The organism is Vibrio chemaguriensis (assembly GCF_012275705.1).
Classification (GTDB): Bacteria; Pseudomonadota; Gammaproteobacteria; order Enterobacterales; family Vibrionaceae; genus Vibrio; species Vibrio diabolicus.
Genome location: NZ_SHOE01000019.1, coordinates 1 through 57671, shown reverse-complemented (window position 1 = coordinate 57671; position 57671 = coordinate 1). Strand labels below are relative to the sequence as shown.

The 57671-nt window shown below is 45.5% G+C and carries 49 protein-coding genes (1 of these 49 running past the window's edge); 19 read left to right on the top strand and 30 right to left on the bottom strand.

Annotated features, from left to right (window positions below; genetic code table 11):
• A protein-coding gene (gene torA, locus EX191_RS17050) for a trimethylamine-N-oxide reductase TorA (protein ID WP_041156583.1) crosses the window boundary here: on the top strand, nucleotides 1-1846 show its 3' portion. 617 nt of this gene lie to the left of the window's left edge; the window shows 1846 of its 2463 coding nt (coding positions 618-2463); its start codon lies beyond the left edge, outside the window; it ends in the stop codon at nucleotides 1844-1846.
• Between the two features lie 199 nt (nucleotides 1847-2045).
• A complete protein-coding gene (locus tag EX191_RS17045) occupies nucleotides 2046-3785 on the top strand; it encodes a glycoside hydrolase family 36 protein (RefSeq protein ID WP_167426717.1) in 1740 nt (579 codons plus the stop codon).
• A gap of 77 nt (nucleotides 3786-3862) precedes the next feature.
• Here the strand turns inward: EX191_RS17045 and EX191_RS17040 are convergent, their stop codons facing one another.
• Nucleotides 3863-5077, bottom strand: coding sequence for a putative manganese transporter (locus tag EX191_RS17040; protein WP_193448127.1), 1215 nt, complete (start codon nucleotides 5075-5077; stop codon nucleotides 3863-3865).
• Between the two features lie 186 nt (nucleotides 5078-5263).
• Here EX191_RS17040 and EX191_RS17035 point away from each other — a divergent pair, with 186 nt between their 5' ends.
• Entirely contained in the window at nucleotides 5264-6169 is a 906-nt protein-coding gene (locus tag EX191_RS17035) for a manganese-dependent inorganic pyrophosphatase (RefSeq protein WP_005393312.1), read from the top strand.
• 68 nt (nucleotides 6170-6237) lie between these two features.
• On the top strand, nucleotides 6238-6627 hold the full coding sequence (locus EX191_RS17030) for a DUF2750 domain-containing protein (protein ID WP_012841946.1): 390 nt from the start codon (nucleotides 6238-6240) through the stop codon (nucleotides 6625-6627).
• Between the two features lie 82 nt (nucleotides 6628-6709).
• Here the strand turns inward: EX191_RS17030 and EX191_RS17025 are convergent, their stop codons facing one another.
• The 6 genes from EX191_RS17025 to pspF form a co-directional block, all read right to left on the bottom strand.
• On the bottom strand, nucleotides 6710-7501 hold the full coding sequence (locus tag EX191_RS17025; protein WP_006742848.1) for a peptide ABC transporter ATP-binding protein: 792 nt from the start codon (nucleotides 7499-7501) through the stop codon (nucleotides 6710-6712).
• Nucleotides 7498-8493 (bottom strand): peptide ABC transporter ATP-binding protein, encoded by a 996-nt coding sequence (locus tag EX191_RS17020; protein ID WP_005378126.1) that lies wholly within the window; start codon nucleotides 8491-8493, stop codon nucleotides 7498-7500. Before EX191_RS17020 ends, EX191_RS17025 begins: the two co-directional genes overlap by 4 nt.
• Nucleotides 8493-9380, bottom strand: a complete 888-nt coding sequence (locus tag EX191_RS17015; RefSeq protein WP_193448126.1) for an ABC transporter permease subunit — start codon at nucleotides 9378-9380, stop codon at nucleotides 8493-8495. The genes EX191_RS17020 and EX191_RS17015 overlap by 1 nt, the downstream gene beginning before the upstream one ends.
• The gene (locus tag EX191_RS17010; RefSeq protein ID WP_046874787.1) at nucleotides 9367-10329 is read right to left on the bottom strand and encodes an ABC transporter permease; all 963 of its coding nucleotides are present in this window, start codon (nucleotides 10327-10329) and stop codon (nucleotides 9367-9369) included. Before EX191_RS17010 ends, EX191_RS17015 begins: the two co-directional genes overlap by 14 nt.
• Entirely contained in the window at nucleotides 10329-11948 is a 1620-nt protein-coding gene (sapA, locus tag EX191_RS17005; protein WP_005393298.1) for an ABC transporter substrate-binding protein SapA, read from the bottom strand. The genes EX191_RS17010 and sapA overlap by 1 nt, the downstream gene beginning before the upstream one ends.
• A 205-nt stretch (nucleotides 11949-12153) precedes the next feature.
• Nucleotides 12154-13164 carry a phage shock protein operon transcriptional activator gene (gene pspF / locus EX191_RS17000; RefSeq protein WP_193448125.1) on the bottom strand — a complete coding sequence of 337 codons (1011 nt, stop codon included), beginning with the start codon at nucleotides 13162-13164 and terminating at the stop codon, nucleotides 12154-12156.
• 232 nt (nucleotides 13165-13396) lie between these two features.
• Here pspF and pspA point away from each other — a divergent pair, with 232 nt between their 5' ends.
• The 7 genes from pspA to EX191_RS16965 all read left to right on the top strand — a co-directional run bounded on the left by pspA (nucleotide 13397) and on the right by EX191_RS16965 (nucleotide 20737).
• A complete protein-coding gene (gene pspA, locus EX191_RS16995; protein WP_005393294.1) occupies nucleotides 13397-14068 on the top strand; it encodes a phage shock protein PspA in 672 nt (223 codons plus the stop codon).
• A 14-nt stretch (nucleotides 14069-14082) separates the two neighbouring features.
• Nucleotides 14083-14316, top strand: a complete 234-nt coding sequence (pspB, locus tag EX191_RS16990; RefSeq protein ID WP_005393293.1) for an envelope stress response membrane protein PspB — start codon at nucleotides 14083-14085, stop codon at nucleotides 14314-14316.
• A complete protein-coding gene (gene pspC / locus EX191_RS16985) occupies nucleotides 14309-14698 on the top strand; it encodes an envelope stress response membrane protein PspC (RefSeq protein WP_012841944.1) in 390 nt (129 codons plus the stop codon). Before pspB ends, pspC begins: the two co-directional genes overlap by 8 nt.
• A gap of 162 nt (nucleotides 14699-14860) precedes the next feature.
• Nucleotides 14861-15892, top strand: coding sequence for an efflux RND transporter periplasmic adaptor subunit (locus EX191_RS16980; RefSeq protein WP_104974257.1), 1032 nt, complete (start codon nucleotides 14861-14863; stop codon nucleotides 15890-15892).
• A gap of 1 nt (nucleotide 15893) precedes the next feature.
• Nucleotides 15894-16991, top strand: a complete 1098-nt coding sequence (locus EX191_RS16975) for an efflux RND transporter periplasmic adaptor subunit (protein WP_074191125.1) — start codon at nucleotides 15894-15896, stop codon at nucleotides 16989-16991.
• The gene (vmeI, locus tag EX191_RS16970) at nucleotides 16988-20098 is read left to right on the top strand and encodes an efflux RND transporter permease subunit VmeI (protein WP_048626231.1); all 3111 of its coding nucleotides are present in this window, start codon (nucleotides 16988-16990) and stop codon (nucleotides 20096-20098) included. Before EX191_RS16975 ends, vmeI begins: the two co-directional genes overlap by 4 nt.
• 72 nt (nucleotides 20099-20170) lie before the next feature.
• Nucleotides 20171-20737, top strand: a complete 567-nt coding sequence (locus tag EX191_RS16965; protein ID WP_193448124.1) for a DNA-3-methyladenine glycosylase I — start codon at nucleotides 20171-20173, stop codon at nucleotides 20735-20737.
• A 25-nt stretch (nucleotides 20738-20762) separates the two neighbouring features.
• Here EX191_RS16965 and EX191_RS16960 read toward each other — a convergent pair whose 3' ends face one another.
• The 4 genes from EX191_RS16960 to cls form a co-directional block, all read right to left on the bottom strand.
• Nucleotides 20763-21623, bottom strand: coding sequence for a lipase secretion chaperone (locus tag EX191_RS16960; RefSeq protein ID WP_193448123.1), 861 nt, complete (start codon nucleotides 21621-21623; stop codon nucleotides 20763-20765).
• Nucleotides 21624-21635: 12 nt separating this feature from the next.
• Nucleotides 21636-22565, bottom strand: coding sequence for an esterase/lipase family protein (locus tag EX191_RS16955; protein ID WP_422664379.1), 930 nt, complete (start codon nucleotides 22563-22565; stop codon nucleotides 21636-21638).
• Between the two features lie 221 nt (nucleotides 22566-22786).
• Nucleotides 22787-23995: a cystathionine beta-lyase gene (locus tag EX191_RS16950; RefSeq protein ID WP_046874796.1), complete on the bottom strand. Its 1209-nt coding sequence runs from the start codon at nucleotides 23993-23995 to the stop codon at nucleotides 22787-22789.
• 241 nt (nucleotides 23996-24236) lie between these two features.
• The gene (cls, locus tag EX191_RS16945; RefSeq protein ID WP_005393277.1) at nucleotides 24237-25691 is read right to left on the bottom strand and encodes a cardiolipin synthase; all 1455 of its coding nucleotides are present in this window, start codon (nucleotides 25689-25691) and stop codon (nucleotides 24237-24239) included.
• Between the two features lie 430 nt (nucleotides 25692-26121).
• On the opposite strand from cls, the gene EX191_RS16940 reads away from it, so the two are divergent.
• The 3 genes from EX191_RS16940 (at nucleotide 26122) to EX191_RS16930 (ending at nucleotide 29239) form a co-directional block, all read left to right on the top strand.
• Nucleotides 26122-27492, top strand: coding sequence for a sodium-dependent transporter (locus EX191_RS16940; RefSeq protein WP_043884644.1), 1371 nt, complete (start codon nucleotides 26122-26124; stop codon nucleotides 27490-27492).
• A gap of 81 nt (nucleotides 27493-27573) precedes the next feature.
• A complete protein-coding gene (locus EX191_RS16935) occupies nucleotides 27574-28266 on the top strand; it encodes a TIGR01621 family pseudouridine synthase (protein ID WP_193448122.1) in 693 nt (230 codons plus the stop codon).
• Between the two features lie 31 nt (nucleotides 28267-28297).
• On the top strand, nucleotides 28298-29239 hold the full coding sequence (locus EX191_RS16930; protein WP_193448121.1) for a class I SAM-dependent methyltransferase: 942 nt from the start codon (nucleotides 28298-28300) through the stop codon (nucleotides 29237-29239).
• A gap of 213 nt (nucleotides 29240-29452) precedes the next feature.
• Here the strand turns inward: EX191_RS16930 and EX191_RS16925 are convergent, their stop codons facing one another.
• The 9 genes from EX191_RS16925 to EX191_RS16885 all read right to left on the bottom strand — a co-directional run bounded on the left by EX191_RS16925 (nucleotide 29453) and on the right by EX191_RS16885 (nucleotide 39781).
• Nucleotides 29453-30508 carry an FAD-binding oxidoreductase gene (locus EX191_RS16925; RefSeq protein ID WP_193448120.1) on the bottom strand — a complete coding sequence of 352 codons (1056 nt, stop codon included), beginning with the start codon at nucleotides 30506-30508 and terminating at the stop codon, nucleotides 29453-29455.
• An 81-nt stretch (nucleotides 30509-30589) separates the two neighbouring features.
• On the bottom strand, nucleotides 30590-32251 hold the full coding sequence (hcp, locus tag EX191_RS16920) for a hydroxylamine reductase (RefSeq protein ID WP_193448119.1): 1662 nt from the start codon (nucleotides 32249-32251) through the stop codon (nucleotides 30590-30592).
• A gap of 174 nt (nucleotides 32252-32425) precedes the next feature.
• Nucleotides 32426-33955, bottom strand: coding sequence for a nitric oxide reductase transcriptional regulator NorR (gene norR, locus EX191_RS16915; protein WP_193448118.1), 1530 nt, complete (start codon nucleotides 33953-33955; stop codon nucleotides 32426-32428).
• A 212-nt stretch (nucleotides 33956-34167) separates the two neighbouring features.
• Nucleotides 34168-34647 (bottom strand): outer membrane lipoprotein, encoded by a 480-nt coding sequence (locus EX191_RS16910; protein ID WP_012841939.1) that lies wholly within the window; start codon nucleotides 34645-34647, stop codon nucleotides 34168-34170.
• A 124-nt stretch (nucleotides 34648-34771) separates the two neighbouring features.
• Complete coding sequence (locus EX191_RS16905) at nucleotides 34772-35383, bottom strand: CDP-alcohol phosphatidyltransferase family protein (protein WP_021449254.1); 612 nt, start codon at nucleotides 35381-35383, stop codon at nucleotides 34772-34774.
• Nucleotides 35376-36023, bottom strand: a complete 648-nt coding sequence (locus tag EX191_RS16900) for an ATP-binding cassette domain-containing protein (protein WP_152812384.1) — start codon at nucleotides 36021-36023, stop codon at nucleotides 35376-35378. The genes EX191_RS16905 and EX191_RS16900 overlap by 8 nt, the downstream gene beginning before the upstream one ends.
• Nucleotides 35989-37698 carry an ABC transporter permease gene (locus EX191_RS16895; protein ID WP_193448117.1) on the bottom strand — a complete coding sequence of 570 codons (1710 nt, stop codon included), beginning with the start codon at nucleotides 37696-37698 and terminating at the stop codon, nucleotides 35989-35991. The genes EX191_RS16900 and EX191_RS16895 overlap by 35 nt, the downstream gene beginning before the upstream one ends.
• A 9-nt stretch (nucleotides 37699-37707) precedes the next feature.
• Nucleotides 37708-38868 (bottom strand): ABC transporter substrate-binding protein, encoded by a 1161-nt coding sequence (locus EX191_RS16890; protein WP_193448116.1) that lies wholly within the window; start codon nucleotides 38866-38868, stop codon nucleotides 37708-37710.
• A gap of 466 nt (nucleotides 38869-39334) precedes the next feature.
• Nucleotides 39335-39781, bottom strand: coding sequence for an META domain-containing protein (locus EX191_RS16885; RefSeq protein WP_005393252.1), 447 nt, complete (start codon nucleotides 39779-39781; stop codon nucleotides 39335-39337).
• A gap of 210 nt (nucleotides 39782-39991) precedes the next feature.
• On the opposite strand from EX191_RS16885, the gene EX191_RS16880 reads away from it, so the two are divergent.
• The gene (locus EX191_RS16880; protein WP_048626242.1) at nucleotides 39992-40240 is read left to right on the top strand and encodes a DUF1289 domain-containing protein; all 249 of its coding nucleotides are present in this window, start codon (nucleotides 39992-39994) and stop codon (nucleotides 40238-40240) included.
• Nucleotides 40241-40338: 98 nt separating this feature from the next.
• Here EX191_RS16880 and EX191_RS16875 read toward each other — a convergent pair whose 3' ends face one another.
• Both EX191_RS16875 and ushA read right to left on the bottom strand, forming a co-directional pair.
• On the bottom strand, nucleotides 40339-40560 hold the full coding sequence (locus tag EX191_RS16875; RefSeq protein WP_005393249.1) for a hypothetical protein: 222 nt from the start codon (nucleotides 40558-40560) through the stop codon (nucleotides 40339-40341).
• Nucleotides 40561-40974: 414 nt separating this feature from the next.
• A complete protein-coding gene (gene ushA / locus EX191_RS16870; RefSeq protein WP_193448115.1) occupies nucleotides 40975-42663 on the bottom strand; it encodes a bifunctional UDP-sugar hydrolase/5'-nucleotidase UshA in 1689 nt (562 codons plus the stop codon).
• Between the two features lie 749 nt (nucleotides 42664-43412).
• Here ushA and EX191_RS16865 point away from each other — a divergent pair.
• The gene (locus EX191_RS16865; RefSeq protein WP_193448114.1) at nucleotides 43413-43928 is read left to right on the top strand and encodes a GNAT family N-acetyltransferase; all 516 of its coding nucleotides are present in this window, start codon (nucleotides 43413-43415) and stop codon (nucleotides 43926-43928) included.
• 147 nt (nucleotides 43929-44075) lie between these two features.
• On the opposite strand, the gene rplY is transcribed toward EX191_RS16865, so the two are convergent.
• The 5 genes from rplY to radD all read right to left on the bottom strand — a co-directional run bounded on the left by rplY (nucleotide 44076) and on the right by radD (nucleotide 48986).
• On the bottom strand, nucleotides 44076-44354 hold the full coding sequence (gene rplY, locus EX191_RS16860) for a 50S ribosomal protein L25 (RefSeq protein WP_005393245.1): 279 nt from the start codon (nucleotides 44352-44354) through the stop codon (nucleotides 44076-44078).
• 284 nt (nucleotides 44355-44638) lie between these two features.
• Nucleotides 44639-45988 carry an ATP-binding protein gene (locus EX191_RS16855; protein WP_031780334.1) on the bottom strand — a complete coding sequence of 450 codons (1350 nt, stop codon included), beginning with the start codon at nucleotides 45986-45988 and terminating at the stop codon, nucleotides 44639-44641.
• Nucleotides 45978-46637 (bottom strand): response regulator transcription factor, encoded by a 660-nt coding sequence (locus EX191_RS16850; RefSeq protein ID WP_005378073.1) that lies wholly within the window; start codon nucleotides 46635-46637, stop codon nucleotides 45978-45980. The genes EX191_RS16855 and EX191_RS16850 overlap by 11 nt, the downstream gene beginning before the upstream one ends.
• A 76-nt stretch (nucleotides 46638-46713) precedes the next feature.
• Nucleotides 46714-47139, bottom strand: a complete 426-nt coding sequence (locus EX191_RS16845; RefSeq protein WP_012841930.1) for a PepSY domain-containing protein — start codon at nucleotides 47137-47139, stop codon at nucleotides 46714-46716.
• Between the two features lie 95 nt (nucleotides 47140-47234).
• The gene (gene radD / locus EX191_RS16840) at nucleotides 47235-48986 is read right to left on the bottom strand and encodes a DNA repair helicase RadD (RefSeq protein WP_193448113.1); all 1752 of its coding nucleotides are present in this window, start codon (nucleotides 48984-48986) and stop codon (nucleotides 47235-47237) included.
• A 121-nt stretch (nucleotides 48987-49107) separates the two neighbouring features.
• Between radD and rsuA the strand changes: the two genes are divergently transcribed.
• The 3 genes from rsuA (at nucleotide 49108) to EX191_RS16825 (ending at nucleotide 52108) form a co-directional block, all read left to right on the top strand.
• Nucleotides 49108-49809 (top strand): 16S rRNA pseudouridine(516) synthase RsuA, encoded by a 702-nt coding sequence (gene rsuA, locus EX191_RS16835; RefSeq protein ID WP_033905117.1) that lies wholly within the window; start codon nucleotides 49108-49110, stop codon nucleotides 49807-49809.
• A 437-nt stretch (nucleotides 49810-50246) separates the two neighbouring features.
• Nucleotides 50247-51449, top strand: coding sequence for a Bcr/CflA family multidrug efflux MFS transporter (locus EX191_RS16830; RefSeq protein ID WP_005393240.1), 1203 nt, complete (start codon nucleotides 50247-50249; stop codon nucleotides 51447-51449).
• Nucleotides 51449-52108: a DUF2913 family protein gene (locus tag EX191_RS16825; protein WP_046874809.1), complete on the top strand. Its 660-nt coding sequence runs from the start codon at nucleotides 51449-51451 to the stop codon at nucleotides 52106-52108. The genes EX191_RS16830 and EX191_RS16825 overlap by 1 nt, the downstream gene beginning before the upstream one ends.
• A gap of 86 nt (nucleotides 52109-52194) precedes the next feature.
• On the opposite strand, the gene EX191_RS16820 is transcribed toward EX191_RS16825, so the two are convergent.
• From EX191_RS16820 to EX191_RS16810, 3 genes are read right to left on the bottom strand one after another with little or no spacing between them, the layout of a single operon-like run.
• Entirely contained in the window at nucleotides 52195-54177 is a 1983-nt protein-coding gene (locus tag EX191_RS16820; RefSeq protein ID WP_193448112.1) for an MtrB/PioB family decaheme-associated outer membrane protein, read from the bottom strand.
• A 9-nt stretch (nucleotides 54178-54186) separates the two neighbouring features.
• Nucleotides 54187-55167 (bottom strand): DmsE family decaheme c-type cytochrome, encoded by a 981-nt coding sequence (locus tag EX191_RS16815; RefSeq protein ID WP_085343125.1) that lies wholly within the window; start codon nucleotides 55165-55167, stop codon nucleotides 54187-54189.
• Nucleotides 55168-55220: 53 nt separating this feature from the next.
• On the bottom strand, nucleotides 55221-57485 hold the full coding sequence (locus tag EX191_RS16810; protein ID WP_193448111.1) for an OmcA/MtrC family decaheme c-type cytochrome: 2265 nt from the start codon (nucleotides 57483-57485) through the stop codon (nucleotides 55221-55223).
• Nucleotides 57486-57671 lie beyond the last annotated feature (186 nt).

Below are 57671 nucleotides of genomic sequence, written 5' to 3'. Positions count from 1 at the left end.
CCTAGAGAACTCTGACAACATCGTTCTTTGGGCTAACGACCCAGTGAAAAACCTTCAAGTAGGTTGGAACTGTGAAACGCATGAGTCGTTCAAGTACCTAGCACAACTAAAAGAAAAAGTAGCGAAAGGTGAGATCAACGTTCTATCTGTAGATCCAGTGAAGAACAAGACTCAGCGCTACTTAGAGAACGATCACTTGTACATTAACCCGCTGACAGACGTAGCGTTCATGCTTGCTGTGGCGCACGTGCTGTACAACGAAGACTTGTACGATAAGAAGTTCATTGATACTTACTGTCTAGGCTTTGAAGAGTTTATTCAATACGTTCAAGGTAAGACAAAAGACAAAGTAGAGAAAACACCAGAGTGGGCTGCGGCTATCTGTGGCGTGAAAGCGGACAAGATTCGCGAATTCGCGCGTATGCTAGTAAGTGGCCGTACACAGATCCTGATGGGTTGGTGTATCCAGCGTCAAGAGCACGGTGAGCAGCCATACTGGGCAGCGGCTGTGGTTGCTGCAATGGTTGGTCAAATCGGTTTACCTGGCGGTGGTATCTCTTACGGTCACCACTACTCAAGTATCGGTGTACCTTCAACTGGTTTCGCGGGCCCTGGTGGTTTCCCTCGTAACCTTGACCAAGGTATGAAGCCGAAGTGGGACAACAACGACTTTAACGGTTACAGCCGTACTATCCCAGTTGCACGTTGGATCGACTGTCTGCTTGAGCCAGGCAAAGAGATCAACTACAACGGCGGTAAAGTGAAACTGCCAGACTTCAAGATGATGGTGATCTCGGGTTGTAACCCATGGCACCACCATCAAGATCGTAACCGCATGAAGAAAGCGTTCCGCAAACTTCAAACGGTTGTAACGATCGAGTTTGCTTGGACTGCAACATGTCGTTTCTCGGATATCGTTCTACCTGCGTGTACGCAATGGGAACGTAACGACATCGACGTATACGGTTCATACTCGAACAAAGGTCTGATTGCAATGCATCGTCTCGTCGATCCATTGTTCCAATCTAAGCCTGACTTCCAAATCATGAGTGAACTAACTCAGCGTTTTGGTCGCCGCGAAGAATACACTCGTGGTATGAGCGAGATGGAATGGATCGAAAGCCTTTACAACGATTGTAAAAAAGCGAACGAAGGTAAGTTTGAAATGCCAGAATTCAACGAGTTCTGGGAGAAGAGCGTACTAGACTTCGGTGAAGGTAAACCTTGGGTTCGTCATGCGGACTTCCGTAAAGACCCTGAGCTTAACCCACTAGGTACGCCGTCTGGTTTCATCGAGATCACGTCTCGTAAGATCGGCCGTTACGGCTACGAACACTGTCAAGAACACCCAATGTGGTTCGAAAAATCAGAGCGTTCACACGGTGGCCCTGGTTCAGATAAATACCCATTCTGGTTGCAGTCTTGTCACCCAGACAAGCGTCTGCACTCTCAAATGTGTGAATCTGAAGAGTTCCGTGCAACTTACGCGGTGCAAGGTCGTGAGCCTGTTTACATCAACCCAGCGGATGCGAAAGCGAAAGGCATCAAAGACGGTGACTTAGTGCGCGTATTCAACGGTCGTGGTCAGCTATTAGCTGGTGCTGTTCTTACTGACAGCTACCCACGTGGCGTTATTCGTATCGAAGAAGGTGCATGGTACGGTCCTCTAAACGAGAAAGAGGGCGCAATCTGTACTTACGGTGACCCTAACACGCTAACGCAAGACATTGGCTCTTCTGAACTTGCGCAGGCGACTTCTGCGAACACATGTATCGTAGACTTCGAGAAGTTCACCGGCAAAGTACCGCCAGTGACTTCATTCGGTGGTCCAATCGAAGTTGCTTAATTAATGCAATTCACATCAATCGAAATACCAGCCTTCGGGCTGGTATTTTTTTAACCAAAATTTCAGTGAGCGTTATCTCAATAATAAATTTGTGACGCTAAACGACAGTAGGATTCGTGACGTTGATAACGAATTGGGTGGGACAAGCAGGGGATAATGAACCAAGCTAAACAATAATAATTAAGTGAGTAGACTCTTTATGGCTCAGAGCATTCAATTGGCAAATCACATTGAGATCACTGTGAATAACAACGACTTCCAAGTTGAAGTTGAGGGTAATCAATTACATTTTTCTTTTGCTGGGCTTCACAATAAAACGTTTACCGACCGTGAAGTGTTGTTCGAGATGCCGTTTTTATATGAGCACGAGGCCAACGTGATTGGCGATGGATTCCAAATGCTGGCGCAAACAGCGGGAACGGTTAGCCATCCTGTTGATATTGGTCGCTGTCCAGACAACAACCCTTCTTATCGAATCTATCCCAAAGATGCCCCTAAGCGTTACTACAATTATTTAGTGGTGGAAGGCTCGGCTGGCTATACCTTGTTTGGCTTTACTTCATGTCACCGTTTTGCGGGCTATTTTGATGTTGTCCTGCGTGATGGACATTGGGTTTTATCTGCCGCGATTGATGGTGAGTTTACTCAAGTGGCGGATTGGGAAAGTAATCAACTTGAGTCCGTGGCGGTACTCTGTGGCCAATCTCTGTCTGAGCTTTATCAAATCTATGGCGAGATGATTGCAGAGCATCATCCTGTTCGCCAAGGTGTGACACAAGATGCGCCTGTCGGTTGGTGTTCGTGGTATGCCTACTACGCAGACGTGACAGAGCAAAACATCATGCAGAACGTTGATTGCATGCAAGATAAGCTTGAAGACCTAGAGTGGGTACTTCTGGATGATGGCTATCAAGCCTTTATGGGCGATTGGTTAATCCCATCGGATAAGTTTTCTGGTGGTGTGAAAGAGCTCATTCATAGTATCCGTGCAAAAGGCAAAAAGCCTGCAATTTGGATGGCACCCTTTATTGCTCAACCTGAGTCGGAGATCTTCAAACAACACCCAGAGTGGTTTGTTCGTCACAAAGATGGAAGCTTACTTAAAGCAGAAGATGTCACATACGGTGGTTGGCGCTGCACGCCTTGGTACATACTCGATACCTCAAATCCAGAAGTGCAAGACCATCTGACGAATGTGGTCTCTGTCATGAGACAAGAGTGGGGCGTTGAATTGTTCAAGCTAGACGCGAACTATTGGGGCACCTTGAAAGGTGTGCGTAAACAATCTGGTATTACAGGCGTTGAGGCGTATCGCTTAGGAATGGAAGCGATTGCTAAAGGCGCTGGTGATGCGTGGCTTTTAGGTTGCAACGCGCCAATGTGGCCATCACTAGGGCTTGTGGATGCAATGCGTGTTTCTGATGACGTAGAACGCCATAGTCGTCGTTTCGAGCAGATAGCCAAAGAAACCTTTTACCGTAGTTGGCAGCATCGAAAACTGTGGCAAATTGATCCGGATTGCGCGACATTCACGTCATTAGCTAATCAAGCCGCATCCAGAGAAGAGTATGAATTTCATCGCACGGTGTTATTGGCGTGTGGTGGTTTGCTGCTGTCTGGCGATCCGCTCCCTGAGATTACGCCATTTGCAAAGAAGACATTGGCTAAGCTCATGCTACGTCAACAACGTAACCAAGAGTCAGCAAAGTTCACGGCTTTGAGTTTAAATCATGCGTTTTTAAAACTAACGACGAAGAATGACCTTCATTGCTTGTTTAACTATGCCAGCTACGGTGCGATGGAATTTACGCTGACGTCTGATCAACCGATGGATTGGTATGATTACTGGACAGGAGAAAAGCTAAACCAAGAACCTTGTCAGTTATTAATGGTGAGCGTGGATAAAGGGCTAAATGCGAAAGCGATCGTCACGGCATAACGTGAAGCAAATCGTTCGATTATAAAAACAAGAAAGGAGCCTACTATGGCTCCTTTCTTGTTTTGACGTCCTGAGCGTCAGAACTCGAATAAAAAGTAATACCCGTATCCAACAATAAACGCAGGAATGGACGAATAAATAGTCGCGACCAAAGCAGCTTTCGGTGCCATTGCAATGGCGGGGAATAGGGCGTCACCATCGTTAGAAATCGCATTGGCCAGTTGCGCAGAAAGTGGAGCTGCGCCAGAGATGTACAGGCTGGTGACTAAAATTTGCGGTCCGCAACCAGGTAGCATACCAATGGCTAAGCCAGCTAATGGCATCCATATCCCCCAATGAGAAAAGGTTTCTACGAGATTGATTCCAGAAAAATAGGTCGTCAGTTCAAACGCCAGAAACGCCACGATCACCCAAGCACTGACGAAATTCGTATCTTGGGCTGCTTTTTGAATCGGGTGTGAGTCCACGATTTTTTCATCTTCAGAGACCGTTGACTGATAATCGCCGAGCTCTTTTGTCATCGCCCACAACGACATTGTGATCACCGCGAAGATAGCGCCCAGCCATTCAATGGTATTGGCCTGCAAAGACAACAGCTGATTAATATCGATTTGGAAAGACATTAACACAGCAACGACACTAGCAGGCACAATAAGCCATTTCCAAAACGCGCCTTGTAGATTGATTGCACGTTGTTCAAGAGGCGTGTGTCGGTCTGTCTGGTGTTGGCACCAAGCATGTGTCTGAAGTGCTTCTTTTGGCTCTGGGCGCAGAAAGTTATCAGCATGAAAAGCATTAACGACCAGCCCTGAAAGAGTACCCACGATTATGCCTAATCCAACCACGCCTAATCCAACACTAGGTTTGGCGGCGAGAAGCAAAAAGGCAGCGTCACCCATTGTTGAAGTAAGTACCGCGACAATCGCACCAAATCCTACTCGGCCACTAATAAATTGCGTTGTCACAACAATAGCGCCACCACAGCCAGGCAAAGCGCCCAATAAAGAAGCAAAGAAAACCTGATGATTACGCGAGCGGTGGTAGAGCTCGGTAATTCGATTGGTTTTCGACATAAAGTTTGAAAGATAATGATAAATTGCCAAGGTGGCGGCAACATAGCATGACACCGCCCAGAATGAGTCGGATAGTGTCTGTACGGCAACGTCACGTGTATTTTCATTGCCTAGCAAAATGAGCATGACGATAGGGATCAGCAATCGCTTATAAGCTAAACGAAACTGAGTAGGCTGAAACAACTGTTGTGTAGAGTGTAAAAATTGGGTCGCGTTCATCGTTTACTCAAATGCAAATAGGAATAATTATCATTATATGTAAATGAGATTTATTCGCAATAGCATTGTGAACTTTTCTTCGTGTCAAACTCTCTGAAATCAGGTAAAGTATCGGCCTTTGTGAGCAAACACGCCCTAATTAACTGTATTAGGCGGCGTATAAAATTGACTTGAATAGGAAGAAACATGATTCTAGTTGTAGGTCATAAGAACCCAGACAGTGACAGTATTTGTAGTGCACTCGTTGCAACTGAACTTCTAAAAGCGCGTGGCGTTGAAGCTATGCCAATTCGCCAAGGCGAAATCAACCGTGAAACTCAGCACATCCTAGAAGTTGCTGGCGCTGAAGTTCCTGAGCTTCGCACATCAGTTGCGGGTGAGACCGTTTGGCTAGTAGATTACTCAGATCTAGCACAAGCACCAGACGATATCGCAGAAGCTGAAATTGCGGGTATTGTTGACCACCACCGCCTAGGTGACGTGATGACAGTAAACCCAATGGAAGCATGGATCTGGCCTGTTGGTTGTACCAACACTGTTCTATTCAACATGTTCAAGATTGAAGGTCACGCGATTACTCCACAAATCGCTAAGCTAATGATGTCAGCAATTCTATCTGACACAGTAGGCTTCGCTTCTCCAACTTGTACACAAAAAGACAAAGATGCCGTTGCTGAGCTAGCGGTAATCGCAGACGTACAAGATGTTGACGCATTCACTAAAGATCTTCTAATTGCTAAGACAAACATCGAAGGTCTATCTGCGGCTGAGCTTGTTGAGAAAGACCTTAAAGGTTACCCATTCAACGGTCGTGACGTAGTAGTAGGTCAGGTTGAGCTTGCAACACTAGAGCAAGTTGACGGTATGATCGAAGCACTAGAAGCGGACCTAGAAGCGCGTTGCGAAAAAGATAATCTTGCATTTGCTGCTGTAATGCTAACAGACATCACGACTGCTCAAACTCGTCTTCTATACAAAGGTGAGTGGGCTGAGAAGCTTGTTAAGCACGAGAAAGACGGCATGCTAATGATGGAAAACACGCTAAGCCGTAAGAAGCAAGGTTGGCCTTGGCTTCAAACTGAGCTAGCTTAATTTTCTAGCATATACTTTAAATGCCCGCCTAGCTGCGGGCATTTTTCTATGGGAAATAGGAGACGAATATGTCTGAGCAACTGACCCAAGAGCAGATGGATACCATCAATCGTTACAACGAAGAGCAACGTTTAAAGTACTGCGTAAAAGAGATTGTGGCGAATCGTAAAGTTTGGATTCTGAAAGATGAACATGGCTGTGTCATGTTAAATACAGAAGATGATGATTGTGTACCAGTGTGGCCAAACGAAGAGTTTGCTTTGCAATGGGCGAATGGTGATTGGGAAGATTGCGAGCCAGAAGCGATCTCTCTAAATAAGTGGCACAGTCGTTGGACCTCTGGTCTAGAAGATGACGAATTATCTGTTGTTGTATTCCCAAATCAAAATGAAGAAGGGGTGGTTTTGTTTCCTGATGAGTTTGATTTCGAACTGCGCAAACAAGCGAGCCGCCGCTAATTTTTCGATTCGTGTCCATTTAATAAAGAAGCCTGCTTTAACGCAGGCTTCTTTACATTTGAACGATGACATCTTTGATAGGCTATTTTGTTTGGTGGCTTGGCGCCTTATAGAAGTGGCTTTCGACTAGGCGTTGAGTAATCGGATGTTCTGGGCTAGTGAGTACCTGGTTAGTTTCGCCAAACTCGACCACTTCACCTTCATGCATCACCATCACTTTATCAGTAATGTGCTTAACAATGCCAATGTGTTGAGACACGTACACAAATGACAATCCCATCTCTTCTTGCAACTCGAGGAATAAGTTAATGATCTGTGAGCGCATTGCCATATCCAAACCGTTTAACGCCTCATCAGCGACAATGATGGAAGGTTGAAGAATAAGCGCACGAGCTAAACACACGCGCTGTTTTTGACCTGCCGCTAGCATTTGTGGATAAAAATAGGCGTGTTCAGGCAACAATCCGACGCGGAGTAGGGTGTTCTTCACACGCTGCATGCGTGCATCTGGCGGCATGTTGGTGTTTCGCTTTAATGGGCCTTCCAAAATACGGCCAATCTGGATACGCGGGTTGAGCGATGTGTTTGGATCTTGGAAAATCATGCGAATGAGCTTACAGCGTGTCGCGTAATCTTTGTGCTCCAATCGTTCGCCATTTACACGGATCTCTCCGGAGCTTGGCTCTACAACGCCTGCAAGCATACGGGCAAGAGTGGATTTTCCTGAACCGTTTTGGCCAATAAAACCGATAGTTTGCCCTGGCTCTAACGTAAAGCTCACCGGTTTGACAGCCTCATTAACCTGACGTTTGAATAGTCGGGAGCGCGTAACAAACTGCTTCGATAAATTATCGACTTCAAGTAACGCACTCATGACTTTTTCTCCGTGTTCAATGGAAAGTGGCAGTTAAATTTATGATTCTTAATTCGTCTGGTGTGTGGAATTTCAACACATTGTTTCTGCGCATACGGGCAACGTGGACCGAGTCGACAACCGATGGGCAGATGCTGCAATGGCGGAATCGATCCCGGTAGGGATTGGAGTTTTTGCTTGTGTGGTACCCAATCATTAAAGTCTGGCATCGCTTTAAGCAAGGCATCTGTATACGGGTGCTTGGGTGCCGCAATGATTTTACTGGTATCGGCAGACTCTACCGACTGACCACAATACATTACCGTAATGCGGCCCGCCCATTGTGTGATGGTCGCTAAGTCGTGACCGATAAGCAGAATGGTCGTGTTATTGAGCTGGTTCATACGGCTCAATAAACGCAATATTTGCGATTGGGTAATCGGGTCTAAGTCGTTGGTTGGTTCATCTGCGATCAGCAACTTTGGTTTGGTCGCTATCGCCATGGCAATCATGACTTTTTGACACTCACCATCGGTCAGTTCATAAGGATAGCTACCCATTAAACGCTTGTGATCTTTAATGCCTACTTTATGCAGAAGCGCGATGGCCTGTTTTTTACGCCATTTAAATCGCTCCCACCATTTCCCTTCAAACGCACGAGATGGAATGGACTCGATCAATTGACGTCCCACTTCTTCTGAAGGGTCAAGACAAGTTGAAGGCTCTTGGAAAATCATCGCAATATCACGAGCAATGACGCGCCGACGCTCTTTTGGCGTAAGCTGAAGCAAGTCAATATTGCCAAGGCGCATACGGTCCGCGGTAATGCGCCAGTTATCTTTACTTACCCCGACAATCGCTTTTGCAACTAAGCTTTTCCCTGAACCAGACTCACCTACAAGACCACGAATCTCACCTTCATTCAAAGTTAGGCTCATTCGGTCCACGGCTTTGACCAACCCTTGAGGGGTTTCAATCTCAATAGTCAAATGTCGAATATCTAACAACGGCATTATTCGATCCCCGCATTAAGCGCTTGACGTACACCTTCACCTACTAAGTTTAGGGTAATAACGGTAAACATGATGGTTAGGCCGGGTAGGGTTACGGTCCAAGGTGCAATATAAATCAACTCGACAGAGTCACCTAATATCGCTCCCCACTCAGTACTTGGTGCTTGTGCGCCTAAGCCAAGAAAGCCCAGCGCAGTAATATCTAAAATCGCAGCAGACAGCGCGAGCGTGATTTCAGCAGCAATAACCGTCAATATGTTGGGAAGAATTGAACTCCACAACAAGTAGAAATCATTAGCGCCATCAAGGCGTGCCGCCATGATGTAGTCTTTTTCAACTTCGGTGTGGACTGCGATATAAACAGAACGAATAAAACGCGGAATCAATGCCAAGCAGATCGCGAGTAAAATGTTGAACCCACCAAAACCTAGAAATGCCACAAAAATGATCGCTAATAACAACGAGGGAATCGACATTACAGTATCGAGCAAGTGATTGAGGGTACTCGACAGTAAGCCTTTCGTCATACCTGCTAATACGCCAATCAAACAACCTACGACCGCGGCAATCGCAGTGATGGCAACGGCTGCACCAAATGTAAGTTGAGAGCCCATGATCAAGCGTGACAGAATGTCTCGGCCTAAGTCATCGGTTCCCAAAAAGTAATCAACCGTTCCAGATGGGGCCCATGATGGCGGCACAAGCAATTCGCCTGACTGTGCTTGGGCATCAAACGGCGCAAGCAGTGGCGCAAAAATGGTAATTAGGACGATAAATACCAAGCACCATAGGCCAAACATGGCTAGCCCGTTGGCGCGGTAACTTCGCCAAAATCGCTCAAACTGAGTTGGAATGCGTTCTTCCTGATAAACGTTATTTGTTAGCATACCATTCCTTTCGAACTAGAGGGTTAATCATCGCGCCAATCAAATCAGAGAGAATATTAGCGGTGAGAACCAAAGTCGCAAGTACCATCACGCCAGCTTGGATAGATGCATAATCTTGGTTTGCCAATGCATCTAACAACCAACGACCAATACCTGGCCAGTTAAAAATAGATTCAGTGATGATAGCCAAGGTAATCATACTGGAAAGCTGAACACCGACTTTGGGGATGATAGGCGGTATCGCATTACGCAAGACATGTTGAGTTACGATCTCGCGGTTAGAGAGACCTTTGATTCTCGCTGCACGAATGTAGTTTTGGCTCATCACTTCCGCCACCGAAGAACGCATTAGTCCGACAACCTGCGTGGTTGGAGCCAAAGCGAGCACCAAACATGGCAGCACCATATGCTCAATGACGCTTTGCAGTGCGTGAGCGCGGTATTCACCTTTCGCCATGAAAGCGTCGATAATGGCAAATCCGGTTACATGATCAATTTCGTAAAGCAGGTCATACCGTCCTGCCACGGGAAAGAGTTGGTATTCCAATGAAAAAACCATGATAAGTAGCAGAGCCACCCAAAAAATTGGAGCGGAATAACCAGACATCGACATGAATGAAATGCTGGTGTCGAGCCATTTACCTTGCTTCATCCCAGCCACGGTTCCAAGCGGAATGCCGATCAGAAGGGACACCAAAAAGGCAAAAAAGCACAGTTCCAAAGTGGCAGGGAATACGACGGCGAGCTCGTCATAAATCGCGTTGCCGTTTTTACTTATGCCAAAATCAAGCTGAGAAAGGTTGATTAAGTAAGTTTGCCAACCAGACCAAAAATCAACGTTTGCCCAGTGCGAGAGAGGGTCAAGGCGCAGCAGAGAAAAGCCCACTAATGTGAGGATCATCAAAGTGATGAAAAATAGGTTAAAGCGTCGAACGGTATACCAAAACATCAGTGAATTCTCTCAACTCTATCAAACGGTTGGGCATTGAAAGGGCTTGATTTGAAGCCTGTTAGTGATTTGTCGTGAACACGGAATTGCACACCATGTGCCAGAGGAATTACCGGGAACTCTTGATTTAAAATGTTCTGCGCTTGGCGATATAGGTTCAGACGGTAACGCGGTTCTTGGGTTTCCAATGCCAAATCGAGCAAGAAATCGAAATCATCGTTACACCACATCGATACGTTGAGGCCAACGCGATCAGACTCACAAGATAATAACGGGCGGAAAAAGTTGTCAGGGTCCCCGGTATCACCAATCCAACCAGTTAAAAGTAAATCGATGTCGTTGATGTTCTCTAAATCCACACGTTCGAATCTATCATCGGTTAGCAACGTTAACTCAACCCCAATATCGGCAAAATTCGCTTGGATTAGCTCCGCGGTCTTGCGAGGACTTGGGTTAAAGGCGCGTGGTTCAAGTGGTACCCACATTGTCAGCTCTAGACCGTCTTCATAGCCAGCATCACGGAGTAGTGCTAATGCATAGTTACGGTCATAACGAATTTTCACGCTGTCCTTTTGATAGGCCCATGAATTAGGCGGTAGCAATGTATAAGCTTGCGAGCCAGTTCCGTAGTAAACCGAATCTAAAATATTCTGACGGTTAATCGCTAAGTTAAGTGCTTGGCGGACGCGAGCATCACTCAGTGCCGTCGTTTCAGTGTTGATCGCAATAAAGGATACGTTGTTGGCTGGCGTAGCCGTCAGCTCAAGGTTGTCATTTTCTTGAATGACAGGTATCTGGCTCGAAATAGGTGAAGAGAGCACATCGCACTCGTTTCTTAAAAGTTTCGCCAAGGTACCAGTGCCTCGATGAGAGATATCGAACACCACTTGTTCCATTTTCGCGGGTGACTTCCAGTAGTTAGAGTGACGTTCCAAACGAATCAAGTCGTTCACTTGGTATTCTTTTAGCTGATATGGGCCGGTACCGATAGGAAGTTGGTCGATTTCTTCTTTATGATCTTTTGCTGCCAGTTGCTGTCCGTACTCCGCAGACAATATGACAGCATGGCTGGTGGCAATATTTGCCAAGAAGGAAAAATTTGGCTGAGACAAGGTAAACCTTACCGTATGCTCGTCAATCGCAGTCACGTCTTGCAGCAGGTTTTGAAAATCTAACCCTGCAAACCATGGATAAAAACCACCACCTACTTGGTGAAAAGGATGGTCTACATCAATGATTCGCTTGAAGCTAAATACCACATCCTTTGCATTCAATGGGCGAGTGGGAGTGAACCAGGACGTGGTTTGGAATTGAACATTACGTTTAAGCTTAAATGTGTATTCCGTTCCTGACTCATTCACAGACCAACTCTCAGCGATATTTGCTACTGGCTGATGTGATTTAGGATCGAGCGTGAGCAGCGTATCGTACAACTGCGGGCTCAGTGCCTCTGCGGTAATACCGCTATCAATAAGCTGAGGGTTAAACGTGGTTGGCTTACCTTGTCCGCAAAACACAAAGCCAGCTTTGCGAATGTCATTGTGGTCAATTTCATCACCACAAGCGGTCAGTAGGCTAATCCCAATAAGGCTCAGCGATAATCTTATAAAAGCATTCATAATATGAAATGTTCATTGGATCTTGCTTGTTTCATTTGATCTTACTCTTTCAGAGCTAACAAGCGAAAATGATCTCGCTAATTTATCACCTTTGTGAACTCGCTCCAAACATAAAATCCATACACTGTAAGGTGTTATGCTTGAAAGACATACAAATTAGAGCGCTGTCACTCGCTCGCTAACCGATCAAGCACCTTCGACCAAGCTAGCTTTGCCCGACTAAACCATATTTTCTAACCATCCCTCGTAATTGGTGGTAGCTCAAACCAAGTAACTCGGCTGCTTGTCGTTGATTAAACTTGGCCTCTTCTAATGCGCGATTGAGTAAGTGGATGTCTTGCTCTTCTTGCCACTGTTTATAGTCTAGAGGGAATTGAACTGCGCTGCTTGGTGCTTCCTCTTCTTGCTGCTGTTCGGCTTGCTCGGCATTATGAGCAAGCGTGTTATTCCAAACTGTTTCAAAAGGATTGAAAATCAGTTCATCAATTGGATCGGCATTGAGACCATGTTGGTAAATAGCACGTTCAATCACGTTTTTTAGTTCACGGACATTACCTGGCCATTCATATTCAAGAAGCGAATGCTGTGCTTTTGAGGTAAAACCGACAAAATATTCGAGCTGAAGTTCACGGCACATCTTCATCGCGTAGTGCTCTGCTAAAGACAGGATGTCTTCTTTTCGTTCACGAAGAGGAGGCAGCATGATGACGTCAAACGCTAAACGATCGAGTAAGTCGGCACGGAAATCGCCTTGTTCCGCCAATTTTGGTAAGTCCGCATTGGTTGCACAAACAAGTCGAACATCCGCATTGAGAGCGGTATGACCGCCAACTCGTTCATATTCACCATATTCGATGACACGCAACAGCTTTTCTTGAACTAAAAGTGGTGCGGTGGCCAATTCGTCAAGAAACAAAGTGCCGCCTTCGGCGCGTTCGAAACGTCCTTTATGCTTGCCCTTAGAACCTGTAAAAGAACCGGATTCATGGCCAAATAGCTCTGAATCTATTAGTCCTTCGCTTAAGGTCGCACAGTTGAGTGATAGTAGTGGCTTATCCCAACGTCTTGATAAATAATGCAAACGCTGAGCGATGAGTTCTTTACCCGTTCCTCGTTCACCGATAATGAGGACTGGACGCTCAATAGGCGCAAGTTGTGATACTTTATCTAGTACGGCGAGAAAAGCAGGTGATTCACCAATCAGGTTTTGCTTCATAAAGTCCTTCTTATTTAACAGCCGAGCCATGATTTACATATGGAGTTGGTGAATTTCACCAACAGTTGGTGAAAAACATCATAGCATAATAGTGCATAACGACAACAAAATGCATAAACTGCTGATTTTAAATGTAATTTTAAGTTGGCATGCTACTTGTAATGTATTCAGGGAGACGCAAGGTCAATCACCACCTTGTCGAGTTTTAATAGGAAAAAAGAGGAGTTCCGTTATGGGTATTTTTTCTCGATTTGCAGATATCGTTAACTCAAACATCAGTGCATTACTGGACAAGGCGGAAGATCCTGAAAAAATGATCCGTCTTATCATTCAAGAAATGGAAGACACACTTGTTGAAGTGCGTACTAACTCGGCTAAAGCGATTGCAGACAAAAAAGAGTTGGCTCGTAAAGTTGAAACGTTAGAAGAGCAAATTGGCGAGTGGAGCCAAAAAGCGAGCCTAGCGTTGGTAAAACAGCGTGAAGATTTGGCTCGTGCAGCATTAATTGAAAAGCAAAAGCTTGAGCAAGTGATTAAAGGCCTTCACACTGAGCAGACGTTAGTAGAAGAAACGATCGACAAGCTTACAGGCGAGATCGGTAAGTTAGAAAGCAAAATTGCAGAAACGCGTGCAAAACAGCAAGCACTAGCAATTCGTAACCAAACCGCCTCTAACCGTCGTGATGTGCAAAAACACCTGCACACTAGCCGTACTAATGAAGCGATGGCGAAGTTTGAGCAGTACTCGCGTAAAGTGGATGAAATGGAAGCAGAAGCAGATTTGTACGCACAAACTGGTAATGCAAAATCGCTAGAGCAAGAGTTTGCAGAGCTTCAAGCTCAAGACGAAATCGAAAAAGAGTTGGCAAAACTGAAAGAACAGATGTCATCGAAAGATAAATAACAAAGGAGCCATTTATGTCGGCATTTTTTATAGCAGGACCAGTGATTGTCTTTTTAATCTTTGTCGCTCCACTATGGCTCTTCTTACACTATCGCAGCAAACGCAAAACAGATAGTGCACTGTCGAGCCAAGATTTAGAGCGCCTTCAGGTACTATCTGAAAAAGCGGAAGCGATGCAGTCCCGAGTTGATACATTGGAGCGCATCTTGGATGCTGAGTCACCAACATGGAGACGCAAGTATGACTAATCGAGAGCTGTATCGTGACCCAGTAAATGGCAAAATCTCCGGTGTTTGCGCCGGAATTGCCAACTACTTTGGTGCAGAGGTTTGGTTGATTCGTATTGTAGTGATTTCTGCAGCGCTGTTGGGCGGTACGTTTTTGGTGTTGTTAGCATACGTCGCGATGGCGTTTATGTTAGAAAAGCAACCAGTGACGTATTCTGAAAATATCCGAGCGCAACAAGAACACACACTTAAAAGCAAGCCTTGGCAGAAAGGACAAAGTCCGGACCAATTGCTCAGTGTGTTGGAACGCGATTTTGACCGTCTTGATGGCAAAATCCGTAACATGGAAGCGTATGTTACGTCTGATACATATAGGGTGAATCGGGAGTTCAGCAAGCTCTAAACACTCCGTATCCAAAGAAGATTTAAACGAAGCAGGCGCAAAGCCTGCTTTTTTGTCACAAATTACTAATTTTAAAGCACTATTAATCTTTTCAACTCTGGAAGTTCGCCCAGAATTCATCTACTTTAAAAATAATCCCTTAATTTTTTATGGATGAATGTAATGAGAAGATTGCTCATTCCTGTCGCCATCTCGGCTGTGTTGTCGGGGTGTGGTAAAGAACTTCCCCCTGTTCCAGAACCTGAATCCCGCCCCGCGAAGCTATTTACAGTATCTGTTGGCAATGCCCAATTTGAACGACACTTTCCTGCCACGACGGAAGCTGGTGATAAAGCGGTACTGACGTTTCGAGTTCCTGGACTTCTTCAAACGATTGAGGTGAATGAAGGTCAAGTTGTCAGCAAAGGAGATGTATTGGCTTCACTAAATCCTGATGAATATTCTCTGCTTGAACAGCAAGCTCGGGCAAATTTCGCGCTCGCAGACGTGCAGTACAAGCGATACCAAAAGTTACGTAAAGACCAAGTGGTGTCCGAACAAGACTTTGATGAGGCAAAAGCGAATCACAACTCAGCCAAAGCTCAGTGGAATCAAGCAAAGGCAAATTTAAGGTATACCAAACTTGTCGCGCCATATAATGGTACGATTTCGTATATTCCAGCAGAAAACCATGAGTATGTCGCCGCAAAAGAAGGCGTGATGAATATTCAATCCAACCAACTGCTTAAGGTGATATTCCAAGTCCCTGACTATCTGCTAAATCGTTACACTCAGGGTAGCGATGTCTCTGCCAGAATGGTCTTTGACGCTTTCCCCGAGCAGTCATTTGACTTGACCTTTCAAGAAATCGATACAGAAGCCGATCCTAAAACCGGTAGTTACAAAGTCACTATGGTTATGGAGCGACCAGCAGAAATAGGCCTTTTACCGGGCATGTCTGGTAATGCTTACCTCCTATCTAAAAATGCTGGTGCAACAAAAATTCCTAATTCCGCGCTGCTAGAAGAGAACGGCAAAACATACGTTTGGCGTGTCGATGAGCAAGGTATTGTGTCCAAAGCCGCTATTGAAATGAATGACAAAAACCAAGTGTTAGCTGGGCTTAACGATGGCGATCAAATCATTATCTCTGGTGTTAGTGTAATTGAACCCGGAATTAAGGTAAGAGCCTGGATTAAGGAAAGAGGGTTGTAATATGAAAGGAATCATCTCTCTAGCGGCATTATTTTCAACGTTTCTTCTTGTTGGTTGTGGCGATAAGGCACCAGAAAAAGCTCTTGAGACACCGCGTGTAAGAGTTACCTCATTAGCGGGAAATCGGGTGGATGACAACTTATATTTCCCTGCGGTTGCGAATGCAGCGGATCGCTCTCATTTGAGTTTCCGAGTGGCAGGAGAAGTCAGCCGCATCATGGTAAAAGAGGGCGATAAAGTCACGAAGGGTGATGTTATCGCAACGTTGGACCCTACGGACTATGAGTTGGATGTAGATAATGCGAGTGCGCGTTTTTCTGTTGTTGACAGTCAGTATCGCCGTTCACGTCCTTTGGTTGATAAAGGCCTATTAGCTAAGTCTCAGTTTGATGAAATTGCAGCACAACGACAAATCGCTCTGGCTGAGCTTAAGTTAGCGAAACTCCGTTTATCATTTACTACCTTAAAAGCGCCTGTGGATGGGATCATTTCTCGAGTTAATATCGAGCAATTCGAAAATGTCCAAGTCGGACAGCATATCGTCAATATTCATAGTTTGGAGCGAGTAGAGGTGCTGATTCAACTTCCAGACCGGCTCTATGTGAACCAACCGCCAACGGAAGAAAGGCTTACCGCGATAAAAGCATTGGTGCGCGTCCCTAGTGGTAACGAGTACAACGCGACCGTGAAAGAATTTACGACTGAGCCAGACCCAACCACAGGCACGTTTACCGTCACATTATCGCTTCCTATGCCGGAAGAAGAATACATCCTAGATGGGATGGCAGTTGAGGTGACCTCCAAAGATAAGAACGTTGGCTTGGATCTCAATTTAGGAATTAATGTTCCTATTGAAGCCATTTTCAATGCGGACGGTGACGAGCTGGGGCGGGAAAACAAATTTGTTTGGGTACTGAATGATGACAATACGGTATCGCGCAGACAGGTTCGAGCAGGTAAAGCATCTAAAACGTCCATTCAAATCCTTGATGGTCTCATGCTGAAAGACAAAGTTGTGATTGCCGGTGTTTCTCGGTTAAGGGATGGCATGAAAGTGGAAGTGATACAGGAAATGGCTACGCAGGAGGCCGGTCTATGAGCGATCTTAATAAATCAGTGCCTCAAAGTGATGATGATGTGACCGGTATTGCTGCGTACTTCATCCGAAATCGTGTCATCAGCTGGATGGTCGCACTGATCTTTTTGATTGGTGGTATCGCTGCATTCTTTGGGTTAGGGCGTCTTGAAGACCCTGCTTTTACCATCAAAGATGCCATGGTGGTGACCTCTTATCCTGGTGCGACGCCGCAACAAGTCGAAGAAGAAGTGACTTATCCGATCGAAAAAGCGATTCAGCAGCTTACTTATGTTGATGAAGTGAATTCGATTTCTAGCCGAGGATTATCGCAAATCACAGTCACGATGAAGAACAATTATGGCCCTGATGATCTGCCACAAATCTGGGATGAGTTACGCCGTAAAGTGAATGACCTTAAAGGGACGTTGCCTCCGGGTGTGAATGAACCTCAAGTGATCGATGATTTTGGTGATGTTTACGGGATTTTGTTAGCGGTGACTGGCGACGGTTATAGCTACAAAGAGCTACTGGATTACGTTGATTACTTACGCCGAGAGCTCGAACTGGTTGATGGCGTGAGTAAAGTTTCGGTATCCGGGCAACAGCAAGAGCAAGTTTTCATCGAAGTATCGATGAAAAAGCTGAGCAGTATAGGACTTTCCCCCGATACGGTCTTTAATCTTCTCTCGACGCAAAACGTGGTTTCTGACGCAGGGGCGATCAGAATTGGTGACGAGTACATCAGAATTCAGCCGACTGGCGAATTCCAGAGTGTGGATGAGCTAGGCGATTTGTTGATTACTGAGTCGGGAGCTCAGGGGCTCATCTTCTTGAAAGATGTAGCGGAAATAAAACGTGGTTATGTAGAAGTCCCGAATAATATTATTAATTTTAACGGCAGCCTCGCACTAAACGTGGGTGTTTCTTTTGCTGAAGGCGTCAATGTCGTTGAAGTCGGAAAAGCGTTTGATCATCGCCTTGCAGAGCTAAAGTACCAACAACCTGTTGGTATCGAAATCTCGGAAATTTACAGTCAGCCTAAAGAAGTGGATAAATCGGTTAGCGGTTTTGTTGTCAGCTTGGCTCAAGCCGTCGGTATCGTCATTATCGTACTTCTGTTCTTTATGGGGCTACGTTCAGGTCTGCTTATCGGTTTGATTTTACTGCTGACGGTGTTGGGTACGTTCATTTTCATGAAGTATCTCGCGATAGATTTGCAGCGGATTTCATTAGGTGCCTTGGTTATCGCGTTAGGTATGTTGGTGGATAATGCGATTGTCGTGGTTGAAGGGATTTTGATTGGTACTCAAAAAGGACGAACTCGACTCCAAGCGGCGACTGATATCGTTACCCAAACCAAGTGGCCATTACTTGGGGCAACTGTGATCGCGGTAACTGCATTTGCGCCCATTGGACTGTCTGAAGACTCGACGGGTGAATACTGTGGCACTTTGTTTACGGTTCTTCTGATCTCATTGATGTTGAGTTGGTTTACCGCTATCTCGTTGACACCGTTCTTTGCTGACATCTTCTTTAAAGGCCAGAAGATTAAACAAGGTGAAGGGGAAGAAAATGATCCATATAACGGGGTTATTTTCGTTATTTATAAAAAGTTTCTCCAGTTCTGTATGCGCCGTGCTTGGTTTACCGTTGTGGTGCTGATTGCGGGATTAGCGGCAAGTGTTTATGGGTTCACCTTTGTGAAGCAAGCGTTTTTCCCATCGTCGACAACGCCTATTTTTCAGTTAGATGTATGGATGCCGGAAGGAACTGATATTCGTGCCACCAACACAACGCTTAAAGAGCTAGAAAGTTGGTTAGCTAAGCAAGAGCATGTCGACCATATCACGACGACTGCAGGTAAAGGCTTACAGCGCTTTATGCTAACGTACGCGCCAGAGAAAAGTTATGCGGCTTATGGTGAGATAACCACTCGTATGGAAAATTACGAAGCGTTAAAACCATTAATGGCGAAGTTTCGAGAGTATTTAAAAGCCAACTACCCAGAAATCAATTACAAGCTCAAACAGATTGAGTTAGGTCCAGGTGGTGGTGCAAAAATTGAAGCGCGCATTATCGGCTCTGATCCAACCGTCCTTCGTACGATAGCCGCTCAGGTCAAGGACATCATGTACGCCGATCCTCAGGCAACAAATATCAGGCATGATTGGCGTGAACGAACCCAAGTTCTTGAGCCTCAGTTTAATGAGAGTCAGGCACGTCGCTATGGCATTACCAAATCGGACGTCGATGATTTCTTGTCCATGTCATTCTCTGGAATGACGATAGGCCTCTACCGAGACGGCACGACGCTCATGCCTATCGTGGCTCGCTTACCTGAAGATGAACGTATTGATATTCGTAACATTGAAGGCATGAAAATATGGAGTCCAGCACAGAGTGAGTTTATCCCACTTCAACAAGTCACAATGGGTTACGATATGCGTTGGGAGGATCCTATCATCGTACGCAAGAACCGTAAGCGTATGCTCACTGTGATGGCAGACCCTGATATTCTAGGTGAAGAAACCGCATCGACGTTGCAAAAACGTTTACAGCCCCAAATCGAAGCGATTCAAATGCCTCCTGGCTATTCACTAGAGTGGGGTGGTGAGTACGAATCTTCAGGTGATGCTCAAGAGTCGCTGTTTACTACCATGCCAATGGGGTACTTGTTCATGTTCTTGATCACCGTGTTCCTATTTAACTCTATCAAAGAGCCACTCATTGTTTGGCTTACCGTGCCGCTGGCGTTAATTGGTGTCACCACCGGTTTATTAGCACTCAACACGCCGTTTGGTTTTATGGCTTTGCTCGGCTTCTTAAGCTTATCGGGAATGGTGCTCAAAAATGGCATCGTATTACTGGACCAAATTGAAATAGAAATGAAATCGGGTAAAGAGGCTTATGATGCGGTCGTTGATGCTGCGGTAAGCCGTGTTCGTCCTGTGTGTATGGCTGCAATCACGACGATCCTTGGTATGATCCCACTGTTGCCAGATATTTTCTTCAAACCAATGGCGGTTACGATTATGTTTGGTTTGGGTTTTGCGACAGTCCTGACACTGATTGTCGTGCCAGTGTTGTATCGTTTGTTCCATAAAGTGGCAGTACCGAAACAGGCTTAGTGCTACTGATATAACGATGAAAAATATCGCGCCTCTAGCTCATCAGTTAGAGGCGCTTTTTAAGGAAGAATAATGACAGAACAAAAAACGTGTGCGTGGGCGATGAATCACCCATTAGAGCGCGAATATCATGATTCCGAATGGGGCGTGCCAGTATATGACGACCAAGTCCTGTTTGAATTTATTACGTTGGAAGGTGCGCAAGCTGGGCTTAGTTGGATCACCATTCTTAAAAAGCGCGAAGGATATAGAGAAGCGTTCGAGAACTACGACCTAGATGCGTTGGAACAAAGAAATGAAGAACGCGCTGAATACATCGTGGAAAACTTCGATGTTGTAAGGCATCGCGGAAAGATTAACTCGGTTTTCAGTAATGCCAAAGCGGCCAAAGCGTTAATTGCTGAATTCGGGAGTTTATCAGACGCGTTGTGGCAGTTCGTGGACGGCGAACCAATCGTCAATCAATGGCAGCATATGAGTGACGTACCAGCTTCGACAGAGCAATCCAAAGCCATGAGTAAATTCCTTAAAAAGAAAGGCTTCAAGTTTGTCGGTGAAACCATCTGTTATGCTTTCATGCAAGCCGTCGGCATGGTGGATGACCATATCGTTGGATGTCCTAAAAAGCAGAATAAGTAACGTTTGGCTTATTAAGTTTATGTTGTTAGTTCTGGCTATCATGAATACGTTCCAAAGCTTCGATTCGACGCCATTGAGTGGCATCGAAGCTTTGCTTTCTTAAAGCAATGATTTCTGCCAGTTTTTCGTCTTGCCCTAGAAAATCCCTATTCAGAATCTCTTGACGCTGTTTTAAGTAAGTGGCGAGTTGAGTCTCAAATGATGCTCTTTGCTCATCAAGCTTTTGCAGCCTTTGCGCTCCAGCGTCTCCCACCAGTGCAACACGGGCGATGTACTTATCTTGTGAATCAAGCTGAGAAGCTTGCTCGAGTTGCTCCGCTAATGCGTTATTGCGTTCACTTTCTCGGATATAATCTGGTTGTTCTGATAACGCTTGATTGAGAAGGTGTGTTTGACTCTCGATATCCGATGCCTGTTTTTTTATCGTCAGCTTTTCCAATGCAAGTTGGCGAAGTCGGTTTTCTTCGTCAAACAATTGAGCTATCTGGACCTCGCTAAAGTATTGAAGTTGTAAATTCAGTATCGCTTCATTCAGCATGGTTAGCTGTTCAATCGTTAGTTGGTTATGCTCAAAAGGCTCTAATGCAGAGAGCGCTTGCTTGTAGGAAAGGTAGGTCTGGAAGAGTTTGGCATCAATATTCAGTGTTTGTTTTGCTAAAGTGTCATCATTGACTTCTGCTTTGATCGTATCGAGATCTTCTTCGCCCAGCCGGCTAAGAGAATATTCGAAGAAGTCTTTTGGGGAAGAAACATCGGCGGCTATGTCTTGCTGAGATTGCGAATGGCTAGAGGTTATCTCTTGTTGTTTGTCGCTTTGCAATAGAGAAAGCGCTCCCACGCCAAATATCGAGAGCAGGATAAAAGTGGTGAGAGCGACTTTCTTCATTGTGATGACCTCTTATAAACCTTGAAGTTTGAGACGATTTGCATGTTGGCGATAAAGCGTGACTGGATCGGTTTCAAAAAGATGATGAATACCGAGTAGGCCGTTAATTTCATCCAAATGGTTCATTTGATAATCATCACGTATGACTTTGCCCAAATGTGTGCTGCACGCACCAACTAAGCCATCATTTGGCCCATCAAAGGCTAAGCCAAGTACCATCATGGCAGCGTCGGTCGGATCGAAAACGTTTGTAAAAGTGGATGCTCCGGTCCATGAGTAGTAATAAACGCCATTTGAAGCCAGCAAGTCACCATTACCACATTCACTGGTAGGGACTCCCTCTGGGTAGTGTTGGTTAAACGCCAATGATCCTTCCGTGGTTAATGCTGCTAATGAGGCCAAAGGGTCTTGGTCGAGATCAGAACCACCTGATAGAAGATTAATAAGAGTGGTTAAACCTTGCGCCAGTTTTACCGCGAGCTGCTCACTACCAGAACCCTCAGATACGGTGCCACGAACTAAATCTGCCACTTTAGACCCTTTATTAACGCCACCGATACTCGTAACTGATGCGACTAGGTCAGGACGGACAGAGGCGACGTAGCGCGTTGTTGGACCACCATGACTGTGACCGATGAGATTGACTTTCTCTGCGCCTGTTGCAGCAAGTAAGGTTTCTACTTGAGCAAGCAGTTGCTCCCCTCTAACTTCGCTGCTGTTGGTCGCGGATACCTGCGCTACATAAACTTTAGCGCCGTCTTTCGTTAAGGAATGTGGTATTCCGAAAAAGTAATCTACGCCTGCGAGGGTATCAAAACCAAATAATCCATGAACCAGAACAATCGGATACTTGGTTTGGGTATAACCCGTTGCGGCGTGTACGGAGGTTATTGGGACGGTAATTAAGGTAAAAAGCATTAGTGCTATGAATTTGAGTTTCAAAATTATCTCCTTGTGGTATGACCTCTTATGAATGATAAAAAGTAGGAGAGAAACTCTAAATTTGGAAAGCCTATTTGTGGCACATTATTTCATTCTGTGACTGCTCAATTGAAAAACAACACAAATGATTAACATTAACGAATAGGTGATGGGAATGTTAGGTAATTCTAATTAAGTCAGCGAGTTATGAAGACGCCCCGCGAAGCAGGGCGATTCAATTACTATTTTAGAGAGACTTCTTTTTCTAAAATTAACGCGTTATAGCGTGCAAAACCAGCCTCTAGATCGGCGATCAAGTCATCCACGTCTTCTAAGCCAATATGAATTCGAACTAAAGTGCCCTCAAAGTGTGGGTGCGCTACGGTTCTCAAGCTGTTAAAGCTCTTTGGTTCGTTAGCTAGAATGAGGCTTTCATACCCGCCCCAAGAATAACCCATACTGAAGTGTTTCATACCATCAAGCAGAGCCGTCGTCGCTTTTGGATAAGACGTTTTGAGAACAAATGAAAATAAGCCGTTTCCGCCAGTGAAATCGCGTTTGAAAAACTCATGCCCAGGGCATGATTCCAAAGCTGGATGGCGGACATGATCAACTTCCGGACGAGAAGTCAGCCACTTGGCGACTTTCAAGCTACTTTCTGCGTGTTGTCTTAGGCGAACATCCAGCGTGCGAATACCACGAAGGCCTAGGTATGCGTCGTCAGGAGAAACGCATTGGCCCATCAAGTAGCTTTGTTCACGCAGTTGGGGCCAGTATTTTTCGGAAGCTACCGCTGTACCTAACATTACATCAGAGTGACCAACTATGTATTTGGTGGCGGCTTGAATGGAAATATCGACACCATGTTCAAATGGTGAGAAGTTCACGCCAGCTCCCCATGTGTTATCAAGCATCACAATAATATCGTGCTCGTGAGCAATGCGCGCCAATGTTGGTACGTCCTGCACCTCCATTGTGACTGACCCCGGAGATTCTAGGAAAAGGACTTTGGTATTTGGTTGAATCAAATCACGAATACCTTCTCCAATCATTGGATCATAATAGGTAGTTTCGATGCCCATTTTCTTCATGATGGTATTACAAAAATCACGAGTTGGTTCGTAACAAGTGTCCACCATCAGAATGTGATCGCCAGTTTCGACGAAAGAGAGAATCGCATTTGAAATTGCTGCCGTGCCACAAGGGTAGAGAGCACAACCTGATCCACCTTCAATCTCAACCATTGCATCTTGAAAAGCGAAGTGCGTGTTGGTGCCACGGCGACCATAAAATAATGTTTTATTGGTGCGGTTCATGGTGGCTTGGTTCTTCTCTGCAACCGTGTTGAATACCACGGTTGAAGCGCGTTGAACGGGTGGGTTTACAACACCGTTTGTCCACTTTTTATCGCGGCCAGCGGTAATGAGTTTGGTTTTTTTGCCCTCTGACATAAAAGTTCCCTGTCTTAAATATTGCGGTTTTGAATATTTAAAACATGGACGACGTTGGTTATGCAAGGGAAAAGTCAACTATCACCCAATAATAGCCGAGATTATCGAGTGAAGGCGTCAAAGCTGAAAGGTTGAGTTGTAGGCTTAGAGTGTATCGCTAAGGTGGAAAACGTAAGTAGAACAAACCTCCAGCAAGATATTTGAAGCGCTGGAGGTTTTTTTAGTCGGTGTATTTGAGGTATTAGAGGAGTGGATTGAAGAGATAGAACACTCGCTCTAAGAATCGAGAAAATAGGCTTCTTTTCTCCCATTCTTCCAATACAACAGTGTGAGATTGCTTAATATAGCTATCTTGTAACCAAGACATTTGCTTCGTGAACTCTTCGTCGTCAACGGCGAGGGTAACTTCGAAGTTCAGCCACAAGCTGCGCATATCCATGTTTACGGTGCCAACTAAACAGAATTGGTCGTCAATTACGACGGATTTCGTATGCAGCAAACCACCGTAAAACTCATAGATTTTGACTCCTGCACACAAAAGCTCACTATAAAAAGCGCGTGACGCCCATTGCACCATCATTGAGTCATTTTTATGTGGAATGATCAGTTCAACATCAATGCCTCGTTGTGCTGTCATCTTTAACGTTTCAAGTAAATCAGCATTGGGCACGAAATATGGCGTTGTGATTCGTACTGAGCGATTGGCTTGGTTGATTGCCAATGTTAATACTTGATAGATCAGATATTCCGGCATACCAGGGCCAGAAGGCACAACCTGAATAGGGTGTTGGAATTCACTCTCATCGATCTTACATTCAGGTAGTCTCGGTAAATGACGTTCGCCAGTTTCGACTTCCCAATCCCAACAGTGGATAGCACTCAATACGTTTACCGTTGGTCCCGTAATGCGAACCATGATGTCCACCCAATGCCCGACGCCACTGTTTTGCTTGAAGTAAGCCGGGTCAACCAAGTTCATTGAACCTGTATAAGCAATTTCATCATCAATTACGATGATCTTGCGATGTTGGCGAAGATCAAGACGACGTAAGAAAATACGCCACATCTTCACTTCTAGCGCTTGAATAACTTCAATTCCAGCATCCTGCATCATTCGATACCAAGGACTTCTGAAAAAACGTGGACTACCTGCTGAATCGAGCAATAGTTTGACATCGACTCCGCGTTTAGCCGCTTGGATAAGTGCAGAAGCGACAGAGTCAGCCAAACCACCTGGATGCCAAATGTAGAATACCATTCGAATACTGCTCTGCGCGTTTTCGATGTCTTCAATAATGGAATGCAAAATCTCATTAGGTGACTGTTGCAGCGACAATGTATTACCGCTCAATGCGGGAAGACCAAGGCGGTTGTTACAAAGTTCATCAATTCGGTAGATGTGCCTTCCCATCGTTTCTGGGTTGTGCGCGTTACAGTCGTTCAACTGACTGAACCACTTCTCGAATGGTGTAAACATCTCTTTTGCGCGTTCGGCCCGTTTTCTGCCTAAGTTCAGTTCACCGAAGAGGAAATAACACGCGACACCCAGAACGGGAAGGATATAAATGATCATTAGCCAAGCTAAAGACACGCTCACTGCACGGCGCTTTAAAACGACACGAATGGTCACACCTGCGACCAGTAACCAATATAGCCCGATGCCAGCTAAAGTAAGAAAGTGATAAAACTTGTCCATATACGCTCAGAGTAATATGCCCTTCTAGGATATTAAGCATAAAAGTGGGTTGGGGGAATAGATTTCCCATTTAGACGTGGGATTGACCTTATATGAGGAACAAATTTCATAACAGCTGATTCTGTTATTTTAATGTGAAAAATAAGGTCATTCTTTAACTTTTGAACAAAAAAGCAGCATTTAACCTGCGTAACTCGACACTTGTGCGATAAATGTACTTTTTTGGGGTTCCAATTTTAAAGGGGAGCTGCTTTACTTTCTAGACATAGTGCGTCGAACGCTTATTTTATAAGTGTACAATAATTTTTACATAAACTTTTTAGACGCCTATCTCTATGCATACACAACAAACTAATTTTGGAGAAAAAGCGTGGCTACAACTAATACAGCAGCACCACGTGATACGTGGGGGTCTAAACTAGGCTTCGTAATGGCAGCAGCGGGGTCCGCTGTCGGTTTAGGCAATATATGGAAATTCCCTTACACAGCGGGTGAGAGTGGCGGCGGTGCATTCGTTGCTATCTACCTTATCTTTGTTATTTTTATCGGCTTTAGCGTGATGCTGACAGAGTTCGCTATTGGTCGTAAGACAGGTCTTTCTGCCGTAGGTGCATTCAAAACAACTGACCGACGCTGGACGTTCACTGGCGTTATGGGAGTCTTCAGTGGTCTTTTGATCATGGGCTTCTACCCAGTGGTTGGTGGTTGGGCATTGGCCTACATCTTTAAAGTGGGCGGTGGTCTACTCAGCGCGCCAGAAGCAATTGGCGACAGCTTTGGTGGTTTCATCTCAGATCCGATTCAACCTTTAATGTGGATGGGTGTTTACCTGTTCCTTAACGTCATGATTGTGATGAAAGGGATTTCCGGTGGTATTGAGAAAGCCGGTAAGGTTCTGATGCCGCTTCTGTTCTTAATCCTAATCGTTGTTTCTGTTAAAGGCTTGATGCTGCCAGGTGCAATGGCTGGCCTTGAGTTCTTATTCATGCCGGACTTTTCTAAAGTCGATAGCAATGTGGTTCTTGCTGCACTAGGGCAGGCGTTCTTCTCACTTAGCTTAGGTATGGGCTGTATGATGACGTACGGTTCTTACCTGAAGAAGAAAGAGAACCTAGTTCAAACAACCGGTATGGTTACTGCGATGGATACAGGTGTCGCGATTCTTGCTGGTGTTGCTATGTTCCCAGCTATGTTTGCCTTTGGCATGGAACCTGCGGCAGGCCCTGGTCTTGTATTCGTTGTCGTTCCTCAACTATTTGCTGAAATGGGCGGTGTGATTGGGTTGCTATTCGCGTTGCTATTTTTCATCGGCTTGACGGTGGCGGCATTAACTTCTTCAGTATCACTATTGGAAGTTGTCGTGTCTTACCTAATCGATGAGAAAGGCATGAAGCGCTCTAACGCGGTTCTGTCTGCAAGTGCAGTTATGGCGGCATTATGTATTTTTGCGTCACTATCGTTAGGTGGAATGGGGCCAACGCTGTTTGGTACCGGTGCCTTTGATATCTTCGACTTGCTAACGGACAAAATCTTCCTAGCGGTTGGTGGTATGTTGGTTTGTATCTTTGCTGGATGGCGCCTAAGCCGTGCTGAGCTAGAAAAAGAGATCACTAATGACGGCGAAGTATCTTTCCCGCTATTTGGATTGTGGTACAACCTAGTTAAATACCTGATTCCTGTTGCGATTGCTATTGTTGCCTTCATGGGGATTAAGTCGGGCTTTGACAGTGGCAAAGGTGAAATCATGCTGCTGGGTATCGCAATCATTGGTCTTGCTGGTATTTTCTCTAGAAAGCTCTAGCTCAGGCCTTGGGGCAAGCCTCGATAGCTTTGTCCGATAACTTATGTATACTGCTGGCTCCAAACGTGGAGCCAGTTTTTTATGTTCGATATTCTACATACCCATCCCGATTTTCTGATCATCAATAAGCATCCCAACGTCTCTGTTCATAAAGACGATGGCGACACAATGCTGCTGCAAGAAGTGGCTAAGCAGAGTGGTGATCAGCAGCTCTATCTTATCCATCGCTTGGATAAAATGACATCGGGTATTCTGCTCCTCGGACGCAACGCCAAAGCGGCCAGTGCATTATCGCAAGCTTTTGCTGACCGCCAAGTGGAAAAGTTCTATCTGGCGATTGGCTCTAAAAAGCCGAAAAAGAAACAAGGTTTGGTCGTTGGTGATATGGAGCGTTCGCGCCGTTCATCATGGAAGCTGGTCAACAGCAAAAATAACCCAGCCGTCACCCAGTTTTTCTCTCTTGCGGCAGAGCCCGGAGAGCGCCTATTTTTATGTAAGCCACACACTGGTAAAACGCACCAAATCCGCGTGGCATTAAAATCAGTCGGCTCAGGTATTGTTGGTGATCCAATTTATAATGCGGGTAACGAAGCGGATCGCGGTTATCTGCATGCCTTCTCACTTTGTTTCCAATATCAAGATGAGCAATATTGCTTTGTCTGTGATCCTAGGGAACACGAAGTGCTTGGGAGCAAATGGCGCAGTGAAACCGTCTCCCAGGGCTTGGATACTTGGCTTTCCCCTTGGAAACTGAACTGGCCTACGATCAAATAACCGTCACAAAGAAAATTAATAAGAGAACTCGATGCAAGCATCACAACTTTCGCTGTTTTTTCAGCATCTGGAAACCGAGCTCGCGCAAGCTCCGAATGAAATTCGTCGACTGTTTCACGGTCGTGGCCGTCGTTTTGAAGGCCTAGAGCAAATCACCTGTGACTGGTTACAAGGTCAGTTGATTATCAACTTATTTAAAGAAGTCGACGAGGCGTTTCTCGCTGAACTGAAAAGTGGCCTCAATGCATTAGCTGAATCAGAACTGTGGGCGAGCAAACAAGGCCGTACAATGGTACTTCAGCACCGTTATGCCGATGGCGCACCTTCAGAAGTGCTTGTAGGTGAGTTAGATGCTCGTCCCGTCGTTGAAGAAAGCGGTTTGAAATACCAGTTGGATATTGGCCGCAACCAAAACTTTGGACTGTTTTTGGACATGCGCTACGGCCGCGATTGGGTACGTGACAATGCCAAGCATAAAAATGTGCTTAACTTGTTTGCTTATACCTGTGGCTTTTCTGTCGCTGCCATTGCGGGTGGCGCAGATAAAGTGGTTAACGTCGACATGGCAAAAGCGTCGCTGTCTAAAGGTCGTGAGAACCACAAGCTAAATGGTCATAACATCAACCAGGTAAGCTTTATGGGGCACGATATCTTTAAATCGTGGGGTAAGATTAAAAAATCTGGTCAGTATGACTTGATTATCATCGATCCGCCTTCATTCCAGAAAGGCAGCTTTGCGCTGACTAAAGATTACAAAAAGATTCTACGTCGATTGCCGGATTTGTTGGCAGAAGGCGGCCAAGTGATGGCATGTGTGAACTCGCCATCTGTGACAAGCGACTTCTTGATTGAAAGCATGAAAGAAGAAGCGCCAGAGTTGACATTCCGTGAGCGTCTGGATAACCCACCAGAGTTTATGGACGTAGACAGCGAAGCAGCATTGAAAGTGTTGTTGTTTAGCGAGAAGCAATGACGACGAAACGAAAGTTGTACCTATCTATAATACCAGCCGTTTGAGTACGGCTGGCGTTTCCGCGATACCCCGTCAATCTGAATAGCGAGACACGAGTGTGATTCAGAGTCTATTCTCAGAGTGAGTTATTCCCAACACACTGATATTAGATTCCTGATCTCGCCTAGGCTCGTCGGAATGACGGGAAACAATAAAAGATCGATACCAGCAGCATTAACCGATCTGCACTTCAAGGTCCGCTTCGATGGTTGATGAGCAGGCGAGCACATAGCCTTGTTCAATTTCTTCTGGCGTTAATGTTTCTAGGCTGGTGGAAGAGACGCTGCCTTGACGAACCTTGCATTTGCATGAGCCACAAATGCCGCTACGACAAGCGACGATTAATGGTAAGCCTGCGCCTTCAAGCACATCGGCCAGTACCTGACCTTTTTGCGCATCGATGGTTTGAGCAAAGTCAGGAACAGAAACACGAACAACTTTATCGGAGATCGATGTTTCTGCGCCAGTCGCTGGCGTAAAACTCTCTTGGTAGAAGTTCGTCATGTCAAAACCAAGGTCATTCAAATAGCCGTGAACATCTTGCATAAACTGGCTTGGACCACACAGGTAAACGGTGCGCTGTTTGAAATCAGGAACAAGCTCTTTAAGCCAATCGGCATTCAAACGACCTTGTGGATGCGATGTTCCTTCGCGGTTTTTCAGCAACAACTTTAAATGGAAGTTTGGATACACAGCGTCGAACGTTTCTAGCTGATCGTAGTAAATCGTCTCTTCTGGGCTGCGTGCGATATGAAGAAATGCGATGTCCACATCGTTGTCGTTTTCATCGTGATTACTCAGCCAGTGTTTTGCCATCGAAAATACGGGCGTGACGCCGCAACCTGCACTGATAAGCAAGGCTTTTGTTTCGCCATCACGTAAAACGGGTGGGTGGTCAATGCAGTTAAATTCGCCCGCTGGTGGTAATGATTGAACGGCATCACCGAGCAGCAGCGAGTCAACGATGTAGTTCGATACTTTACCGCCAGATACTCGTTTGATGGTGAGTTGAAGGTGATCGTCTTCATTGATAGAGCTGATTGAATAGGCGCGAAACTCCATTTTTCCATCAATTTCGATGCCCAAGTTAATAAACTGGCCAGGCTTAAACTGAAACAGAAGTGACTCGGTTAGTTCAGCCAACTTGATGCTGACGGTATCGTGTGTTTCGAAGTATTTGTCGATGCAACGGAGTGTGACGGGTTGGTTACCTTGCCATTCAAAAAACATAACAATCTCTTTGGTTGTGGCTATTTTTAGTTTGAAATAGATAACGCCTCCGCGTAAGGAGGCGCGTAACAAGCAAGTTTATTAAGCTGCTAGGATGGCTTTTAGATCATCCTGAACATTGCCAATACTGCGCATATCGAACTTCTCTTGGATGATGGCGATTAGGTTTGGCGTTAGGAATGCTGGTGCAGTAGGGCCTGTGTAAATGCCTTTCACGCCCAATGCAAATAGCGTTAGCAAGATAACGATCGCTTTTTGCTCGAACCAAGAAAGCACAAGTGTGAGTGGCAGTTCATTGATGTCACAGTCAAACTCTTTCGCCAGTGCAAGTGCAAGCTGGATTGCAGAGTAAGCGTCGTTACATTGGCCCACATCCAATAGGCGAGGGATGCCGTTGATATCGCCAAACGTATTCTTGTTGAAGCGGAACTTACCACACGCCAACGTCAGGATTAGCGTATCTTCTGGCGCTTCAGCCGTAAAATCGGTGTAGTAGCTGCGTTCCGCTTTATCGCCGTCACAACCGCCGACTAGGAAGAAGTGCTTGATGTTACCTTGCTTCACTTGATCGATAACCGCAGGGGCGGCGTTCATCAGTGCATTGCGACCAAAACCAACCGTGATGTGGTGTTCGATTTCATCGTGTTGGAAACCGTTTTGCGCTAGAGCACATTCAATCACTTGGCTAAAATCATCGCCTTCGATGTGAGCCACACCAGGCCAGCCAACAATACTACGGGTGAATAAACGGTCTGCGTATTGGCCTACATTTGGATTCAACAAGCAGTTTGACGTCATTACGATTGCGCCAGGGAAGTTTGCGAATTCTTTCTGTTGGTTTTGCCATGCGCTGCCGTAGTTGCCGACAAGATGAGGGTATTTCTTCAGCTCAGGGTAGCCGTGTGCAGGCAGCATTTCGCCGTTGGTGTAAACGTTAATGCCTTTGCCTTCAGTCTGTTGCAAGATTTTTTCTAGGTCATGCAAATCATGGCCAGAAACAAGAATACATTTGCCTTTTACTGGCTTGACGTTCACCGTGGTTGGTTCTGGATGGCCGAAGGTCATTGTTTCACCTTGGTCGAGCATTTCCATCACTTTGTAGTTCATCAGGCCAATGCGCATTGAGCAATCAAGTAGTTCGCCAAGATCTTCAGGGTCTGTGCCCAACCACGCCATGATTTCATGGTATTCGGCATAGATATCGTTGTTGGTTTGCTCAAGAACACGTGCGTGCTCCATGTACGCGGCTGCACCTTTAAGGCCGTATAGGCAAAGTAGGCGCAGGCCAATAACATCTTCATGTACTTGGTCTTTACCACGGTTAACGGCAACTTGAGGAGCAAAAGCTAAGATTGCTTCTGCGCTGTTTGGCAGCTCAAAGTGAGCAACCGCAGGAATGTCAGCGACTTCGGTATCGGCGAGCGTGGCTGCAGACATCACTTGCTCTTTTAGCAATGCTTTATACGTTGCAGCTTGAGAAGTCAGCTCTAGGACACGTTCAGGGTCGAAGTTTACGTTCGTCAATGTAGAGAAAAATGCTTTTGGTGCCCATTGGTTGATTTCATCGTTAATGATATTGAATTCAAGTGCTTTTGATGCCCAAAAAGAAACCCCTTGCAGTGTGTAAACCAACACGTCTTGTAGGTCTGATACTTCAGAAGTTTTGCCACACATGCCTTGTGCAAAAGAACAACCTTTAACAGCAGGGGTTTGAATTGTCTGTTCACATTGAATACAGAACATATTGGGTTCTCCAGTGATTGTTTTAATAGTCGTGATGTTGACCACTAGAGAGCAGAATGCGTGCCAATTGTTATCTTATTGATTTATATTTAATTTTATCGTTTTTAGATGAGTGGTTGATGTAATTAAGACAACGCATATGATGTCTTAATTACATCGGCTTCTTGTGGTTGGTTATTTATTGATCCCGAGCTTTTTACCCATCCGATATAAGTTCCCGCGATCCATTTGCAAAAACTCTGCTGCTTTTGCCCAAACGCCACCAGTTTGGCTCAAAGCATGTTCAATTAAATCACGCTGATAGCTTTCTATTAGCTCTCGCATTGGCTGGCTTTCTTTAGGCAGATAATGCGATGTGTTTTTTACATCATCGAGAGCCAGTGAGGTGTCGAAATGGTTAAGCATGATCGTGCTCGCACCTTGTTGAATGGCGTGTAAAGCCGCGCGAGTTAACGTATGTTCGAGCTCGCGTACGTTTCCGTACCAAGGTAAAGACTCCAGTTGAGTCAACACTTTAGGGTGAACGTGCAGATTGGGCGCATTAAATTGTTGGCGTACCTTTTCTAACAGATATCCGGCTAAAACGGGAATATCACCGTCACGGGCACGAAGTGGGGGAACTTGGATTGGGAATACGTTTAAACGGTGGAAAAGGTCTGCTCGAAATGCGCCAGCTTCGACTTCTTTTTCCAGCTGTCGATTGGTCGCGGCGATGATGCGCACATTGACCATCAAATGCTGATCGCTACCTACTCGTTGCAGCTCGCCTTGCTGAATTACGCGCAGCAATTTTGCCTGTAAAATCAAAGGCAGTTCGCCCACTTCATCAAGGAAAATCGTTCCGCCGTCTGCCAGTTCAAACTTACCGGCGCGGTGGCTATTGGCTCCAGTGAATGCGCCTTTGACATGGCCAAACAGTTCACTCTCAGCCAGACCTTCAGGCAGGGCCGCACAGTTGACGTAAATCATCGGCTTATCGCTACGATGAGATTGCGCGTGCACCGAGTGCGCGACCAGTTCTTTACCAGTACCGGTCTCTCCTGTGATAAGTACCGCGTAATCTGATTGAGCAACGGTCGCAATGTTGCTTCGTAAGTGGTTAATCTGCGGACTCAAACCCACCATTTCGCCATGTTGAGAACGGGCTTGCTGGATAAGGGTTTGAGTGACGCTTTTTTGCTTCTGGTTTTGCGCTTTGAGTGCTTTTAATTGAGCAATGTTACGCAATGTCGCAGCGGTCAAAGCCGCAAAGGTTTCGATAGCGACAGGGTCAATGTCATCAAACGCGCCCACCGTTAGAGCATCCATAGTTAGTGCGCCAACAAGTTGGCCTTCTACATACAAGCTAAAGCCCATGCAATCGTGAACATCAATGCACTGGTCTTCGGTTAATAGTGTGCCGTCAAAAGGATCAGGCAGTGAACAATCGGCATCGAAACGCACCGGTTCGCGGCTATGAATAATGGCATCTAAGCGTGGATGCGCTTTGGGGAAATAGCGACGACCTAAGACCGAGCTGGATAAGCCTTTTACCGCGACAGGAGTCAGAAACCCATCCTCATCGAAGATAAACAGGCAACTAGCATCACATGGGAATACTTGCGCGACCCCATCAATGAGGTTTTGATATTGCTGTTCGTGAGAGCGATTAGAGCTGAGGTTTAGCGCGATATTAAGGAGTACATGGTCAACAGTCGGAGTCATAACAAGCCCAAAGTTATCTGGAATGGGCTCATGCTAGCAACTTGATGTCATTTGAACATTGAAAGGTATGGGAGATTGATGTTCCATTGACGACGATCAAACTTGATACAAATAGAATCGCGAAAGCCGATAAGTAAGCAATGTACGCTTGCGCGGATTAAGCTCTTTGAAACAAAACAGCAGACCAATGGAACGGAGTCATCGTGTTCAAATTAGCGAGGTACAACCCTTGCGTCATTACCAGACATGTTGATTTGAACCGCTTGGCCTGGCTGAAAAATCATGTTTGGGTTTGCTTCTTGAACGACAGAGATTATTTTTCCATCCTCTAAGCGAATGGTCAGATTCACACCATTTCGTTTCGCGGTTGCTTCAGCGGCTTTACTGCCGGCATAACCACCCAGCAGACCACCACCAATAGCTGCGATATCCGAGCCAGAGCCACCCCCGACTTTTGAGCCTAATATACCACCCACGGCAGCACCAGCGATTGTGCCTATGGCGTTGGATTGGGTAGAGGCATCAATGGTTACTGGTTCAACTTTTTCTATCGTTCCGTAGTAAACCTGCTGAACTTTGCGCGTGTCTGAAGAGCCGTATGCATCTCCGTACGGGTTAGGTGAGGTACAGCCGCTAAGCATAACAATACAAGACATGATGAGCAGCATACCTAGCTTGACGTATTTTTTCATATAGCCTCCGAATGGTTTCTCCACCCAAAGAGTATATACCTCAATTTAGCATGTGCTTTGATGCGTTAATAAACAGCCGCTTAGTGATGTTTTTTCTCAAGAATACGTACATTTCTGAGCGGTGTTAACGGCCTTTGAGCGTATGAAACCCAGAGTAAATTCGCGTGAATGTGGTAAACCAACATGCCGCACCGAAGATGTATGCAATGACCGAAAAGTGTTGTGGCATCAGGCAGAACAGCACAAAACAGCCGATGGTTTCCGTGCCTTCGGTTAAGCCGCTCATGTAGTAGAGAGATTTGTGTTTATACACCGGATTATCGATGCCTTGTTTCCCTGCCATGATGGCAAAAGCCAAAAAGCTACTCCCAGTGCCGACGAAGGAAAAAATCAAAAATGCCCCTGCAATGGCATTTTGTTCTGGATTGGCCAACACAAAACCAAAAGGAATCAAGGAATAGAACAGAAAATCCAAGCTGATATCGAGAAAGCCTCCGGCATCGGTAATGCCTTGAATCCTCGCCAGTGCGCCGTCTAATCCATCACAGATTCTGTTCAGCAAAATAAACAGCAACGCCAACAAGTACTGTTCGGCGATCAAAGCCGGTAGGGCAAAACAGCCAAGCACAAAACCAAATACTGTCGTCTGATTTGCGGTGATGCCACATTTATCGAGGTATGTCGCACTGAGAGCCAGCGGTTTGCGGATGAGCTTTATACTCAGGCTATCAAGCATGGTTTGTCTCCCACGGCCAATTTAGGCAGCGGCTGCCATTAGGAATATCATCCTCATCGTGCGTTACCATCAAAGTAGGGATGTTCGCTTGCTGTAATTGTTCGACCACCCAATTGCGAAATTGTACACGCAGGTCTTTATCCAACTTGCTATAGGGTTCATCAAGTAGCGCAACTTTCGGCTTTGCCAGCAGCATACGAGTCAATGAGATACGGGCGCGTTGTCCTCCGGAGATTTGATCTGGGAAGGATTCGGCAAGTTTGGTCAATGCAATGTTCTTCAGTGCTTGCATGGCGTGTGCTTTACGCTCCTCACCTTTGATTGAGTTTGGTAGCGCGAATGCAAGGTTCTCCCACACCGTTAAGTGAGGGAAGAGCAAATCGTCTTGGAACAGAATACCGACCTGACGTTTATGGGCAGGGAGGGCATCCAACTTTTCGTTATCAAGCGTAATGGATCCAGAGTAGTTGAACTCGGCGGAGAGGTGTCCAGCAATGGCATCCAACAAAGTGGATTTACCACAACCGCTTGGTCCCATCAGAGTAACAATTTCACCTTTCTCTACGGTCATGTTGAACGCTGAGAAAAGCGTGTCGCCATTGGTTTTACGGATGGCGAGGTTTTCGAGACAAAGACTCATTCAGTAGTAAACCTTTTATAGACAAGCGGCGATACTTCACGTGTAAGCGGCTTAGTAGTATCGCAAAAGAGAAGAACAAGAATGGCAGCAGAGCTTGCCAAATGGCGTAAATCGCGGTGACACGTCGGTCAAAACCACTGGATAGCGCAACGGCTTCGGTGGTGATGGTGCTAATGCGCCCAGCCCCTAGCACCAATGTCGGCAGGTATTGCGCCAGACTTACGCTAATCCCAACCGCCCATGCGAATGCAATCGCAGGTAGGAGGATTGGCAGTTTCACTTTTAACCAAGCTTGCATCGGTGTTTTACCCAAGCTGAGTGCGACGCGAGTTAAGCCGTTATCGAAGCTGCGCCACGGCCCGTCTAACGAGAGGTAAATAAATGGGAATGCGAAGAACACATGCGCCCAGCATACCCAAAAGAAATACGCGTTACTGTTTAAGTACAGCGTCACTACTTGCATACCGAATAGCACGGATAGCTGAGGAATCAGCATTGGGATGGCGATGATGTAACCGGGTACCTGCCAGCGATAACGAAGGCGATACTCATGTACGATCAAGGCAAGAGCTAGAGCGACGGTCGCGCTGATAACGGCAATCAGCATGCTCTGCTCCAGCGTACCAAGAATACTGTGCCATTCATATTCCCAAAAACGCAGGCTATAGCGGCTCGGTAGTAAATCTGGAAAGCGCCAGCGTTGAGCAAAGCTCCATACCACCATGAGTGGAATCATTAGAAGTGCAAGTAGCGCGATCAGTGAAAATAGGGTTTTACCGGGTAAACGAAACCCGTTTCGACCAGAGTACTGCCAGCGTTTGAAGCCTTTGGTAATACACCATTCCATTAAGCGTGCAAATCCAATCAAAAGGCTAGCGATAGCAAACAACACGACCGCGCCTGCGGCAGCTCTTGGTAGAAGCGATAAATCTGGGTCGTTAAACCACTGCCACACTAAAACCGCAAATGTTGGTGGGTTGGTAGGGCCAATAATCAATGCAACATCAACAACCGACAAGCTGTAAGCCAATACCGCCATCATTGGAAAGCGCAGTTTTGCTATCCACTGTGGGAACACGCATTTCCACCACGCTTGCGCCGAACTGTAGCCCATTGAGTGACTGACTTTTTCAATCTTATCGACTTTCAATTGCTGAAGAATTGGAATACTCATCAACAATAAAAACGGCACTTCTTTAATCGCAAGCATGATGATCAAACCGAGTGCATGCGGATCTTTAATCAGCAATGCTAAGTCATTCACCGTTTGCGCATTGGGATCGTAACCAAACAGTTGGTTGAGAACACGAACGCCCATACCAGTTGGGGCAAACAAGAACGCAAAGCCAATCGCAAACGCTACGTGCGGCATGGCAAGAAGTGGCGAGAGGCTTACTTCAATTTTTCGCCAAAACTTGCTGCCCCACGATGCTTGCAAAATCGCAAATGTGATCAAGCAAGCCAAGTAGCTACTGAAAATGGCAGAGTAGAAAGTAAGCCCGATGGATGTCCAAACACCCTCCCAATCAAAAACAGCGTTAAAGCCATCTAAAGAAAAGTGTTGCAAGCCGATAGGAGGTACATAACCGAGCGCAGAGACCACCACTCCAAGTAGTCCCGGAATGGTAGGCAAAATACAAACTGCGATAATGACTAAATACAGCGCTCTTAACATGGATTCTTACTAATTCCCGTAGCGTTTCAACCATTCTTTTTCCAACGCAGCTTGCCAACTTGGATGTGGCTCAGCGATAGATTTGAATTGTTGCGTGTTTTTGGCCGAACCAGTTAGGTATTGGCTGCTTAGCACTGAAGGATCGCCCCAGATGTTTAGGTTACCTTTGCGAGACTGTGCTTCAGGGCTCAATAAAAAGTTTATCGCAACTTGTGCACCAGCACTGGCATTTGCGTTCCAAGGAATCGCTAAGAAGTGAATGTTTGAGAGTGCACCTGCGTCCATCGCATACGCTTTGGTGGTTTCTGCAAGGTTACCGCTCGACTGAGCAGAGAAAACCGCGTTCGGGTTAAAGGTAATTGCCAGGTCAGTCTGACCATCATCTAGTAGTTGAAGGGTTTCTGCTGTACCGCCTGGGAACTGTTTACCACCGCGCCAAGCGACTTTATGGAACTCATCTAGATAAGCCCACAGCGGTTGAGTGATTTGCTCAAATGTTTCACCAGTGACTGGTTTTTGTAAAGCGGGATCGTTGTTGGTCAACTCAATCAACAGTGCTTTAATAAAGCTTGTACCATGAAACTCTGGTGGGCGAGGGTAAGTTAGGCGATTTGGAAACGCTTTTGCGTAACTCAGCATTTCTGCGAATGATTTTGGAGGGTTATGCAGGGTTTGCTCATCATGGATAAACACTAATTGCCCCACACCCCAAGGTGCTTCCAGGCCTTCAGTTGGCTCTGAAAAATCCACATCAATTGGCAATGATTTATCGACGTATTGCCAGCTTGGCAAACCTTCAACAAAAGGACCAAACAGCAATTGGTTATCCTTCATTGATTTGAAGTTTTCGCCATTGATCCAAACCATATCAACACTGCCACCTCTGTTTTTACCTGCGGCTTTTTCTGCGATAAGTCGAGTGGTGGTCTCAGAAATATCGGTGACTTTAACGTGGTTTAGCGTCACGTTATAACGCGATTTTAGCTCTCTACTCGCCCACTGGATGTAGCGATTAATTTCTTGGCTTCCGCCCCAAGCATGAAAGTAGACGGATTGTCCGTCGGCTTGTTGTTCGATTTTTTGCCATTCACTAGCAACCGATGAGTTGGCAAAAGAAGATGTCGCGAAAGTGGTGGCTAAAATGCCAACGGTACTGAGTAGCTTTTTCATATCTATTCCGTGTTATGTCTTTTTATTCTCGTTTCCGGCGTTATTGACGTCTAAACAAGTCGCTCCGCTTTGTTACAAGGATAGTAATCCATCTCTCTCTATTATCAATGCCAATCCCAAACGGAATCACTCATTGATTCAAAGAATTATTCTCAATGTGAAGCAAAACGAAGAAAGGACAATTCTGGTGTCGTTTTAGGTATACAGGAGCGGACCGCTTGTTTGACGATATTCTTTCAAGTAATTGAAAATTATTGTCCTCAAGCAACTTCGATATGTTGATTTGGAAGACTGAACCCGCGTCGTAGACGTGGCGTTGAGGGCGTAAAGAGGGAAAGAGTTTGTCGTTTTAAACGATTTTGCTAACCGAAACGTGCGAAACAGACATCCTGCCTGCTTTGATATGGATTAGGAGGCATAAAAAAAGCAGCCATTTTATGGCTGCTCTTAGAATATGAAATGGGACTTAGTTTACCCAATCACGCAACTGAAACGTTAGTTCGTGATCGTCATTTTTAAGCATTAGCCCTTCTTTGGTTAGCGTTATATCACTCCATTCAGTAAGAGTTTCAGACATCGCTTGCTCAATTTTCATTTGGTCATCCATACACATCTTCATGGTCATTCCCATTTTTTCGATGCGTAGTTGATTGTTTTTTAGTTCAGCTTGACCAAAGAAGTTGTTACACCCCGCGTTACCATTTGCAGTCAGATTTTCTCCGATTTCTAAGCGAGGCGCTTGCTGACGTTCTTTTAATTCGATGTTTTTACCATCAATCTGAACCAGCTCCCAATTATGGTGCTGTAAATCTTGAGCCGTAATTTCTTTCACATTGTCACCGTTGCTAGCACATGCAGTCATAAGAACAGGAAGAGAGATTGCTGTAACTAACGTTTTTAGGCTAAGCTTCATTTTATAGACTCCGTTTTTAGAAAACGTGGTAAGTATAGGTAATAAAACACTGTTTTTGTCAGCATAAGGTAATAGTTTCGTATTACTGTGACAGAGTCCAGTTTATATACTCAAACGGCTTCAAGGTGCAAGATGTATAGCACTGTTGGGAGCGTATATTGAAGTCGTTATAATATCATTACAGCACAGCGAGCAAAAAACGGTTAGAGCATGGAGCAACTAGAGTTTTTTACCGTCCCAAACCCTTGCGTTGGTATTTGTAGTGTGGACGAAAAAGGGTATTGCAAAGGATGTATGCGTAAAAGAGAAGAGCGATTTAACTGGCTCACTTATACGCCTGCTCAACAGTTGCATGTAATTAAGCTATGCCGTCAGCGCTATAGAAGAAAGGTATTGGCAGGGAAGGGAAAGGCAGAAGAGTCTCAAGAAGAATTATCACCACAGCAAAATCTCTTTTAAATTTCGAATTATCCCGGCTCGGCAATAATCAATGATGAGCCGGGACTGTATTAGCTCTTACTATGCGGTGCGTGTAAGGCAAACTCGTTAAATTAGCGCTACTTCATTGACCAACGGTCACTGACCCATCCCCCAGCATGTTCGTCAAAGTGGCTTCCTGAAAATCGATGATTGAATTCAACATCTAATTTACTTGTCGGGCGTTCATCCATCAGCTGATGAATGTATCTCGCCATAGGGTCCGTGCAAGCTTCGCGCTCTCTACGGGTAACCACTTCTTTGATCATTTGAAGTCTGTAGCTATTGCTGGCTCGTTTCATTTTTGACCTCCTGAACTCGATGGCAGCAGTTTGAACATATTGACGTCCAGATCGCTGCTCATTGGTGAACGCTTGGCGGCGAATCACCTTCGTTTTAGGTCAAAAAGACAAATTGTTTGAGAGCAGTGTTTGTAACGCCATTCACATCTTTCCTAGAATCATCCACTAAGCTACGAAACTTCATAGCGAAAAGTTAGTTGATGAATCTGTATTTTCGAAAGACCTTATCAAACATAGAAGCCCAGCACATGGGCGTCAACAACACAAATGAATAATTTTTGAACACTTTATGAAGGGCGATAATTTTCAGCACTTTAACGAAAATAAAAAAACCGAAGCGTCACGCTTCGGTTTTTAGGGTGGCTCTGACGGAACAACTTCTAAAAGCTCTTCACGTCAGAGTGTAAGGTGTTTTTAGCTATTAGTTGCTGGGCAACCTTTCACAGCTTGACCGTTACTGAAATACTTGATGTTTTCTAAGTTCTTGTTGTAGCTATCCGCAGAGATCTGTGGGTTATTTACGAAGAACTCACGTAAAACGTATGCATCGGTTAGCTGGGTAGATTGAACATCGATGATTGGATAGTTATCGCCACCAGCAGCACTGAAGCTGATTATAGAGAATGTGTACGTTGCGTCTAGATCGAAGCCTTTATTGTTAATGTCGGTAATGGTTACTGAACCAGCATCACAATTTACATCTAAAGTGATGTTATCTAGTTGAGCGTAAGCACCAGAGCCTGCAGATTTCGTCGCAACCACATCTAGGTATTCTTTAACTTCTTTACCTGTCATAGTTGCTTTAGTCACGAAGTTACCGAACGGCTGTACTGTAAGTACATCACGGTAAGTGATGTCACCATCTTGGATTGAATCACGCACACCGCCAGAGTTCATCACACCAAAGTCAGCACCTACCGTTTTGTAAGTACGGTATGCCTCGCCCAGTAGATGACCTAGGTTAGTTTGTTGAGAGCGAACTACGTTACGATCACCTTCTAACTTACCCGTCGTATTAGAAATCTTCTCATCTAATAACTCTTGACCTTGCTGTTGGTATGGCAGTAATAACGCTTTTACCGTCGCATCTTGTTGAATGCGTTCACCGATCACTTCATCGTTGTCGTCCAAAAGGTTTACAGGAATCAGTGCGTAGTTCGCTAAGTGAAGCTTGCCGTCGTAATATTCGAAGTCCGCACGACCCACATATTTACCCCACTCATGCGCTTGCATAATCCAAGTGCCTTTTTGTTGGTCTGGCGCGCAATCATCACCAGGTTTAAAATCAGCATACTCATTGGTACCTGGCTCCATACACACTGGGTTTTGTGAGTGACCACCGATGATAGCGTCTAGTTGTCCCTCTTCGAGAGAGCGAGCGAGCTTCACGTCCCCTGGTGCTTCACTACCATTATTACCATCTTGGTAGTGACCCATGTGCGTCGTTGCAAATACTAGGTCTACTTTTTCGTTTTCTTCGATTTCCTTAAGTACTTTTTTGATTTCAACTTGAGGGTCTTCGAAGTGGATGTTTGATACGTTGTCTGGATTAACTAGCTTCGCCGTGTCCTGGGTGGTTAGACCAATAACAGCGATCTTAAGGCCGTTGATAGTAAATACTTTGTAAGGGTCGAAGTAACGCTCATTGGTATCTTTCTTATAGATATTCGCAGCCAGCATAGGGAAGTCAGCTAGCTCAGCTTGCATATCGAGAATATCTAGTGAGTTATCAAACTCGTGGTTACCGACAGCCATTGCATCGTAACCAAGTAGGTTCATCCCTACGAAGTCTGGAACCGCATCTTGCATGTCTGATTCTGGTACGCCGGTATTAATATCACCGCCAGATAGCAGAATGGTTTCACCGCCTTTTGCTTCGACTTCTGCGCGAATAGATTCGATTAAAGTGTGACGCGCAGCCATGCCATATTCACCGTCGCTGTTATGCCAAAAGCGACCGTGGTTATCGTTAGTGTGGAGAACTGTGAACTTAGTACAAGAATCTGCTGTCTCGCAGGTTACTGGAGAATTATCGCTGTCTGAGCCGCATCCTGCTAGCGCAGCGCCCACTGCCATTACCAAAAGAGATTTGGAAAACTTCATAAGGGATCCTTTCTTTGTGATTTTGTTATTGTTACGGCGTGAAATATACGGAATTAATGTGAAACTTTAGTGATCTATCTCTTATTTATACTTCTATCGGAGACATGAATTAATAAGCCTGCAAACTACGTCTCCAATTAAACAGAAATAGTTTTTAGTATATTGAAATTAGAGGGAGGGGGTTATTTTGTGAAGTGGTCAATTGAATGAATGTGGTTTGTGTGAATCAATGCGCATTTTTGCGAAGTATAGCGCTGATTTTGGTGATTATTTTGCCAAGTTCATGTTTTTCTTAGCAGCTATGACACAAATCGTTATAAATTTTCGCTCTGATGATGAGGGAAATGTTTTGTATATAAAATGATCACTGTAAAACCCAAACTCGTTTGATCTTGGCTTACTCTGTTTAATACAACCAGAAATGGTATTTCTCTCTTTACTATAATTGCGACCGTTTAGAAATCTTATGCCTTAGATATCGTTTATTTATTCTTATTCGATACCTTACCGTGTTTATCCCGCTTTCGATACCCGGATGTTAAAACAAATAGATTCAATCTAATGAGCGAAAGTGAAACGTAAATAACGAGGCGTTTTCTTCGGATATTACGATGTGCACTATCATTGAATTAATGAAAATGAAATGGAGTAATGTAAAGCGTTGCATCTGTGGCTGCTCGCTTTGAGCTTCGATTTAAAGAGTAGGGTTGAAAGAATTTGTAAGTGGTGAATTTTAAGAAAGGATAGTAATGAGATACACAGTAAGGAACGCAGTCAGAGAGGAAGTAACTCAAATCGCCAAGATACATGTTGATTCGTGGCAGGTAGCATACAAAGGGTTAATGCCACAGAGCTACATCGATCAGTTTACGATTGAGCGCCGAGAAAGGATGTGGACGCGAGTCATGACTGAGCAACTGGCCCAATTGATCGTCGTTGAGAGACAAGGGGAAATCGTCGGCTTTTTAAGTTACGAACTACCTAACCACACCTGTGAAGATAAAACGGCGTGGGTAACATGTTGCTATGTCTCTCCTTTGCATTATGGGCAAGGTGCAGGGAGTGCATTGTTAGATGAACTAGAAACGCGTCTACTCTCTACGCCCGTTATGCAGATAAGCCTGAAAGCACTGGATACCAATAAACAGGGGCTTAACTTTTACAAGAAGTGTGGTTTTGTACGTACTGGAGAGGAAGAGACGGAAATCATAGACTGTATGACGCTGACGGATCTCACTTTAGTGAAGTACGTTGCCCGTTCATAAATCAATTGTTATATGCCACATATAGTAAAACCCCGGAGGTGGTAAGACTCCGGGGTTTTGAAATTTTTTAGATGTCTCGGTTGGTAAGTCCGATTATCTTTAATGCAAAAGGTTTGGATTTAATCCGATTAATTCCTTGGTAGGGAATTAGATACGGATGAAGTCCATGTGTTCAACTTTTGGCTTGAACGCGTGACGTTGAACGTCTTGTGGCTTAACTTTAACTTCTTTGCCATCGATAACTAGAACTAGGCCTTCGTAGAATTCAGGCTTGTCCATTTGGTTTACGATGTCGTCGTGGTTAAGAACGATAGCTACTGCTGCTTCTTCACCGCCGTATACAACTGCAGGGAATTTGCCAGCGTGACGTAGGCGGCGGCTCGCACCTTTACCTAGTTCAGTACGTACTACTGCTTCGAATTTCATAGTATTTACTCTCAAATTAGTAAAAATCAAATGTTCACAATCAACAATGCGACCTTGTTGTTCGTGGTAAAGCTTGAAACAGGAACTGTTCAAGCGAGCGCGGATACTATCATTCCACTTATAAATGGGCAACCCAAATCGTACCCAAATCAACAAAAAGGTATGATTTATCTGGGTGTAAGGCTATCCCTTTTAACGCTTTGCTTGGATTTTGTTCACATCGGCTTCATTTTCATCGGTTTACTAATCATGGTCCGAAGAACAAAGTTTATGCGTTATATGCTTTATGTTCGGCTGAGGTGTAAGACTAAAGATGCTTTTAAGCCACCTAAAGCGCTCGCTTCCAGTGTTAATTGACCTCGGTAACTGTGTGCCATTTCACTGACTATATTTAGACCAAGACCTGAACCAGGGGTTGCTTCATCCAATCTAACGCCTCTCTTGATTACTTGACTCAGTTTCTCTTTAGGGATGCCTGGCCCATCATCTTCAATGATGATGTGTATATTGTCTTTATCCTGAGAGGAGTGCACACGAATCATGTTGTTGGCCCACTTATAGGCATTTTCAAGCAAGTTACCCAGCATTTCGTCGAGATCGGTCTGCTCTACCGCTACATTCAGCTCTGAATCAAGTTCATTAATTAAGGAGATATCTCGGCTCGCATACACTTTATCAAACGCCATTGAGATAGCATCCACACGCTCTGCTGGGTTCGATTTCACTGATAAAATATTCATAGACCCCGCCATGCGGGCACGGCCCAGATGGTAATCGATATGATCTTGTATTTGATTGATCGGAGTACGCAGACGGGATTGCGTATCAGGTTCTAACGTCTGTACTTCATTTTTTAGGACAGAAAGTGGGGTTTTTAGCGCATGTGAGAGATTGCCTGCATGATTCCTAGCTCGTTCTAACAACTCCTGATAATGGAAAAGCAGAGCGTTGAGGTCGAAGATAAGAGGAGAAATCTCTTTCGGATAGGTTTCTTCTAGACTCTTTTTGTTACCAGACTTCAGCTCGGCCAACTCTTTTTGTAACTTCGTAAGCGGACTCAATGACCATGCAATTTGCAGCAAAATGACGGCAAGAACCCCTGCGAATAATAAGCCTAAAATAAGCCAGAGTTGCCCGATTAGCGTTTGCAGGGTGCTTTTGATAGGCTCTTCGTCAATACCAATAATGATATGGATAGGCCCATCGTAATCTGGTAAGTACAGAGCTTTTTCGATGGTAATCAGCCTTTCGCCTCTCGCGCCGTAAGCATCGTTATCCAGACCTTTGTATTCGATTTTTTTGTCCCACAAAGAACGAGAACGCTCGAGACTCGTCTCAGTGGAGGCACTCCAATATAAACCACTGTAAGGTCGGTTAAATCGAGGATCTGAGAGCAGAGCAGCGAGTGAGAGGTGCCCAGTCTCATCGACTTCTAACTGAGCGGCGATTTCATCCATAAAAATGCTCAGCTGTGAGCGAGTGTCGTCAACCATATAGTTGTACACTTGGGTCGGTATCGTCACACCAGCTGCGAGGATCATTGCCGTCAACCAAACGATCGCCGCTAAAACGAGGCGACTTTTGATACTCAGTCGTTTTATTGCGTTCAACGGTAGCCTGTTCTTATTCGGCATTTAATTGGTATCCCAACCCTCGGACAGTTTTGATGATCTTTGGCGCGATTTTTTTGCGAATTCGGCCGATAAAAACTTCGATTGTGTTGGAGTCACGATCAAAGTCTTGTTTGTAAATGTGCTCGACGAGTTCGGTGCGAGAAATTACTTTTTCTGGGTTATGCATAAAGTAAGCGACCACTTTATACTCCAGCGCCGTTAAGCTTACTGCTTGCCCTTGCCACATTACTTTAGAAGTGCGCGTATCCAAGCTCAAGTCGCCAATTTGCATCACAGGAGAGGCGTTACCTGATGCTCTTCGCAGTTGCGCGCGAATACGAGCGATAAGCTCAACCATTTCAAACGGCTTAGTTAGGTAATCGTCTGCACCTGCGTTTAGACCTTCAACTCGCTGCGTTAGGGTATCGCGAGCACTCAGGATAACGACAGGGGTATTGATGTTTTCATCTCGAATGCCTTTTAGCACGGTAAGGCCATCCAATTTCGGCAGTCCTAGATCAAGAACAATAGCGTCCCATTCTTCCGATGTCGCGCGATACAGAGCGTCTATGCCATCTTGAGATAATTCTGGTACCCAGCCGGTACTTTCTAATGTTTCGATGATTTGCTCGCCTAAACGAGGGTCATCTTCAACGACAAGTATTTTCATATTGGTGATTCTTATTATGTTTGGAGTGTTATCGAAGTAAGCTACGCATTGTGTCGGGATTACGCATTAGACCAGTTTAGTTGTTTTGTGGCTTTAACGCTTTGTTAAAGCTGCGACCTTTGATCTCAAGCATTTCCAGCGTGGCGGCGTCATACTCAACTTTCAAGACGCTATTGTTGTACAGGATTTTCAATTCATACACCCAAGCATCATCATCTTCTTCAAGTTCGACCTTGATGATGCGGCCGTATAGGTCGTTTTCTACTGCGGCGTAAAGGTCCGAAAATGGTCGTATATATCCTTGTTGAACCGCGCGATAGACCTCATCTTGATCTTCATCGAATTCAATACGTGTTCCAGGCTTTTCGACATCTTGCACGATGGCGTGACCATTTTGTGATGCATAGTAGTCGTCATGCTTGGCGAAACTTGGTGCACACATCAATGTCGTGATAAGGCCGAAAAGTAACGCAGAATGTTGAGAAGTCGTTGCTTTATACATAGTCAAACCTTTTCTAGAACGTTAGCCGCAGTATATCGGATATAGATGAACAGAGAGTGAATCATCGAGTTCAGTTTTACTAAATGTTGCAGAGGTTATTTCAACTCGTCTTCAAAAATTTTGTCTCGCAATTTCCAAAAGCGACCGGATTTCCTTGCAATAACAAACTGAGGCAAACGGAAACGATGTTGATTGGCAACAACACGTGTCGGTGAAGCCTCTTCAAAAGGGCGATGCTTGTCTGCCAAGTGAGGGCGCACAAATTGGTCTTTAAACGTTTGTTTTTGTTTTTTGGTACTCAATGACCAAAACTCATGAACTAACGCATTGCCTTCGCCTTGGTATGGTTCACCAGAATACGTCACCTTGAGTTGAGATTTACCATCACTGGACTTGAATACTGACAGGTCCATTTCTGTGCATTCAAATATCAATGCATCTTTCAGATTAAGGGCTTCTTTTAATTTTTTATCTGGATCAACAAGCGTTGCGTCACACTCATGACAAATGCGCGCAGCGATATCGTTGTCGGCACCACACTCACCACAGTATTTGGCACGAAAACGGTATCCACAGTGTTCACGCTCGCCTGTGTCTTCATCTTCAAAGTAACCTTGGCAACGTCTGCCAAAGTGTTCAACCAAGAAACCGTTATTATCCAACTTACCCCAGAAGTTGTTATTGAATCCGCAAGCCGGGCAGGGAATCGTGATAATTTCACTGTCAGAGTCTGGTTTGGGATCACCGACTTCAGGTTGGTATAAATCGTAGCTGTTGCCTGCGTAATCAAGCACTAAACATTCTGATTTTCCGTCTGATAAGCGTAATCCTCGCCCTACAATCTGCTGGTATAGACTGACTGACTCTGTTGGTCGCAAAATTGCGATTAAATCGACATGCGGCGCATCAAACCCGGTAGTCAGTACCGAAACATTGACCAAATATTTTATTTGACGATTCTTGAACGCTTGGATGATCGCGTCACGTTCCGGCGTAGGTGTATCACCAATGACGATTTCAGTTTCACCTTCAGGCAGTAAACTGTGGATCTCTTGTGCGTGTCGGACAGTCGCGGCGAAGATCATGACCCCTTGACGCTCTTTCGCATATTGCATGATTTGCTCAACAATTTGCGGAGTCGCACGTTTGGCTTTATCGATCACCATGTCCATTTCTGCTTCTTTGTAGCGTCCGGTGTTTGCGGGTTTCAGTTGCGAGAAGTCGTAAGACAAAACGGGCGCGTCCATCATGCGGGCTGGAGTGAGGAAGTTTTCGTCGAGCAAGTAACGGATCGGCAGTTCGAAAATACAATCGCGGAAGAATCGAGGCTCTTCGGTGCGTACTTGACCTCGGGTGTGATACTGATAAATCCAGCCCATTCCTAAACGATAGGGCGTTGCAGTTAGTCCCAGCACCTTAATGCCTGGGTTCAGTTCTCGTAAGTGAGTAATAACTTTTTGGTAGCTGCTGTTTTTGTCATCCGGCACACGATGGCACTCATCAATAACGAGCAGAGAAAACTGGTTTTTGAACGAATCTAAGTTACGCACCACCGATTGAACCGAAGCAAACACGACTTGCTGGTCAGTTTCTTTTCGCCCCAATCCTGCTGAGAAGATAGAACCTTTTAAACCATAACCTTCATACTTCGCGTGGTTTTGCTCGACCAGCTCTTTAACGTGAGCGAGGACTAACACTCTCCCTTTCGCAAGGCGAGCAAGTTCTGCGATCACCAAGCTTTTTCCGGCACCGGTTGGCAGCACGATCACTGCTGGTGTCGAGTGTTTACGAAAGTAATGAATGACTGCTTTAACCGAGTCGGCTTGATAAGGACGAAGTGTGTACATGAAAATATGTGAAATTGCTCAACTATTCGAACGAGGAACGCTATAATACCTGACTTTTATACCCAAGTGACCTTTAAACCAAGATTTGGAGATCACTTGGGTATAATTCAATGAGGTATTCATGCGTTTAGATAAATATTTGTGTGATGCTCTGGGTGCAACACGCAAACAGGCAACAAAGATCATCAAAAGTGGAGACATCACCGTTGACGGTGAGGTTCAAAAAAGTGGTGCATTTAAAGTACCTGAAGGTGCAGAAGTAATGTGGGAAGACCGTGTTATTGGTGCTCCTGGTCCTCGTTACATTATGTTGTATAAGCCTGCTGACTTTGTTTGTTCACATGAAGATGGCTACAACCAAACTGCATTCGCATTGCTTGATGAGCCTAAAATTGAAAACCTTCACTTTGCGGGCCGATTAGATGTCGACACAACTGGCTTGGTGTTGATTACGGATGATGGTAAGTGGTCTCACCGTATTACCTCACCGAAGCATAAGTGTGAGAAAACGTACCGTGTTTGGCTTGTCGATGCGATTCAGCCTGATTACGCGGAAAAGCTCGAACAAGGCATCATTTTGCGCAATGAATCAGAAGCAACATTACCTGCTCGTTTGGAGATCGTGAACGAGGCAGAGAATGAAGTATTGTTAACTATTGTGGAAGGTAAGTATCACCAAGTGAAACGTATGTTTGCGGCGTTAGGAAATAAAGTTGAGTACTTACATCGTGAGCGTATTGGTTCGATTGAACTCGATGAGGCACTAGAACCTGGTGATTATCGCTACCTCACGCAAGAAGAAATTGATTCTATTTGGAATTAATTGTCGGCATGGGAAATTCTTTAGTTCTCAATAGGAACTAGTTTTTTGGTAGGAATTGGCTCAAAATAAATTTTCCTACCAAAATTAGTGCCTAGACAATTCCGGTGTGCTTACTCATCTGAGTGATATGCCTTTGCATTTAGCTGAGGCATGCATACTCTTATTGCAAAGCCTTCGGCTACGGTGAATGGAATGATGGTGTCAACGCTATCATTTTTACTGCATTGTGTTTGTTTCCCATAAACACATTTCGCTTTCACATGCTTTTCTATGTCGAGTTCGTCAAGGTCACACCTTGGTACATATTTGCCCTTATGATTCTCGAACGTTGACAGAACAGGCCTTTGGCTTCTAGATATCAGCGATATGAGAACCGTCCGTTATTTTCACTTTGCTCTGAAAGTATTGACGAAAGGGCTCCAACAAGAGGTAAAAGAATGACAGAAAAAGCTCAAAGCGCTCCGCAATCCCAAATCAGTTTTCTATTGTTTCTTGTATTAGGAGCGATTGGTGCTTTGACGCCTTTGGCGATCGACATGTATCTGCCTGCAATGCCAACCATCGCGAAGGATTTGGGTGTTGCGCCTGGCGCGGTTCAGATTACGTTGACGGCTTATACGGCAGGTTTTGCGATTGGCCAGTTAATTCATGGGCCGCTTGCCGATAGTTTTGGCCGTAGACCTGTACTGATTTTGGGTGTGCTTTTCTTTGGATTAGCGGCGGTAGTGAGTGCGACCACAAACGGCATCGATGCATTGACTTATGTGCGAACAGCACAAGGTTTTGCTGGCGCGGCAGCGGCGGTCATTATCCAAGCCGTCGTGCGTGACATGTTTGACCGTGAAGACTTTGCCCGTGCAATGTCTTTTGTCACCTTAGTGATCACCATGGCACCCTTGGTTGCGCCTATGATAGGTGGTCACCTAGCGATCTGGTTTGGTTGGCGTTCGATCTTTTGGGTGTTAGCCATTTTCGCTGTGGTGGTAATTCTACTGGTACTTTGGAAAATCCCAGAGACGTTGAAACCAGAAAATCGTCAGCCGCTTCGTTTTCGCACTACGATGAGAAACTACGCCAGATTATGCTCCAACCCTGAAGCGATAGGTTTGATGCTTTCTGGAGCGTTTTCATTTTCCGGAATGTTTGCATTCCTGACTGCGGGCTCGTTTGTTTATATTGATTTATATGGTGTTCGACCAGACCACTTTGGTTATTTATTTGGTTTGAACATTGTTGCGATGATCATCATGACCAGTATTAATGGTCGCTTGGTGAAGAAAGTTGGCTCTCATGCCATGCTTCGTTTTGGGTTGTTCGTGCAACTTTTGGCGGGGATTGGTTTATTCGTAAGTTGGTTAATGGACTTCGGATTATGGGGCATCGTACCTTTTGTTGTGCTGTTTATCGGTACATTGTCGACGATAGGTAGTAACGCGATGGCGCTGCTTTTAAGTGGCTACCCATCAATGGCGGGTACAGCATCGTCTCTGGCGGGGACGTTAAGATTCGGTATCGGCTCATTGGTTGGCGCGCTGGTGGCATCACTACCAGGTAATGTGGCGTGGCCGATGATCATTGTGATGTTTGCTTGTTCTGTGCTTTCAGCACTGTTTTATTGGACTTTAGGAAGAAAGGCGTAATGTCGAATTACACCAAAGAAATTCAAAACTTAGTTAACTCAGCACTTGAAGAGTTAGATCAAGAGCATCGCTCAGGTAAGTTAGCCAATGCCCCTGTTGCGAATAACCATTATTTAGTGCGTTGGGTTACCAAAGCACTTAAATCTCAGCGTTTCGGTCGAGCCGTAGGCGATGACTTAACACGTTGGCAAAAAGCGGGTCGTTCAAAGGGTAATGACGCTGGTTTGTTGTTTATCTTCAAGCGTATTTCCGCTTTTTACGCTCAGTTTTTTCCTGAAGGTGAAGAGTCCAAGGTGATAAAAGACTCCGATATTGAATCATTTCTTGATTTGATGGAGCAAGCTGGCTGGGAAGTATCAACGTCTGAGCAACTTGTTGGTTGTGGCAAAATCCAAATCTTCACGGAAGGTCAAAACTCTTTGGCGCTATGTGCAGATCAATGCGAAAGCTGCTTCGACGGCGAGCTGCTCGTCAAACCAATGAGCTGGTTTGTACGTGGCAACCATGCTGAGTTTGTTGAGAAAGCAGCGCAAGCGGGCTTTATGGTGCATAAAGTGACGGACTACAAATCGATGGTGAAATACCACGGCGAGTACCTTATCTTTCCTGCAAACGAAGGTAACCAATTGGCTGAGATTCCGTTGAGCTTCCAAGCTTAATCAACTTCTCACAGCAGTAGAATTGAAATACGAAAGCATCAGGCGTTTGAAACGTCTGATGCTTTTTTTGTTACGTCACTCTGTATTTAAAAGCGATATTTCCAATAGACGCCACCATATAGACCTTCATAGCTTTGCAAAACGTCGCCCATCGTTTCGGTTTCGTTATTAAACAAGTAATCCTCTTCTGAGTAGTCTTCATAACGGAGGTTAAGCTGCACGTTTTGATTTTCAGATACTTCATAGTCAGCGATGACTTCAAATCGGTACGAGTTCGCCTCGTTATCAGGATATTGGTAGCCATCAGATGTGGTTGAAGATTTTCCATCAGCTTGGCTGTAGCTGTAATCAAACGAGATAGAAAGTTTGTCGTCTAGTAGCTGCTCTTTACTCACACCAAAGCCAATGGTTGTTATGTCATCTTTGAGTTTGGTGGTGTAGCGATTCCAACCGACAACGTCAGAGTTTGCTTGTTGTTGCTCGAAGCGGATGATCTGTTGATTGTAAAAAACATGCCCGCTTAGTCCGTCGAGTAAATTGAAGTTAAGGCTGAGGTCGTAACCGTAATCTTCCCCTTCACTCAAACCAATATCGGGTTTTGCATAGTCATCGTTGCCGTACCAAAGCTCTGTAAGCAATTGGACATCGTCGGTCATGTCATAACTGCCGTGGCCACGGAGCTCAATCCTCTCTTTGTCGGCTAAATAGTATTGGCGCAAATTAGGCGAGTCGCTGCTGTCGTCCTGCCAATCAGAGCCATCGCGAAAAGTGTAGGAGACTTTACCGCCTAATTGCCACGGTCTACTTGGTCGGTACTGGGCTCCAACAAAAACGCGTTGTTCATCGGTATGCTTCCTATCAGCATAACTTCGCTCATCTTGTCTAAAATGGTAACCCGTATTCACTTTTACATTAGAAGTAACACGATGCTTGAGTGTTGCTTCCAGTTTGGTTTTGGTGTGGTCGTATTTTTCTCTCGTCGATCCGATGATGGTGTTTCTATCGGAGTTATCGTCTTTATCTGAATAGTCCGCAGAAATGGCGAAAGCAGTGTCTCGCGAAAGTTTGTTATGGTAATCCGCGCTCATTTGCCAAGTGTTAGTTTCGCCATGGAATGTATTGGAGTTAACGGGGGACTGCGGGAATGGATTTAACCCGCCTTCAGAAGACGTCTGTGACCAAAGTAAGCGGCCACTGAACGTTTGTTGATTCAACCGATAATTCCCCGTGACAGCAAACTGGTGAAAGTCGTTGTCAGGCTCATACGCGAGGTGGTTAGCGTAAGGATTGGTAGTGCTGCCGTAATAAAGTGCGGACTTGTCATTTCTAAAAAACGAGCCGCGATACGCAATATCCACCAGCCACAAATCTTCCATGTAGCTTACTCCTACTTGAGTATTTAAGGTTTCATGTTCGACGGCTTTGGGTATGAATCCCGGCGCGTTGGCGTAACCCGGAATAGTCGATGAATAAAGCGAAGTTGTGCCTTCTTTACGTTCGTGCTTCATGGATGCATATGGCTTCCATGGCGTATGTGGTGTGTACTTGAGTTCTAACTTAAACGTCTCTCGCGTCACTGAGTTTTCATATTTCGATAGGTCACCACTGACGAGTGCATCCTCTCTTGGATGATACGCACTGAGTGAGGACTGATTCCAGAAATACGGCGTTTCACTATAACTGCCGAGGACACGTAATCCGTCGTACTGGCCCATTTCCCACTGCAGTAAGAAGCGTTGCAAACCAAGATCTTCGACGACGATTCGATTGTAGAACCCATCGTCTTCATATTGTTCGATATCGGCGTTTAGGCTCGCGTTAAAGTGTTTATTGTCAGAGTTTGTACCGTAAACGGGTGGATTCCAATTATAGAATCGCGAGGAACCATCGTTGTTAAGGTAACCGACGCCAGCGCTGACTTCTCCACTCCACGTGCCATCGCTGCTGCATTCACTGCACTGCCAGCGGCTAGTGTCGGCTGGTTGAGAACGTTGTAACGAATAATCGTTGGCGTGCGCTTGCACAGCAAAAGCAAGGGAAATAGCGATGCACAGTTGAGATAGTTTCATGCCTCCCTCCTAATAACTTAATGTTTGACCACGTGGGTGGTTAGAGCCATGCACTTGATTGTGGCAGTTCAAACAACTTCCGCCGCGCACTCTCAAGTCGTTTTCAGGAATGGCTACGTTTGCATGTGGCACACGGTGACATTCCTGACATAGCATTGGCAGCCGTTTATTGAGCAGGGCTTTGTTCACTGAACCATGAGGTGTGTGGCAGGATGTACAATCTTCAGTTACAGGCTCATGCTCCCATAAGAATGGGCCGCGTTTTTCTGCATGACACTCGTAACAAGCGTTATTGACGGTTGACCAGTTCAGGCTTGCTTCATTTAATGCCTGATGTGGATTGTGGCAGCTAGAACAAGTCATGACGCCGTCAATGATAGGATGACGACTGCGTTTGTGGATATCCGATTTGGTGCGGGAGTGGCAATCGGTGCATTTGTCTGCTTGCATTTCGGCAACCATCATCGGATCGTTTTTTTGATGCAGTTGGTGACAGCTTGCACAAGACAGCCCTTCAAAAGCGTGCTCACTGCTATGCCAAGTCGAGCGTTTCGCATCTTGGTGGCAAGATAAACACACGCTGTTTTGCTTTTCGGCCGGAACAGGGGAGTTTGGCCCAAAGGTGATCATCGGCTCACGAACTTGTCCTTTTCGCGGATTGCGCGCGTGATTGTTTGCTGGGCCATGGCATGCTTCACATTGTTTATCATTCATTGGCCCATGCAAATTCGCTGACTTGCCGTGGATGTTGTCGAAAATACCGGTTGCAGGTTTGTCTGAGGTATCGTCATGGCAACGAAGGCAGCCATCTGCTCCACGGCGTGAGTATTTCCCCTCAGAAAATTTGGTGTCCAATATAGTTTCAATTTCTTCTTGAGTTAACGTCGCCGCTTTGGGTTCTGGCTCGGCGACATCTTCCGAACTGACGGTGAAGATGACGCCTAACCCAAGTATCCCAGCTACCAACCACCGCAGAAACATTGCTTTCATAGCTCTTCCTTTTCTTGTCCTTAATTGTCAAAGCATTGTGTTCAATGACGAATTCAACGGTAGTCGTATACCTTGTGAACCTTATCTACCCCTTGTGACTGACCAATGGCATGGCAAGTTGCACATTGCTCGGAGCCCATGGCTTGTGCTGCTGTGTCTGCTCCAAATACGGCGCCGTGATTCAGCATATGGTTCAGAGTCGCATCTCCTGCCACACTATTCGGGTCAGCATTAGCTAAAGATGACTCTAAGTGACACGCGCCACAGGCGACTAATGCAGGACTAAAGTACTTACCACTCGCCAGAGAAGGGCGCGTATTTTGTTGGCTAGGTAAGTTGTATTGAGCATTGGTATGGCAGGCCTCACAGTTGTTGACTGCGCCAGGGAAAGGCGCTTCACCGCTATGAGCGGAGCCAAAGGCGTGGAATGAGTGTACGTGGTACTTTAGATCAGCCGCCATCCCAGGATAAAACGCAGAACGTTCAGAGTTATGGCAATTTTTACATTGTTGGAAGTCGGTGGCGGCATGTGGATGCTCACCAAGCTTATGGATAGTCAGCTCTTTGTGACAATCGTTACACGATGAAATGTCCGCGCCCACTGGCAGTTTGTGTTGCTTGTTGATACCAGACACATCAAACGAGCCGGATGCGTTATTGGCGGCAATGACGAAAGGCGATTTGATAAGATCGATGCCTTCAAACGTGACGCATTCGGCGAGCTCGCCATCTCTACGGTTGGCGCAAAGTGGCATGTCGGCGATGTTAACCGTCAACGTAGAGTTGGAGATTGGCTTAATCGCAGCGTCAGTGAAGTCTTTATGACACAAGAATAGGCCTTCTCCTTGAGCCTCACAGCCGTCACCAAGTGCGCCATCATCGGCGACGTTGAGACTGTTGTTTGCGACCATCGGGCCTTGGCCGTTATCCCAGTTCAGCAACAAATTGAGGTGGCCATGTTCATTGATGAAAGGTGTCAGTTCGTCGATGGATCCAATACCTGTGCCCGCTTTCGACACTCTTAGTTCAACCTCAAACTGGTCATCAATAAATCGCGCGCTTTCAACGTTGATTTCAAGCGAATCACGTGCCTTTGCAAGATTCTCTAAACGCATTACGTGAACCGTTTTAGCACTTCGGCTTGCGTCTTGGCCGATGATTGGAGCGCCATTGTCGTCTCGGTCATAAGGTCGGTGACAGCCAGAGCAGGAGTTTTGTGGTTCGCCGTTTCTTACCCAACCCGTACCGATTTGGTTATCATGCGCTCCTCTGTCTCGGTACAAGTGACAGGTCTCACAGGCAACTTGACTTGGGTGTTCAAACCAATTGTTGGCGTCTGATGCTTTCGCGACATCGGTTGAATGGCAGGTTGTACAGTTGCGGGCATCTTGCGGGAAAGGGTTGCCTTCAATGACTAAACCATTGATGTCGGTAACGAGCACGTCATTCTCGTCGACAGGCTGTTTGTAAGTCTCGGTGTTATTTCTGTCGCTACCTAATTTGAAAACATTACCGTGGTATTGATGAACAATGGCAGCGAGAGGGCGTCTGGCTGGCGCAGCGCCAGGGTTACTGTCATTGTGGCAAGCGGTACAAACGGCAATGTTGTTATCAATTGAGCGATAGCCCGGTCCATGATGAAGCGGTTCGCCCATATGACAGTTTTCACAGGTGCCTGTTTCAATCACATTGCGGGAGACAGCCGTATCTGAACTTTCTTGCGGCACCCATTCAAACACGTAGGTAAAACCGTTGCCTTGCTCGCCATACGCCATGACGATTCGGTGGAGTTTATTCGCATCCCAAGCGATAAAACCATTGTTGCTAGAAGAGTCGGCAGTATAAGGATCGGACACTTTCAAAACGTCAGGAATGGCAAACGTGTAGCGATACCCTTCGTCTGTTTTTACTAGTGTTCCATCCCAAACACTCTCCATGCTGGCACGGTTATTTACGGTATTACTTGAGTGATGGAAACTCTTCCAATAGGTATTGCCATGGCGTCCATTGAAGGCAAAGGCTGGATCGCTCGAGTTTTGTGTATCGACACGAGAGGGCATTGCTTTAAGAAGTGCGATGCGAAAATCTTTCGTTTCGTCTAGCTCATAAGATCTGCCACTGCCGTCTTTGACGGTAAAATCGACCACCAGTTTGGTTTCTCCGGTTTCTTGAGTGACCAATGATGGCTCGGAAACATTGATCTCGAAATCACCAAGTGCAGGTGGTGGTGTATTTTGATCGTTTTTGCTGTCTGGACCACATCCGGTGAGCAGTAAAATAAAAAATATTAATGTAGCGATCGACTTTAAACCGTTCATAGTCCCTCTCGATTCGTCCTAAAGTAAGTGGGAATGCATAGGAACTGTCTCTTATACACATCTCAAAAAAAAAAAAAGAACAACATGAAGCGCCTAAATACCTTCAACCCTCAGCTGCATAACCAATAAGACGAGAGTTGGTCGAATGATCTTGGCGGAAAACGTGCGGAGGAGGTTACCTAATGT

Bases quoted from the DNA above. Each gene is read 5' to 3' on its own strand.
- EX191_RS17045 (WP_167426717.1), top strand. From the start codon at position 2,046: ATGGCTCAGAGCATTCAATTGGCAAATCACATTGAGATCACTGTGAAT.
- EX191_RS17040 (WP_193448127.1), bottom strand. From the start codon at position 5,077: ATGAACGCGACCCAATTTTTACACTCTACACAACAGTTGTTTCAGCCT.
- EX191_RS17035 (WP_005393312.1), top strand. From the start codon at position 5,264: ATGATTCTAGTTGTAGGTCATAAGAACCCAGACAGTGACAGTATTTGT.
- EX191_RS17030 (WP_012841946.1), top strand. From the start codon at position 6,238: ATGTCTGAGCAACTGACCCAAGAGCAGATGGATACCATCAATCGTTAC.
- EX191_RS17025 (WP_006742848.1), bottom strand. From the start codon at position 7,501: ATGAGTGCGTTACTTGAAGTCGATAATTTATCGAAGCAGTTTGTTACG.
- EX191_RS17020 (WP_005378126.1), bottom strand. From the start codon at position 8,493: ATGCCGTTGTTAGATATTCGACATTTGACTATTGAGATTGAAACCCCT.
- EX191_RS17015 (WP_193448126.1), bottom strand. From the start codon at position 9,380: ATGCTAACAAATAACGTTTATCAGGAAGAACGCATTCCAACTCAGTTT.
- EX191_RS17010 (WP_046874787.1), bottom strand. From the start codon at position 10,329: ATGTTTTGGTATACCGTTCGACGCTTTAACCTATTTTTCATCACTTTG.
- sapA (WP_005393298.1), bottom strand. From the start codon at position 11,948: ATGAATGCTTTTATAAGATTATCGCTGAGCCTTATTGGGATTAGCCTA.
- pspF (WP_193448125.1), bottom strand. From the start codon at position 13,164: ATGAAGCAAAACCTGATTGGTGAATCACCTGCTTTTCTCGCCGTACTA.
- pspA (WP_005393294.1), top strand. From the start codon at position 13,397: ATGGGTATTTTTTCTCGATTTGCAGATATCGTTAACTCAAACATCAGT.
- pspB (WP_005393293.1), top strand. From the start codon at position 14,083: ATGTCGGCATTTTTTATAGCAGGACCAGTGATTGTCTTTTTAATCTTT.
- pspC (WP_012841944.1), top strand. From the start codon at position 14,309: ATGACTAATCGAGAGCTGTATCGTGACCCAGTAAATGGCAAAATCTCC.
- EX191_RS16980 (WP_104974257.1), top strand. From the start codon at position 14,861: ATGAGAAGATTGCTCATTCCTGTCGCCATCTCGGCTGTGTTGTCGGGG.
- EX191_RS16975 (WP_074191125.1), top strand. From the start codon at position 15,894: ATGAAAGGAATCATCTCTCTAGCGGCATTATTTTCAACGTTTCTTCTT.
- vmeI (WP_048626231.1), top strand. From the start codon at position 16,988: ATGAGCGATCTTAATAAATCAGTGCCTCAAAGTGATGATGATGTGACC.
- EX191_RS16965 (WP_193448124.1), top strand. From the start codon at position 20,171: ATGACAGAACAAAAAACGTGTGCGTGGGCGATGAATCACCCATTAGAG.
- EX191_RS16960 (WP_193448123.1), bottom strand. From the start codon at position 21,623: ATGAAGAAAGTCGCTCTCACCACTTTTATCCTGCTCTCGATATTTGGC.
- EX191_RS16950 (WP_046874796.1), bottom strand. From the start codon at position 23,995: ATGTCAGAGGGCAAAAAAACCAAACTCATTACCGCTGGCCGCGATAAA.
- cls (WP_005393277.1), bottom strand. From the start codon at position 25,691: ATGGACAAGTTTTATCACTTTCTTACTTTAGCTGGCATCGGGCTATAT.
- EX191_RS16940 (WP_043884644.1), top strand. From the start codon at position 26,122: ATGGCAGCAGCGGGGTCCGCTGTCGGTTTAGGCAATATATGGAAATTC.
- EX191_RS16935 (WP_193448122.1), top strand. From the start codon at position 27,574: ATGTTCGATATTCTACATACCCATCCCGATTTTCTGATCATCAATAAG.
- EX191_RS16930 (WP_193448121.1), top strand. From the start codon at position 28,298: ATGCAAGCATCACAACTTTCGCTGTTTTTTCAGCATCTGGAAACCGAG.
- EX191_RS16925 (WP_193448120.1), bottom strand. From the start codon at position 30,508: ATGTTTTTTGAATGGCAAGGTAACCAACCCGTCACACTCCGTTGCATC.
- hcp (WP_193448119.1), bottom strand. From the start codon at position 32,251: ATGTTCTGTATTCAATGTGAACAGACAATTCAAACCCCTGCTGTTAAA.
- norR (WP_193448118.1), bottom strand. From the start codon at position 33,955: ATGACTCCGACTGTTGACCATGTACTCCTTAATATCGCGCTAAACCTC.
- EX191_RS16910 (WP_012841939.1), bottom strand. From the start codon at position 34,647: ATGAAAAAATACGTCAAGCTAGGTATGCTGCTCATCATGTCTTGTATT.
- EX191_RS16905 (WP_021449254.1), bottom strand. From the start codon at position 35,383: ATGCTTGATAGCCTGAGTATAAAGCTCATCCGCAAACCGCTGGCTCTC.
- EX191_RS16900 (WP_152812384.1), bottom strand. From the start codon at position 36,023: ATGAGTCTTTGTCTCGAAAACCTCGCCATCCGTAAAACCAATGGCGAC.
- EX191_RS16895 (WP_193448117.1), bottom strand. From the start codon at position 37,698: ATGTTAAGAGCGCTGTATTTAGTCATTATCGCAGTTTGTATTTTGCCT.
- EX191_RS16890 (WP_193448116.1), bottom strand. From the start codon at position 38,868: ATGAAAAAGCTACTCAGTACCGTTGGCATTTTAGCCACCACTTTCGCG.
- EX191_RS16885 (WP_005393252.1), bottom strand. From the start codon at position 39,781: ATGAAGCTTAGCCTAAAAACGTTAGTTACAGCAATCTCTCTTCCTGTT.
- EX191_RS16880 (WP_048626242.1), top strand. From the start codon at position 39,992: ATGGAGCAACTAGAGTTTTTTACCGTCCCAAACCCTTGCGTTGGTATT.
- EX191_RS16875 (WP_005393249.1), bottom strand. From the start codon at position 40,560: ATGAAACGAGCCAGCAATAGCTACAGACTTCAAATGATCAAAGAAGTG.
- ushA (WP_193448115.1), bottom strand. From the start codon at position 42,663: ATGAAGTTTTCCAAATCTCTTTTGGTAATGGCAGTGGGCGCTGCGCTA.
- EX191_RS16865 (WP_193448114.1), top strand. From the start codon at position 43,413: ATGAGATACACAGTAAGGAACGCAGTCAGAGAGGAAGTAACTCAAATC.
- rplY (WP_005393245.1), bottom strand. From the start codon at position 44,354: ATGAAATTCGAAGCAGTAGTACGTACTGAACTAGGTAAAGGTGCGAGC.
- EX191_RS16855 (WP_031780334.1), bottom strand. From the start codon at position 45,988: ATGCCGAATAAGAACAGGCTACCGTTGAACGCAATAAAACGACTGAGT.
- EX191_RS16850 (WP_005378073.1), bottom strand. From the start codon at position 46,637: ATGAAAATACTTGTCGTTGAAGATGACCCTCGTTTAGGCGAGCAAATC.
- EX191_RS16845 (WP_012841930.1), bottom strand. From the start codon at position 47,139: ATGTATAAAGCAACGACTTCTCAACATTCTGCGTTACTTTTCGGCCTT.
- radD (WP_193448113.1), bottom strand. From the start codon at position 48,986: ATGTACACACTTCGTCCTTATCAAGCCGACTCGGTTAAAGCAGTCATT.
- rsuA (WP_033905117.1), top strand. From the start codon at position 49,108: ATGCGTTTAGATAAATATTTGTGTGATGCTCTGGGTGCAACACGCAAA.
- EX191_RS16830 (WP_005393240.1), top strand. From the start codon at position 50,247: ATGACAGAAAAAGCTCAAAGCGCTCCGCAATCCCAAATCAGTTTTCTA.
- EX191_RS16825 (WP_046874809.1), top strand. From the start codon at position 51,449: ATGTCGAATTACACCAAAGAAATTCAAAACTTAGTTAACTCAGCACTT.
- EX191_RS16820 (WP_193448112.1), bottom strand. From the start codon at position 54,177: ATGAAACTATCTCAACTGTGCATCGCTATTTCCCTTGCTTTTGCTGTG.
- EX191_RS16815 (WP_085343125.1), bottom strand. From the start codon at position 55,167: ATGAAAGCAATGTTTCTGCGGTGGTTGGTAGCTGGGATACTTGGGTTA.
- EX191_RS16810 (WP_193448111.1), bottom strand. From the start codon at position 57,485: ATGAACGGTTTAAAGTCGATCGCTACATTAATATTTTTTATTTTACTG.